56 protein-coding genes and 3 pseudogenes (1 of these 59 running past the window's edge) are annotated in these 57,671 nt (G+C 40.8%); 38 read left to right on the forward strand and 21 right to left on the reverse strand.

Features of this window, described 5'->3' with window-relative positions; all coding sequences use genetic code 11:
- The 6 genes and pseudogenes from F7734_RS60660 to F7734_RS11765 all read left to right on the forward strand — a co-directional run.
- The coding region (locus F7734_RS60660) for a hypothetical protein (RefSeq protein ID WP_166481859.1) at window positions 1–636 on the forward strand (636 nt) is incomplete at its 5' end.
- A gap of 21 nt (window positions 637–657) precedes the next feature.
- Window positions 658–1,806 carry a MoxR family ATPase gene (locus F7734_RS11745; RefSeq protein ID WP_155744825.1) on the forward strand — a complete coding sequence of 383 codons (1,149 nt, stop codon included), beginning with the start codon at window positions 658–660 and terminating at the stop codon, window positions 1,804–1,806.
- 87 nt (window positions 1,807–1,893) lie between these two features.
- Window positions 1,894–4,464 carry a formylglycine-generating enzyme family protein gene (locus tag F7734_RS63365; RefSeq protein WP_155744826.1) on the forward strand — a complete coding sequence of 857 codons (2,571 nt, stop codon included), beginning with the start codon at window positions 1,894–1,896 and terminating at the stop codon, window positions 4,462–4,464.
- A gap of 678 nt (window positions 4,465–5,142) precedes the next feature.
- On the forward strand, window positions 5,143–5,499 hold the full coding sequence (gene avd / locus F7734_RS11755) for a diversity-generating retroelement protein Avd (protein WP_155744827.1): 357 nt from the start codon (window positions 5,143–5,145) through the stop codon (window positions 5,497–5,499).
- Window positions 5,500–5,606: 107 nt separating this feature from the next.
- Window positions 5,607–6,665 (forward strand): RNA-directed DNA polymerase, encoded by a 1,059-nt coding sequence (locus F7734_RS11760; RefSeq protein WP_155744828.1) that lies wholly within the window; start codon window positions 5,607–5,609, stop codon window positions 6,663–6,665.
- An 18-nt stretch (window positions 6,666–6,683) separates the two neighbouring features.
- A pseudogene (locus F7734_RS11765) lies at window positions 6,684–6,929 on the forward strand (SUMF1/EgtB/PvdO family nonheme iron enzyme); the annotation flags it as partial.
- On the opposite strand, the gene F7734_RS11770 reads toward F7734_RS11765, so the two are convergent.
- From F7734_RS11770 to F7734_RS11780, 3 genes are all read right to left on the reverse strand, one after another.
- A protein-coding gene (locus tag F7734_RS11770; protein ID WP_155744830.1) for an IS1 family transposase occupies window positions 6,930–7,621 on the reverse strand; the annotation gives its coding sequence in 2 pieces (ribosomal slippage) (window positions 6,930–7,283 and window positions 7,286–7,621; 690 coding nt in all).
- A 235-nt stretch (window positions 7,622–7,856) separates the two neighbouring features.
- Complete coding sequence (locus tag F7734_RS11775) at window positions 7,857–8,147, reverse strand: hypothetical protein (RefSeq protein ID WP_155744831.1); 291 nt, start codon at window positions 8,145–8,147, stop codon at window positions 7,857–7,859.
- Window positions 8,148–8,444 (reverse strand): hypothetical protein, encoded by a 297-nt coding sequence (locus tag F7734_RS11780; RefSeq protein WP_155744832.1) that lies wholly within the window; start codon window positions 8,442–8,444, stop codon window positions 8,148–8,150.
- Between the two features lie 785 nt (window positions 8,445–9,229).
- Here F7734_RS11780 and F7734_RS11785 point away from each other — a divergent pair.
- The 3 genes from F7734_RS11785 (at window position 9,230) to F7734_RS66060 (ending at window position 13,395) form a co-directional block, all read left to right on the forward strand.
- The gene (locus F7734_RS11785) at window positions 9,230–9,823 is read left to right on the forward strand and encodes a reverse transcriptase N-terminal domain-containing protein (RefSeq protein ID WP_207714077.1); all 594 of its coding nucleotides are present in this window, start codon (window positions 9,230–9,232) and stop codon (window positions 9,821–9,823) included.
- A gap of 490 nt (window positions 9,824–10,313) precedes the next feature.
- A complete protein-coding gene (locus F7734_RS11790) occupies window positions 10,314–12,098 on the forward strand; it encodes a reverse transcriptase/maturase family protein (RefSeq protein WP_166481678.1) in 1,785 nt (594 codons plus the stop codon).
- Window positions 12,099–12,216: 118 nt separating this feature from the next.
- Window positions 12,217–13,395: a reverse transcriptase domain-containing protein gene (locus F7734_RS66060; RefSeq protein ID WP_166481865.1), complete on the forward strand. Its 1,179-nt coding sequence runs from the start codon at window positions 12,217–12,219 to the stop codon at window positions 13,393–13,395.
- A gap of 47 nt (window positions 13,396–13,442) precedes the next feature.
- Here F7734_RS66060 and F7734_RS11800 read toward each other — a convergent pair whose 3' ends face one another.
- Entirely contained in the window at window positions 13,443–13,649 is a 207-nt protein-coding gene (locus tag F7734_RS11800; protein WP_243146828.1) for a hypothetical protein, read from the reverse strand.
- 44 nt (window positions 13,650–13,693) lie between these two features.
- Between F7734_RS11800 and F7734_RS11805 the strand changes: the two genes are divergently transcribed.
- Genes F7734_RS11805 through F7734_RS11825 form a run of 5 tightly spaced genes read left to right on the forward strand, consistent with a single transcriptional unit; the run spans window position 13,694 to window position 20,235 of the window.
- The gene (locus tag F7734_RS11805; protein WP_155744834.1) at window positions 13,694–14,755 is read left to right on the forward strand and encodes a tyrosine-type recombinase/integrase; all 1,062 of its coding nucleotides are present in this window, start codon (window positions 13,694–13,696) and stop codon (window positions 14,753–14,755) included.
- Entirely contained in the window at window positions 14,752–17,028 is a 2,277-nt protein-coding gene (locus F7734_RS11810; protein WP_155744835.1) for a tyrosine-type recombinase/integrase, read from the forward strand. The genes F7734_RS11805 and F7734_RS11810 overlap by 4 nt, the downstream gene beginning before the upstream one ends.
- 19 nt (window positions 17,029–17,047) lie before the next feature.
- Window positions 17,048–18,247 (forward strand): DUF6262 family protein, encoded by a 1,200-nt coding sequence (locus tag F7734_RS11815; protein ID WP_207714078.1) that lies wholly within the window; start codon window positions 17,048–17,050, stop codon window positions 18,245–18,247.
- A 46-nt stretch (window positions 18,248–18,293) separates the two neighbouring features.
- A complete protein-coding gene (locus F7734_RS11820; protein WP_155744837.1) occupies window positions 18,294–19,601 on the forward strand; it encodes a tyrosine-type recombinase/integrase in 1,308 nt (435 codons plus the stop codon).
- Complete coding sequence (locus F7734_RS11825) at window positions 19,594–20,235, forward strand: DUF6262 family protein (protein ID WP_155743418.1); 642 nt, start codon at window positions 19,594–19,596, stop codon at window positions 20,233–20,235. The genes F7734_RS11820 and F7734_RS11825 overlap by 8 nt, the downstream gene beginning before the upstream one ends.
- A gap of 328 nt (window positions 20,236–20,563) precedes the next feature.
- Here the strand turns inward: F7734_RS11825 and F7734_RS11830 are convergent, their stop codons facing one another.
- Complete coding sequence (locus tag F7734_RS11830; protein WP_243146829.1) at window positions 20,564–21,643, reverse strand: RNA-guided endonuclease TnpB family protein; 1,080 nt, start codon at window positions 21,641–21,643, stop codon at window positions 20,564–20,566.
- A 142-nt stretch (window positions 21,644–21,785) separates the two neighbouring features.
- Here F7734_RS11830 and tnpA point away from each other — a divergent pair, with 142 nt between their 5' ends.
- Window positions 21,786–22,199: an IS200/IS605 family transposase gene (gene tnpA / locus F7734_RS11835; protein ID WP_155744838.1), complete on the forward strand. Its 414-nt coding sequence runs from the start codon at window positions 21,786–21,788 to the stop codon at window positions 22,197–22,199.
- A 103-nt stretch (window positions 22,200–22,302) separates the two neighbouring features.
- Window positions 22,303–22,488: a DUF1156 domain-containing protein gene (locus F7734_RS11840; RefSeq protein WP_155744839.1), complete on the forward strand. Its 186-nt coding sequence runs from the start codon at window positions 22,303–22,305 to the stop codon at window positions 22,486–22,488.
- Window positions 22,489–22,741: 253 nt separating this feature from the next.
- On the opposite strand, the gene F7734_RS11845 is transcribed toward F7734_RS11840, so the two are convergent.
- The 3 genes from F7734_RS11845 to F7734_RS11855 all read right to left on the reverse strand — a co-directional run bounded on the left by F7734_RS11845 (window position 22,742) and on the right by F7734_RS11855 (window position 26,652).
- Window positions 22,742–25,084 (reverse strand): WD40 repeat domain-containing protein, encoded by a 2,343-nt coding sequence (locus F7734_RS11845; RefSeq protein WP_155744908.1) that lies wholly within the window; start codon window positions 25,082–25,084, stop codon window positions 22,742–22,744.
- A 250-nt stretch (window positions 25,085–25,334) separates the two neighbouring features.
- A complete protein-coding gene (locus F7734_RS11850) occupies window positions 25,335–25,676 on the reverse strand; it encodes a hypothetical protein (protein ID WP_155744840.1) in 342 nt (113 codons plus the stop codon).
- Window positions 25,677–26,499: 823 nt separating this feature from the next.
- Window positions 26,500–26,652 carry a hypothetical protein gene (locus F7734_RS11855; protein ID WP_155744841.1) on the reverse strand — a complete coding sequence of 51 codons (153 nt, stop codon included), beginning with the start codon at window positions 26,650–26,652 and terminating at the stop codon, window positions 26,500–26,502.
- A gap of 151 nt (window positions 26,653–26,803) precedes the next feature.
- Here F7734_RS11855 and msrA point away from each other — a divergent pair, with 151 nt between their 5' ends.
- The 3 genes from msrA (at window position 26,804) to F7734_RS11870 (ending at window position 30,103) form a co-directional block, all read left to right on the forward strand.
- Window positions 26,804–27,265, forward strand: coding sequence for a peptide-methionine (S)-S-oxide reductase MsrA (msrA, locus tag F7734_RS11860; protein ID WP_155744842.1), 462 nt, complete (start codon window positions 26,804–26,806; stop codon window positions 27,263–27,265).
- A 546-nt stretch (window positions 27,266–27,811) separates the two neighbouring features.
- The gene (locus F7734_RS11865) at window positions 27,812–28,267 is read left to right on the forward strand and encodes a DMT family transporter (RefSeq protein WP_155744843.1); all 456 of its coding nucleotides are present in this window, start codon (window positions 27,812–27,814) and stop codon (window positions 28,265–28,267) included.
- 66 nt (window positions 28,268–28,333) lie between these two features.
- Window positions 28,334–30,103: a Rieske (2Fe-2S) protein gene (locus F7734_RS11870; RefSeq protein ID WP_243146830.1), complete on the forward strand. Its 1,770-nt coding sequence runs from the start codon at window positions 28,334–28,336 to the stop codon at window positions 30,101–30,103.
- Between the two features lie 141 nt (window positions 30,104–30,244).
- Here F7734_RS11870 and selD read toward each other — a convergent pair whose 3' ends face one another.
- Window positions 30,245–31,288, reverse strand: a complete 1,044-nt coding sequence (gene selD, locus F7734_RS11875) for a selenide, water dikinase SelD (RefSeq protein ID WP_155744844.1) — start codon at window positions 31,286–31,288, stop codon at window positions 30,245–30,247.
- Window positions 31,289–31,363: 75 nt separating this feature from the next.
- Here selD and F7734_RS11880 point away from each other — a divergent pair, with 75 nt between their 5' ends.
- Together F7734_RS11880 and F7734_RS11885 are read left to right on the forward strand one after the other, a co-directional pair.
- A complete protein-coding gene (locus tag F7734_RS11880; RefSeq protein WP_155744845.1) occupies window positions 31,364–31,579 on the forward strand; it encodes a hypothetical protein in 216 nt (71 codons plus the stop codon).
- A gap of 227 nt (window positions 31,580–31,806) precedes the next feature.
- On the forward strand, window positions 31,807–32,112 hold the full coding sequence (locus F7734_RS11885) for a hypothetical protein (RefSeq protein WP_155744846.1): 306 nt from the start codon (window positions 31,807–31,809) through the stop codon (window positions 32,110–32,112).
- 24 nt (window positions 32,113–32,136) lie between these two features.
- On the opposite strand, the gene F7734_RS11890 is transcribed toward F7734_RS11885, so the two are convergent.
- Window positions 32,137–32,367 (reverse strand): hypothetical protein, encoded by a 231-nt coding sequence (locus tag F7734_RS11890; protein ID WP_155744847.1) that lies wholly within the window; start codon window positions 32,365–32,367, stop codon window positions 32,137–32,139.
- 214 nt (window positions 32,368–32,581) lie between these two features.
- On the opposite strand from F7734_RS11890, the gene F7734_RS11895 reads away from it, so the two are divergent.
- Window positions 32,582–34,039 carry a PLP-dependent aminotransferase family protein gene (locus F7734_RS11895; protein ID WP_155744848.1) on the forward strand — a complete coding sequence of 486 codons (1,458 nt, stop codon included), beginning with the start codon at window positions 32,582–32,584 and terminating at the stop codon, window positions 34,037–34,039.
- A gap of 56 nt (window positions 34,040–34,095) precedes the next feature.
- Here F7734_RS11895 and F7734_RS11900 read toward each other — a convergent pair whose 3' ends face one another.
- Window positions 34,096–35,178: a hypothetical protein gene (locus F7734_RS11900; protein ID WP_155744849.1), complete on the reverse strand. Its 1,083-nt coding sequence runs from the start codon at window positions 35,176–35,178 to the stop codon at window positions 34,096–34,098.
- A 180-nt stretch (window positions 35,179–35,358) separates the two neighbouring features.
- Window positions 35,359–36,336, reverse strand: a complete 978-nt coding sequence (locus F7734_RS11905; RefSeq protein WP_243146831.1) for a Fic family protein — start codon at window positions 36,334–36,336, stop codon at window positions 35,359–35,361.
- Between the two features lie 624 nt (window positions 36,337–36,960).
- Between F7734_RS11905 and F7734_RS60665 the strand changes: the two genes are divergently transcribed.
- A complete protein-coding gene (locus F7734_RS60665; protein ID WP_166481860.1) occupies window positions 36,961–37,542 on the forward strand; it encodes an SH3 domain-containing protein in 582 nt (193 codons plus the stop codon).
- A 358-nt stretch (window positions 37,543–37,900) separates the two neighbouring features.
- On the opposite strand, the gene F7734_RS11915 is transcribed toward F7734_RS60665, so the two are convergent.
- Window positions 37,901–38,500 (reverse strand): DUF1802 family protein, encoded by a 600-nt coding sequence (locus F7734_RS11915; RefSeq protein ID WP_155744850.1) that lies wholly within the window; start codon window positions 38,498–38,500, stop codon window positions 37,901–37,903.
- A gap of 320 nt (window positions 38,501–38,820) precedes the next feature.
- Here F7734_RS11915 and F7734_RS11920 point away from each other — a divergent pair, with 320 nt between their 5' ends.
- From F7734_RS11920 to F7734_RS11930, 3 genes and pseudogenes are all read left to right on the forward strand, one after another.
- A complete protein-coding gene (locus tag F7734_RS11920; RefSeq protein ID WP_155744851.1) occupies window positions 38,821–39,435 on the forward strand; it encodes a hypothetical protein in 615 nt (204 codons plus the stop codon).
- 129 nt (window positions 39,436–39,564) lie between these two features.
- Window positions 39,565–40,113, forward strand: a complete 549-nt coding sequence (locus F7734_RS11925; protein WP_155744852.1) for a L,D-transpeptidase — start codon at window positions 39,565–39,567, stop codon at window positions 40,111–40,113.
- A gap of 12 nt (window positions 40,114–40,125) precedes the next feature.
- Window positions 40,126–40,278 (forward strand): annotated as a pseudogene (locus F7734_RS11930) (aldo/keto reductase); the annotation flags it as partial.
- A 399-nt stretch (window positions 40,279–40,677) separates the two neighbouring features.
- On the opposite strand, the gene F7734_RS11935 reads toward F7734_RS11930, so the two are convergent.
- Entirely contained in the window at window positions 40,678–41,616 is a 939-nt protein-coding gene (locus F7734_RS11935; RefSeq protein WP_155744853.1) for an alpha/beta fold hydrolase, read from the reverse strand.
- A gap of 445 nt (window positions 41,617–42,061) precedes the next feature.
- Complete coding sequence (locus tag F7734_RS11940) at window positions 42,062–42,532, reverse strand: GNAT family N-acetyltransferase (RefSeq protein ID WP_155744913.1); 471 nt, start codon at window positions 42,530–42,532, stop codon at window positions 42,062–42,064.
- A 59-nt stretch (window positions 42,533–42,591) separates the two neighbouring features.
- Here F7734_RS11940 and F7734_RS11945 point away from each other — a divergent pair, with 59 nt between their 5' ends.
- The 5 genes from F7734_RS11945 to F7734_RS11965 all read left to right on the forward strand — a co-directional run bounded on the left by F7734_RS11945 (window position 42,592) and on the right by F7734_RS11965 (window position 46,288).
- Window positions 42,592–43,128 carry a MarR family transcriptional regulator gene (locus F7734_RS11945; protein WP_243146832.1) on the forward strand — a complete coding sequence of 179 codons (537 nt, stop codon included), beginning with the start codon at window positions 42,592–42,594 and terminating at the stop codon, window positions 43,126–43,128.
- Between the two features lie 197 nt (window positions 43,129–43,325).
- The gene (locus F7734_RS11950; protein WP_155744854.1) at window positions 43,326–44,204 is read left to right on the forward strand and encodes a shikimate dehydrogenase; all 879 of its coding nucleotides are present in this window, start codon (window positions 43,326–43,328) and stop codon (window positions 44,202–44,204) included.
- A gap of 16 nt (window positions 44,205–44,220) precedes the next feature.
- A complete protein-coding gene (locus F7734_RS11955; protein WP_155744855.1) occupies window positions 44,221–44,583 on the forward strand; it encodes a DOPA 4,5-dioxygenase family protein in 363 nt (120 codons plus the stop codon).
- A 173-nt stretch (window positions 44,584–44,756) separates the two neighbouring features.
- The gene (locus F7734_RS11960; protein WP_155744856.1) at window positions 44,757–44,996 is read left to right on the forward strand and encodes a hypothetical protein; all 240 of its coding nucleotides are present in this window, start codon (window positions 44,757–44,759) and stop codon (window positions 44,994–44,996) included.
- A gap of 191 nt (window positions 44,997–45,187) precedes the next feature.
- Window positions 45,188–46,288, forward strand: a complete 1,101-nt coding sequence (locus tag F7734_RS11965) for a hypothetical protein (RefSeq protein ID WP_155744857.1) — start codon at window positions 45,188–45,190, stop codon at window positions 46,286–46,288.
- Between the two features lie 263 nt (window positions 46,289–46,551).
- On the opposite strand, the gene F7734_RS11970 is transcribed toward F7734_RS11965, so the two are convergent.
- Complete coding sequence (locus F7734_RS11970) at window positions 46,552–47,148, reverse strand: IS607 family transposase (RefSeq protein ID WP_155744858.1); 597 nt, start codon at window positions 47,146–47,148, stop codon at window positions 46,552–46,554.
- 174 nt (window positions 47,149–47,322) lie between these two features.
- Between F7734_RS11970 and F7734_RS11975 the strand changes: the two genes are divergently transcribed.
- Window positions 47,323–47,610, forward strand: a complete 288-nt coding sequence (locus F7734_RS11975) for a DUF3368 domain-containing protein (protein ID WP_243146833.1) — start codon at window positions 47,323–47,325, stop codon at window positions 47,608–47,610.
- A gap of 50 nt (window positions 47,611–47,660) precedes the next feature.
- Here the strand turns inward: F7734_RS11975 and F7734_RS11980 are convergent, their stop codons facing one another.
- From F7734_RS11980 to F7734_RS11995, 4 genes are all read right to left on the reverse strand, one after another.
- Window positions 47,661–49,736 (reverse strand): di-heme oxidoredictase family protein, encoded by a 2,076-nt coding sequence (locus F7734_RS11980; protein WP_207714079.1) that lies wholly within the window; start codon window positions 49,734–49,736, stop codon window positions 47,661–47,663.
- Window positions 49,737–49,813: 77 nt separating this feature from the next.
- Window positions 49,814–50,041, reverse strand: a complete 228-nt coding sequence (locus F7734_RS11985) for a hypothetical protein (protein ID WP_155744859.1) — start codon at window positions 50,039–50,041, stop codon at window positions 49,814–49,816.
- 92 nt (window positions 50,042–50,133) lie between these two features.
- Entirely contained in the window at window positions 50,134–50,646 is a 513-nt protein-coding gene (locus F7734_RS11990) for an orange carotenoid protein N-terminal domain-containing protein (protein ID WP_155744860.1), read from the reverse strand.
- A 559-nt stretch (window positions 50,647–51,205) separates the two neighbouring features.
- Entirely contained in the window at window positions 51,206–51,697 is a 492-nt protein-coding gene (locus F7734_RS11995) for an orange carotenoid protein N-terminal domain-containing protein (protein WP_155744861.1), read from the reverse strand.
- A 207-nt stretch (window positions 51,698–51,904) separates the two neighbouring features.
- On the opposite strand from F7734_RS11995, the gene F7734_RS12000 reads away from it, so the two are divergent.
- Window positions 51,905–52,180 (forward strand): SDR family oxidoreductase, encoded by a 276-nt coding sequence (locus tag F7734_RS12000; protein ID WP_279239697.1) that lies wholly within the window; start codon window positions 51,905–51,907, stop codon window positions 52,178–52,180.
- Window positions 52,181–52,593: 413 nt separating this feature from the next.
- Here the strand turns inward: F7734_RS12000 and F7734_RS12005 are convergent.
- A pseudogene (locus F7734_RS12005) lies at window positions 52,594–52,986 on the reverse strand (DUF6335 family protein); the annotation flags it as partial.
- A gap of 430 nt (window positions 52,987–53,416) precedes the next feature.
- Here F7734_RS12005 and F7734_RS12010 point away from each other — a divergent pair.
- From F7734_RS12010 to F7734_RS12030, 5 genes are all read left to right on the forward strand, one after another.
- Window positions 53,417–53,578: a hypothetical protein gene (locus tag F7734_RS12010; RefSeq protein ID WP_155744862.1), complete on the forward strand. Its 162-nt coding sequence runs from the start codon at window positions 53,417–53,419 to the stop codon at window positions 53,576–53,578.
- 396 nt (window positions 53,579–53,974) lie between these two features.
- Complete coding sequence (locus F7734_RS12015) at window positions 53,975–54,376, forward strand: DUF2267 domain-containing protein (RefSeq protein ID WP_155744863.1); 402 nt, start codon at window positions 53,975–53,977, stop codon at window positions 54,374–54,376.
- A gap of 110 nt (window positions 54,377–54,486) precedes the next feature.
- Entirely contained in the window at window positions 54,487–55,584 is a 1,098-nt protein-coding gene (locus tag F7734_RS12020; RefSeq protein ID WP_155744864.1) for a DJ-1/PfpI/YhbO family deglycase/protease, read from the forward strand.
- Between the two features lie 130 nt (window positions 55,585–55,714).
- Window positions 55,715–56,413 (forward strand): SRPBCC family protein, encoded by a 699-nt coding sequence (locus F7734_RS12025; RefSeq protein ID WP_155744865.1) that lies wholly within the window; start codon window positions 55,715–55,717, stop codon window positions 56,411–56,413.
- A 107-nt stretch (window positions 56,414–56,520) separates the two neighbouring features.
- A protein-coding gene (locus F7734_RS12030; RefSeq protein WP_155744866.1) for a zinc-dependent alcohol dehydrogenase crosses the window boundary here: on the forward strand, window positions 56,521–57,671 show its 5' portion. Its footprint extends 19 nt past the window's final position; only the first 1,151 of its 1,170 coding nucleotides appear in the window; its start codon is at window positions 56,521–56,523; its stop codon lies beyond the right edge, outside the window.

The following is a 57,671-nucleotide window of genomic DNA, read 5'->3' on the forward strand; positions in this document are numbered from 1 at the left end:
GAAAAATATTCTGCTGATGATTTTATTACAGAAATATACTTGCCCTATCAACATCTGTATGAGAATATAGATGATTGGAATATTACAGATGATATCAACGAGCCTGTTGCACTTTTACAAGATTTTAAGGTAATTTTACATTCAATTGATCGCATCACAGGACAAAATAATTACAAAAACTTAAGAGAAGGTTGGACAATGTTTAAGGATATTTTAGCTAGACAACCTATACAAGAGATTATTTATGAAAGTATTGAAACAGTACGTAAAAATAAAAATATTGATTGGAAGGACTTAACGAAAAAACTAAAAAAGAAGATAGGTATAAAATTTACTAAACCTATAGACAGCAACACGGAAAAAGAAAATTTTGTTCTAACAGTGCTAAGAGGAGGAATACCATTTGCTTTCTGGATAAAATGTCAACCTTCTCGCTCTCGAAAGTTAGAGCAAATTGATTGTTACTTAACATTAGCTCATTTAGAGAATAATCTACAAAGATTAGTTGAAGAAATTTGTCATCTTCGTAGAGAAGCTTATCGTGAAACAGGAAGAAGTAAGCCTTTAGGATGTTATTTAGGATTTTGGTGTGACGATCCTGAAAAAATCCAAAAACTTAAGCAACTCAAAATCTAAATAAATAAAATTTGAAAACCAATGGCAAGAGCTAAGCAAACTAAGGCAAATACGACGGAAGAATGGCGCTATTTTTATGGTGATGGGAACTCACATCCTGATGTAAGTATTGAAAAACTTCCCGCACCTCCACCTTGGCGCACATTTCGGAATCTTGAAATGGTGGATGAGGAAGAAATTGATGCACATTGGGAGACAATTCGAGCATTAGCTAACTCGCCGGAAAATGAACGAGGTAGAAAAAAAGGAGAAAATTTCCGTATTTATACAGCTACTAAAAAAGATGGGACAGAAGAACCAACTGAGGAATGGAAAGATGTTGTCAATGGGGTGAATGCAGCGTTATACTTACGCAGACCTCTGTTGGTGACTGGAAATCCAGGGACGGGAAAAACTTCTTTAGCTTATGCGATCGCTCACGAACTCAAACTAGGTCCTGTTCTCACTTGGTCAATTACAGCCCGGTCTACTTTACAAGATGGACTCTATCGTTATGATGCCATTGCACGACTACAGGATGCACAGCTAACGAAAGAACAAAACCAAGAAAAACAAGAAAAAAATATTGGTAATTATATTCAATTGGGTTCGGTAGGGACAGCTTTTTTACCTTCCCGCTTTCCCAGAGTTCTGTTAATAGACGAAATTGATAAAAGTGACATTAATTTGCCTAACGATCTCTTGCATCTTTTTGAAGAGGGAATGTTTGAAATTCCCGAACTCGTTCGTCAGGTTGAAGATTCAGATGAGAAAGAGAATTGCAGTATAGCTCATCCAGTCAAAGTTCGCACGCAAGACGCAGGGATAAAAGCTTCTATTTATGAAGGACGGGTACAGTGTTCCGCATTTCCGATTGTTATTATGACCAGTAATGGAGAACGGGAATTTCCTCCAGCATTTTTGCGGAGGTGTCTGCGGGTAAAAATGCCAGACCCTAATGAAGAAGCCCTCAAAACTATTGTGAAAGCTCACTTTGGCGAAGACAATTTTAAAAAAGCTTCATCCGAAATTGACAAACTTGTGAAAGAATTTCGTGACGGAGGCGATCGCGCTACGGATCAGTTATTGAATGCCATTTATTTACTGGCAAATCATGTCAGTCCTCAAGCTACAGATAGAGATGCCATAAAAGCATTATTATTGAAGAGTTTGTCAAATACAGATGAATGATTGGGACTGTTAGTTGTTAGTGGTTAGTTGTTAGTAGGATTGACTGCTGGAGAAACTGGGTCTGTGGATTTTTAAAGGGAAGATACCATGACAGATGAAGCCTCACCACAAATTGATAAACTTATAGCAGCCCTAGGCAAAAACCTTGATATCACCACCACAGAAGTTGCGGATATTCTTTGGCTGGCTTTGAAATACAAAGGCGATGGTGAAGAAGCTTCTGTTGTGGGCTCTGATTCAAAATCAAAAAACAGAGAAAAACCATCCACCCCTGCGGCTTCTCCCTCCCCAACCGCCTCTTCTTCTAAAACAGAACCCACAGCAGAAGTTTATGCTGAAACTAACCGCCAAACTAACCGCAAAGGTGACACCCTACCCATCAAAGTACCAGACGCATCATCGTTACCTCAATCTCTCAAACTTGCTAGGGCGTTACGCCCCCTAATGCAAAAGATTTCCTCTGGGACAAAGACAGTCATCGACGAACAAGCCACCGCCCATCGCACTGCGGAAAATCGCATTTGCATTCCCGTCCTCAAACCAGCCTTGGAACCTTGGTTTGATTTAGCCCTAGTGGTTGATGAAAGCAAGTCCATGATTTTCTGGAGAAAAACAGTTCAAGAGTTGCAAAAACTTTTGGAATACTGTGGGGCGTTTCGGGATGTGCGAACTTGGAGATTAGTCACAAATTCAAAAGGAAAGGTTGTTCTGCAACGGGGAATAGGTAAAAAAGTCAGCGATCGCCAACGGGGAATAGACAAACAAGTACCTCATCGCCGTTTTTACGATCCCCGCGAACTTATTGACCCCAGTGGTCAGCGTCTTATTTTAGTCGTTAGTGATTGTATCTCCCCAATCTGGCATGATGGAAAAGCCATATCAGTTCTCAAAACGTGGGTTAAGCAAAACCCTGTCGCCATTGTACAGATGTTACCAGAATGGTTGTGGTTGAGAACGGGGCTGAGTTTGGGAGCAATGGTACAACTAGGAAGTTCAACCCCAGGAGTCCCAAATCAAAACTTACTCATCAAAGAGATTTTACTCTGGGATGACATTAACTTTGCGACAGGAATCAAAGTTCCGGTGTTGACCTTAGAACCGGAAATGGCGGCGACTTGGAGTGAGATGGTAGCAGGAAAAAGTTACGCTAGAGCGACAGGATTTGTCTTTCCATCAGAGTTTCAGCCATTTGAAGATTTAGAAACAGAAACGGACGATAGTAATGAAGAACGAGTCCATAGCTTCCGTTTGACTGCTTCTCCAATGGCGCGGAAGTTAGCCAGTTTGCTGTCTGCTGCGCCCATCATTACCTTACCCATCGTCCGTGTAATTCGGGAAGCCATGCTTAAAGAATTGCAACAAGTCCATGTGGCGGAAGTTTTTCTTGGTGGAATTATAAAACCTTTGGGTGACATTACACCAGAAACAAATCCCGATGAGATACAGTTCGCTTTCATTCATAAGGAAACAAGCGACGATAAGGTAGGTGATAAGAGGACAATACGCGATATTTTCTTGGATGCAGCTCCCGAAACAGATTCTTTAGAGGTGCTGAATGCGATTTCTAAACATTTCGCCGATCGCTTGGGGAAAACTGTGAGAGAGTTTTACGCCCTGTTGAGAAAACCACAAGTCGCGGAAATAGATGGATTTAGTACAAAACCCTTCGCATTGGTTACAGCAAAGGTGTTACGACGCTTGGGAGGAGATTATGCTTCCTTTGCACAAGAGTTAGAGGAACAGTGGGAGCAAACTGATGAAGCAGAAATCAACGGTAAAAAGGTGCTCCTCAAACCTTTTACATTTGATGTGGCGACAGTTCAGGTAGATAAATCAAAAGGAAGTGAAACCCAAATTACCATCAATCGTACCTCCCATCAAGCAAAATTCTTCACAGAAGACCTTGGTAACGCCGTCACTCTAGAAATGGTCGCCATTCCTGGTGGGAAATTCCTCATGGGTTCACCGGAAAGCGAAGAGGAAAGTTATAGCGACGAACGACCCCAGCATGAGGTCACTGTTAAACCTTTTTTTATGGGTAAATACCCTGTCACTCAAGCCCAATGGCGTGCTGTGGCGAATCTTCCCCAAATCAACCGCGAACTCAACCCCGACCCATCAAGATTTAAAGGGGACGATCTACCAGTAGAATCTGTCTCTTGGGATGAAGCGGTAGAATTTTGTGTTAGACTATCAGATAAGACAGGAAAAAACTATCGACTTCCCAGCGAAGCAGAATGGGAGTATGCTTGCCGTGCTAGCACGACGACACCGTTCCACTTTGGCGAAACTATTACGACAGAGTTAGCGAACTATGACGGCAACTACACTTATGGTTCTGGATTGGAAGGGGAGTATCGCCAGAAAACAACGCCAGTGGGTAGGTTTGAAGTAGCTAACTTATTTGGCTTGTTTGATATGCACGGTAACGTCCGGGAGTGGTGTTATGACAATTGGAATGATACTTATGAAGCTACTCCTGTTGACGGCTCTGCTTGGATAAATACAAAGAATGATAATCAAAATAGGATGCTGCGTAGCGGTTCGTGGAACGGCAATCCGGGGCATTGCCGTTCGGCGTATCGTGACTACGGCGACCCAGGCGACGTGGACGACTGCATCGGTTGTCGAGTTTTAGTCTCCGGTGCGAGGACTTAATTATTCTTTACACTTTTCTCTATTGCGCTTTGCGCTTTTTTTTTGCTGCCTGCGGCAGCTCGATTTTTTTTAACATAGAGCACGACTAAATATATTATCTAAAAAGGGGCAAGATTTGTCAAGAGGTTACGAGCGGTAAGTTTACTCATATCCCCAACTTCTTGAAGGATACAGCTGTTTAATAGGGTATGACATCTCTCCTCAAAGGTAGCACTCAATTTGGAAAAAATATGCTTGCGCTTGGAAAGCGCCGCTTTACAACCGCTCGTCCGCAAGGGAAGGACTTAATTGAAGCTGCGTAGCGCCCTCTTGGTTTGTATAGCCCCAGAATTCAGACTACTCTTAATACTGCAAGGGCTGAGTGTGAAACCCAACAAATGCTTGTAAATGTTGGGTTTCGTTCCTCAACCCAACCTACGTAATTTCATTGTTTACCTGTCTGACAAGTATTGCGACTACTCTTCACAGGCTCTGCATCAAAGATTGAAAAATTTTTAAGAAAGTGGCATAATATTTATCTGTGGATGAGCGTCTTGCCCATCTCCAGTTATTTTCAATCTGTGTCAACTACTTAGAATAGAACTTCTCCACCTAACCCCTCGTTATCCATGACGAGGGGTTAGGTAGTAGACCGGGTCATAAGTTGGCACTTGTAACAAAAAAAAGATTTTCCCAAAAATGCAAAACTTGCCAATTATTCAAACAACCTACGATTTCATCAGATGGTATATACCCATCTTGGATAACTTACCCCGAAAACACAAATTTAGCATAGGCGATCGGATGATAAGTGGACTCTACGAGTTCCTAGAAGGTTTAATCGAGGCACGAAACCATCCAGAAAAATTAGCTAAATTGGAACTCTTGAACGTAAAATTAGATGTTCTTCGCCATCAGACACGGCTGCTATTCGATTTTAAACAATTTGATGAACGACGATATGAATACATTGGACAACGCATCAATGAGATTGGTAAGGAATTAGGTGGTTGGATTAGACAGCAACGACAAAAAGGGAATAATCAATACACCTAGAAACCCAGGTTGTTTAAGAAGCTGGGTTTCCAAACTCAGTCAGTCGGCGATCGCAACTCTTACCAATGACCAATGACAAATGACAAATGACCAATGACAAATGACCAATGAAAAGATACGGTAACCTTTATCCTCAAATCACAGATGTTGCTAACTTAATTGAAGCCATAAAAAAGGCACAACGAGGAAAGCGATTTCGAGATAATGTTTTGGATTTTAACTATAACCTGGAAGTAGAACTGACAAATATCAAAAGCCAATTAGAGTCAAAAACCTATAAACCAGGAAGTTACAAAACCTTTAAGATTTTTGAACCAAGACCGCGTTTGATTTCTGCCGCACCTTACCGAGACAGAGTTATACATCATGCTATTTGCAACATCATAACACCTATTTTTGAAAAAACGTTTATTGATGATTCCTATGCCAATCGTTGGGGATTTGGAACTCATCGTGCTTTGCGTCGCTTTACTACCTTTGCTCGTTCCAGTCGCTACATTTTGCAATGCGATATTAAAAAATATTTTCCCAGTATTGACCACGCTATTCTTAAAACACTCCTACATCGCAAAATCAAATGTCAAGACACTATTTGGTTAATAGAAACAATTATTGATAATAGCAACCCGCAAGAACCTGTAGTTGAACATTTTCCAGGAGATGATTTACTATCACCCTTACAGCGACGGCGAGGGCTACCTATTGGTAACCTTACCAGTCAATTGTTCGCTAATGTTTATCTTAATGGCTTCGACCACTTTGTTAAAGAAGAACTCAAATGTAAAAAATACCTCCGCTATGTAGATGATTTTGCATTATTCGCCGATGATAGAGAATTTTTGGCAGAAGCACAACAGGCGATGGCAGATTACTTAGCCAACCTCAGATTAAAACTCCATCCGGACAAAAGCCAACTCTTTAAAACTCAACACGGTGCAAATTTTCTAGGGTTTCGGATTTTACCAGATCGAATCCGCGTGAGAAACGAAAACCTGAGACGAGGAAGGCGGCGATTGAGACAGATGCAAAAAGACTACAGTCAAGGTAGAATAGCATTTAAAGACGTAACTCGCTCTGTAAAAAGTTGGATAGCCCACTTGAAGCACGGAGACACTTGGCAGTTGCGTCAAAAGATATTCACATCTCTTGTCTATACAAGAGGGTGAAGATGGGACAGACACTTCCGGATGCTGCGTGGCGGTTCGTGGAACAACAATCCGAGGAATTGCCGTTCGGCGTATCGTAACTACAACGACCCGGACAACGTGAACGACAACATCGGTTTTCGAGTTGTAGTCTCCGGTGCGAGCGCTCTTCAATTGTCAGAACCGATTGATGGGAATCGTCGGGCGTACACAGAAGAGTCCAGAGCTGTTCCAGTGGTGTTAGCAATAGCATCCAAAAATCGGCGTTGCATAAATGCGGGATGATTAGGTAAATACGGGTAATTCTCTATACTTTAAGTAATGAAGTAGTAATCTAATTGAGTGTTTAAGCATATCCACGGATTTTGAATAACATAGTGTTTTTCGCCGTAATCTTGCCAGATAATGACGTAGGCGAGTATTTTCGCCTTCAACCCTAGTCATATAGGTTTTACTAACAATATGGTCGCCTGGATCAATAAAACAAGGGTAAACTACCCAACCATCTGTTACGTAAAAATAACATTCCCAACAAGAAACAATGTTCCACAAAAATTTAAACGTTTCACTACTGCGATCGCCAAGAGTCCAAGCTAAAATTCCTGGGCGAAAATGATTTACCGCTGTCCATAACCAAACTTTGTTTTTTTTGACCCTACAAAGGTTTCTAGCTCATCTAATTCACCAACTTCTGGTATCTCTTGAAATTCCGGTGCGTCTGGAAGTTGCGAGCCAACTTGTTTAACCCAGTTAATTATGGTCGTATGATGAACCCCTTTGTCTCGCTCGATAGCTCGGAATCCCATGCCATTTACGTATAATCTTAAACATTCTTTTTTTACTTCATCTGAGTACCCTCTCGGCGGACTGTAAACATCTATAAATTGACGACCACAATTAGTACACTTGTGGTTTTGTTTACCTCTTCGCTTGCCGTTTTTCAGAATCTCCGTAGACTCGCAGTATGGACATTGCATAGTAGAACACCTCAAATCCTCCCTCTATTATGCAACGCCCAAAAATCAAACCGGGTCGGGTATCTTGGTAAGCTTCGCTGAACAGTTGCTCGATCCACTTTAAAGTATAGTTTTATCCGCGTTCATCTGCGGTTCCATAACTTTATGCCCAGTTAAAGTATGGAGGGCTTCACCTCTATCTAGATGCCAACGTATATCGTAGCGGCTGAAGCATTGCAGCGAAATGCACCTAAACCTAAGGATGAGGAGTAATTGCCAATATTGTTATCACTCCTTGACCTAAACCGTAGTACCAAAACACTCGAAATGCGGCTGATGTTTTATTTTCTACATATGCTTCAAATACTTCTTCACCATTAGGTCCAGTTAAACCATTAAATTTGTGAGTTTGCAAACCAGGATGACGAAGATTAGTTTCCATCAGCGCCAGGGTTTTTAATACTTTTCGATATTTTTTGGAGTCTGTTTGCTCCAAATTGGCTAAAGTATCCCTAGCTTCAGTTGAATATTGCAGCCTGAATTGCATTTAATCATCAATCTCCAAGTCTGCATACTGAGCAAAAGAACCCAAGTCATGAACTTCTCCAGAGGCTGCTTGTTGCAAACCCCGTTGTACCATAGCCATCGCTTCTGGATTTTGCCACAGCCATCGCTGATTTTCGGGAATACTTTCTAAATCTATGGGATCTAGCAAAATTTGCCCTGCATCATTGATTAGGACTCGATAGACTTTTCCTTTAGTAGCTTCTCCTATTACTAATTCTCCTACTTCATTCGATGAAACAGCATTTTTAATCACTTGAAAATTTTGACCAGTAATCATAGATAAAAATCTGGTATTTTTTCATATAATATTGTATCATAAATTTGTACTATGACAATCATAAACTATTTGTAGCAAAAAGAACGATTTGTTAAAGAAACAGGGTTTCTTAATGCATTGAATAAATAATCTAATACTATGAACCACCCCACCGCATGGCGGATGCTGTGATTCGTTGGTCGAAATGAGCAGAAATACTCAGGGATGACCGCCTGGTTCAAAAGAAGGGATAAATCCCAACCGAACCTTGACAACTGAGCAACCATAGAGGTGAAGATGAGTAACCTAGAAAGTCCAGTCCTCTCCCGCAAGTGCAGCGGTGACAGCATGCCCCCCACACTTGGGAATAGCAACCTCAAGTGACCACTGAAACGGGGTAACACGGCGGTAACTGGAAGCCTAATCCGGTAACCCGTCTAGCAAGAACCTATGGTTAAAGCTTGGCTTGAAGATGCGCCTGAACCATCGTGAATGCGAACCAGCCAAAAGGCTGAAAGGCTGGAGCCAAAAGGCAAAGGATAGGGAGTTAGCGGTTCATCCACCGACTAATAAGCACTTCCCATTAAACCCGGTGGACAGCATCAACCTAAAGGTTAGAAACAATGGTTGTTCGGAACGAAGTAACTCTCCATTATGCTCTCTGATGGTCGATACAGAGCAGGTAGCTAGCCGTAAGCGAATGGAAGAGTGGGATTGAGTTATAAGCGAATGCCCGGTTGTAATGACAGGGATATGCTGACGAACTCACGGTGATTTGGAATGTAGAGTTACAAGTAGCAATGGATATGTCTAATACACGGCACCAGGATAAGCCCTTGCCTAAACCAGAGCCGATGGTGGAATGGAAGAACACGAACTGGCGCAAGCTAGAACGGGTAGTATTTAAGTTGCAAAAGCGAATCTACAGAGCTTCTCAGCGTGGAGATGTTAAAGCAGTTCGCAAACTCCAAAAAACACTGATGCGGTCTTGGTCAGCCAAGATGCTAGCGGTACGCAGGGTAACTCAGGATAACCAGGGTAAAGCAACTGCCGGGGTAGATGGAGTTAAGAAATTAACTCCTCAACAACGGATAGAACTGATGTCCAAACTGAGATTAAACCGAAGGGCAAAACCAACTCGCCGGGTGTGGATTCCCAAGCCAGGTTCAGAAGAAAAACGCCCCTTAGGAATTCCCACAATGTATGACAGAGCAACCCAAGCTCTGGTAAAACTAGCCTTGGAGCCGCAATGGGAGGCAATATTTGAACCCAATTCTTACGGGTTCCGACCAGGACGCTCATGCCACGATGCGATTGGAGCAATATTCACGGTAATCGCACAAAAATCCAGATACGTGTTAGATGCCGACATTTCCAAGTGCGTGCGCCGCGACGATTAACGCGGTATTCCCAACCAAGTTGGGAGAGACTAAGAAGAATGTCTCTAAGTCAACCAACTTACCTGGAGTCGAAAGACAAAAGGGACAACAGCATGTTGGTAAAGCCGGAAATGGAGAGAAGGCGTTAAAACCATTGTTCGGCAAGACTTGTGTGACAAGGTGAAGATTAAACTATCTGAAGCCCAATTCTGACGGTATACTCGATTACCTATTCCTACAACGCCTAAAAGGAATAATCGTTTGTGTGTAGTTTTAAGCATTTGAACCACACAACTTCTTTAAACGAAGTCAGCCACCGATGAGATGGCTTAACGAATGAGTGGGACACCTAAATCACACTGATACGTACCGAGTTGATGAAGCGCGGGATGGTCTATGGGACGCGAGTCCTATGACTACAGAGTTCCCATAGTAGTCCGAGGGCGGGAAAGCCGTCCACATGGCAAAGGGGAACAGGTATTTCTTACATTGTTACCGAGAGGTACGCGAGATGCGAAACGCCGAAACGGTGTTAAATGTAATCCGAGACAGGGGGTACCGGGGTTTACCACTGGATGATGTCTACAGACAGTTGTTCAATCCCGACTTGTACCTTTTAGCGTATAGCCGCATTTATAAAAATGCTGGAGCAATGACGCCTGGGATAACTCAGGAAACTGCTGACGGAATGTCCATGAAAAAGATTGAAACTCTTATCGAAGAGATTCGATATGAACGCTTTCGATGGACACCAGTGAGGCGAATTAATATTCCCAAGAAAAATGGGAAAACTCGACCACTAGGTATTCCTACTTGGAAAGACAAATTGGTTCAAGAAGTAGTACGTTTAATATTAGAAGCGTATTATGAACCCCAATTTTCCGACAACAGTCATGGTTTCAGACCAAAACGCGGATGCCATACGGCGCTAACAGTAATAGACCGCACTTGGCAAGGAACCAAGTGGTTTATTGAAGGAGATATCAAAGGCTGTTTTGACAACATAGACCATAAAATCTTAATGTCAATTCTGTGCGAGAAAATCCAAGATAACCGCTTCCTGAGATTGATTGAAAACTTACTCAAGGCAGGTTATTGTGAGCAATGGAGATATCACTCCACCCTCAGCGGAACACCGCAAGGCGCGATAGTATCACCCATACTCGCCAATATCTATCTTGATAAATTCGATAAATTTATCGAACGGACACTTATCCCAGAGTATACAAGAGGTAAAGCAAGGGCAGAAAATCCGGAATACTCAAAACTCGTAAAACTTGCCTGGTATTACAGGAAGAAGGGACAAATTGAAAAAGCGCGTCAACTGGAAATTCAATACCAGCAAATGCCTTCCAAAGATGTTCGTGACCCTAAATACAGAAGGCTAAATTATGTGCGGTACGCTGATGATTTTCTACTTGGATTCATTGGTTCATTTCAAGAGGCAAAAGAAATCAAGGAAAAATTGAAGACATTTCTAGCGGAAAATCTTCAGCTAGAATTATCTAAAGAAAAGACCTTAATTACTCATGCTAGAAACGAAGCAGCGAACTTCTTAGGTTACGAAATTCTAGTTCAATATTCCGACACTAAGCATACCAATGGTAAGCGCTCAATTAATGGAATTACTGGACTAAGAATTCCCACAAGCTTTGTAGAAGAAAAATGTTCTCTCTATATGAGAAATGGGAAACCCATTCACCGCCCTGAATTAATAAATGATGATGATTTCACTATCATCAACATTTACCAATCAGAATATAGAGGGTACGTACAATTCTACAGCCTTGCTCAAAACATCGCGTGGCTCCAAAAACTCCAATGGGTTATGTGGAGTTCGTTGATGAAAACTCTTGCTTGTAAACACAAAACTAGCGTGGCTAAAATTTGCGCGAAGTATCACAAGACGGTAAAACTGCCACACGGTCTAAGAAAGTGTGTCGAAATCACCGTCCCAAGAGAAGGCAAGAAACCCTTAGTGGCTCGTTTCGGTGGTATACCACTAAAACGCAACCTAAAAACAATCATAGAAGACCTGCCACGAGCGCGAAAGCCCGCGTTCAGAAATGAACTGATTAAACGGCTTCAAGCTGATGAATGCGAGATTTGTGGGGCAAGAGGTGATATTGAAGTTCACCATATTCGCGCCCTCAAAGACCTCAAAACCAAAGGTAGAAAAGAAAAACCGCAATGGATGCAAATCATGTCCGCACGTAGGAGAAAAACTTTGATGGTCTGCCCTCAATGCCATGATGCTATACACGCAGGTAACCCCGCAGGTAAACAAGTCTCATGATAATGGAATACTGGAGAGCCGTGTACCTGGAAACTCGTAAGCACGGTTCGGCGGGGGCTAGTTGGAAAAGGAGCCAATAATTGGAAACCTCGCTAGCTAGCTACCCACTTTCGACCGCATCAATCATAAGGCATTGCTGGAAAAACTGAATACATTCCCCACCATCCGCCGACAAATTCGAGCATGGTTAAAAGCGGGAGTGATGGATAATGGAGCTTTCTCCGAAACATTTGAGGGTACTCCGCAGGGTGGGGTCATTTCTCCACTATTAGCTAACATTGCCCTCCACGGGATGGAAAACCGGATTAAACAGGTGTCCAAAACCGCGTTTCTTATTCGGTATGCCGACGACTTCGTCATTTTACACGATAGTCTAAACGTTGTCCAAAAATGCCAGCAAGTAATAACCAAATGGTTAAAAGGCATGGGGTTGGAATTAAAGTCAAGTAAGACCCGGTTAGCCCATACCCTCCACAAGTATGATTCACAACCACCAGGGTTTGATTTTCTAGGGTTCACGGTCAGACAATTCCCGGTTGGCAAATACCAATCCGGAAGATGCAATGGAACCATACTTGGCTTTAAAACCCTCATCAAACCAAGTAATAAAAAGCTGAAGTTACATGCTGAGTCACTTCGTAGTGTCATCAAAACCCATAAAGCTGCGCCTCAAGAGGCGTTAATCAGCAGATTGAACCCGATTATACGCGGTTGGGCAAACTACTACAGCACAGTGGTGAGTAAAGAAATCTTCTCAGGGATGGATGAACTCATCTATCAGCAACTAAGGGCTTGGTCAAAATTCCGTCATCCGAATAAAGACGGGCATTGGATATCCAGACGCTACTGGCTAATAGACCAGGGAGAAGGATGGGTCTTTGCCAGTAGGAAAAAGGATAGAAAGATACGCCTCAAAAAGCACTCGGAAACACCAATCGTTAGACACGTAAAAGTGCAAGGAGAACGTAGTCCTTATGACGGAGATTGGATATATTGGAGTACCAGAATGGGAATGCATCCAGAAGCAGCAACAAGAATGGCAACGCTCTTGAAAAAACAGAAAGGAATATGCGCCCACTGCGGATTGTACTTTAAAGATGGAGATTTACTAGAAATAGACCACAAAAAACCACGCTCAAAAGGCGGAAAAGACACAAAAGATAATTTTCAGTTACTCCACCGACACTGCCACGATACAAAAACAGCCAATGATGATAAAGCTGAGAGAGGTGTCTATGACAAAGACCAAATCATTGAGGAGCCGTGTGAGGTGAAAATCTCACGCACGGTTTTGTAGGCGAGGCAGAGGGGCGACTCTCTGACCTTAGCCAGCGGGTTTCTAGTTTACTGTCCCGGTTCAGTGAGACCTATAGTCGTGCAACAAGACAAGCCTGCTACCGTACCTTTACGTGATGGTAATTTTTTACCTATCCAAATGTTGATTTTCTTGAGAATTTGACACACCCGAAAAGTAATTTTTGAAGTGTCAATTTTTGCCTTTCTTAGGATATTACAAGCACCTTGAGCATCTAAGTTATAGAGAATAAGCATTTGTAAACAACAACAAAAACAAGGAGGCACATGGTGTTTACATCATGTACACTGTTCTCATGGTGGAAATTAAATGGGAACGATACCCGCTTGTGGCTGAATCTACACAAGCTCGACGTTGGTTACAGATTCAATTCGATTTGGGTTTAGCGCCTAACACTGTGGAAGCATATGGCAAAAGTTTAGAAGACTACATTCTATTTTGCACGATTTCAAGGCTAGTACCAGAAACGGCGAAGAAAGAACATATTGCTGCCTATGTGCGCTATTTAACTCTTCGTCCTAATCCGAGTGGAGTCAATGTGATTTCTCTAGATTCTGGAGTTGGTCTAGCGAATGCCACCATGCAATTACGAATTACAGCAGTGCGGCTGTTTTATGACCATTTAATTGAAGAAGGTATTCGTGAGGATAACCCAGTTGGCAGAGGTCGGTATACACCAGGAAAAGGTTTTGGAGGGCACCGCGTGCGCAGCTTAATTCCTAGATATAAAAAGCTGCCTTGGATTCCGACTAACGAACATTGGGTTGCAATTTTGGAGGCTACGGCTACTGAGTCACTCAGAAATAAAGTGATGTTAGCGATGTCATATGATGCAGCTCTCAGACGAGAAGAGTTATGTGCATTAACGACAAGTGACATAGATCCGGCTTTTAGGTTAATAACCATTAGGGCAGAAAATACGAAAAATCGACTTGAAAGAATCGTTCCTTACTCAGAAGCGACAGGAGTTTTATATAGCAATTACTTAAGATACCGTCGTCAGTTAAGTAGGGAACGAGGGGGATTATTTCTCTCAGAGTCAAGACGAAATAGAGGCAAACCTATCTCTATTTCCACTTGGTCAAAAGTAGTAGAGGGGATTGCGGACAGAGCAAAGATACAGCAATTTACTACACATACACCAAGGCATTTATGTTTAACAGATTTAGCTCGTGCTGGATGGGATTTACATGAAATAGCTAAGTTGGCAGGACACCGTAGTATGGAAACCACTCAAATTTATATCCATTTAAGTGGACGTGACTTAGCCCAGAGGTTTGAACAAAGCATGAACAGTATTCATGCTTGGCGGATTGCAATGATAACGGAAATACTGAAATGAAAGAACTAAAGACAACAAGTAATTTATCTCTACAAGATAAGAAATGGCAATTTCCTATAGACGTTAATAAATATAATCGCAACTTGAATATTACTCCTGATGAGAGAAAACTCATTCAAAATATTTTAAAAGTGAAAAGTAAACGTTGTTATAGAACATACAAAGTTTTAGAGAAATTACTTAATCCTATTTATGATGTTTTAGAGATGATTAAAACTCCCCAAAAATATACTTCTCTCCCGATTAAAGTGATTTTACTAGAAATGGATAAAAAGGAAACGTCATTTTGGGCATGGTCAGAACAAGAATGGAAAGATATTCTTGGTCAAGGTGTTGAAGATTTTAATAGAGTTTATAAAACAGGATGCAACTGTAGACGTGATTTAATCATCATTGCTTACTTACTATGTAATTGTAACATTCAAGCTTTCATGGATTATCGTAAAGCTTATCATTATAAATTCGCTCAAATCGTGTTTGGGAGTTCTTTAATAGATCAATATGTTGAACTAGTACATACAACATATGTTAACATTGGACATGGAGAGTTTAGGAAAAATAGCAGAATTTATAATTCTATAGGGGCGTTGATGTTAGCAAACAGAAGCCCCTATCTCGAAAATTTAACAACAGAGTGCTTAGAAGTATTAAGAGCCGAAAAAAACTTAGCAGAATATATTAAACGGGATTTAATAGTAATATCTCAAGCTCTAACAGTATTAGGGTTTATTGATAAACCTCTTAAACCAAATATACAAGAGGGAGAAAAATTCGGAAATCATAATGCTACTACTGATGTCGCCTCTGAGTGGGTACAATGGTGTCAACGTTGGAAAGACACTTCTACTTTAAATCCAAAAACTCGTCAACAGGCTTATTATTTGCTACTAAAAATTGGTCGCTGGCTTGCTCAAAAACATCCTCAAATAGTCAGTCCACAACAATGGACTCGTGACTTAGCGATTGGGTTTGTAGCAGCGGTAGATCGAATGAACGTAGGGGATTATATAGACAATACAAAACAATTTAAAGACAGGCTAGGAAAGCCTCTTACTCCTGCTGCCAAAGCTCATCTGCTTTCTACTGCAAGAAGATTCTTTAATGATTGTCAAGAATGGGCGTGGATATCAAGAAAATTTAATCCAGATAGAGCTTTAGCAACACCGCGTTCAGTTAGAGCTTTAATTGGTCCAAACCCAAGAGTAATCGCTGACGATATTTGGGCTAAATTATTATGGGCTGGTCTTAATCTTACTAAAGATGACCTTCCAACATCTATTTATATGGCAGACGGAGTAAATCGTACACACTGGTATCCATTAGAAATGGTTCAAGCCATAGTGATTATATGGCTATTTGCGGGCTTACGTTGCAATGAAATAACTCGTTTACGAGTAGGGTGTGTGCGTTGGCAGAAAAATGATGTAATTATTCCTAGTACAAATGAAGTAGTTTCTAAGGATGCTGTTTGTTACTTAGATATTCCAGTTAATAAAACTAATACTGCTTATACAAAACCTGTTGACCGGGTTATAGGAGAGGCTGTTGTTACGTGGGAAAAAGTTCGACCCATCCAACCTCCCACTATAGATTCCAAAGATGGTAGTATTGTTCATTATTTGTTTTTTTATAGAGGTAAAAAAATTGGAGAGACTTATATAAACAAGTCTATTATTCCAATGCTTTGTAGAAAAGCAGGTGTACCTGAAAAAGATGCAAGAGGTAATATTACAAGTCACAGAGCTAGGTCTACAATTGCATCTCAGCTAGCTAATGCTAAAGAGCCTATGACTTTGCTTGAACTAAAAGAATGGCTAGGACATAGGGATGTTAATTCAACAATCAACTACACTAAGGTTTCACCAACTAAATTAGCTAAATCATATCAAGATGCTGAATACTTCAAACGGAATATTCGTACTATTGAAGTTTTAATTGACCAAGATGCTGTTAAAAGTGGAGCAGCTGCCAATGGTGAACCTTGGATGTTTTATGATTTAGGGCATGGCTACTGCACATACGATTTCTTTGACTCTTGTCAACACCGCATGGCTTGCGCTAAATGTAATTTCTACGTTCCTAAAAATTCCAGTAAGGCACAAATTCTAGAATCTAAAACCAATCTTCAAAGAATGTTGCAAGAAATTCCCTTAACTGATGAAGAACGTGCTGCCGTTGAAGAAGGTATAGAAGCTATGTCTGTATTAAGTGCCAAATTAGCTGATGTACCAACGCCTGAAGGTAGAACACCGAGGGAACTAGGTAATGCATAACATAATTTACTTAAATACTATGTTAAAACGAAACACATCAGGATTACAGTCACACGCGAAACTCAAAAGAGATTCTGCTATGATACGTACAGAGCAGGCAATTCAAAAGCTACTTAAAGAAAAAAAGAGTATTAATTTTGGAAGCGTAGCACAAGAAGCTGGAGTATCGAGAACATGGCTATACAATCAAATAGAAATTCGAGATAAAATTGAGGAATTAAGAAATAAAGATTTAGTCAAAAAAAACCAGAATTCAAAAACCTCAAAGACATTAGAAACTCAAACAGTAACCAGTACCTCTAAAACCAGTGTAGTCAAGGAACTGGAACAAAGAATCAAAAAATTAGAAACGGAAAATTTGGTACTTAGACAACATTTAGAAGTTGTGTATGGAATGTCTTCTGAGGAGTTAGTCAGAACTGTGGAAGTGCTGCAAGTAGAAAATGGTGAACTCAAAAGACAAATTCAGGAATTTAGTAATATTAGTGATAACACTGCTGTATCAGACTTGATAAATCGCCAACTACATGAAAGAATTTATACTTTAGAGTCAGAAAAAGCAAAACTGTTCATAAATTATGAACAAGTAACTCAACAATTAGGTAAATTAAATACTGAATTGGGTAATCTGGATAACCTAAACTCAACCAATCAAAAACAAGCTGATGAAATTAAACAACTTCAAGCAGCATTGGAGTCTAGTCAGAGAGAATTACGAGAATATCAACAACGTTTTAGTACCACTCATCCTCAAGACAATTTAATTAAAGAGGATAAAATCATCTCAAACTCTAATAATGCTCTGAAAAAAGAATTTCAAGATAAATGTTCGGAATTGGGCATTAAACTCAATAAAAATCTCATTTATCTTATTAAGTCTAAAACTGATGAACAAGTCAATAATGCTTTATCAGTAGTTAAAGAGAGGTTAGATATAGGTAGTAAAAAAGTCCGTTCAAAAGCTGCTTTATTTAGAAGTGCTCTAGAAAATGATTGGTCACCTAACGAATCTGATGCAGAGCGAGAGGCTAATACGATTAAAAATACTTTTTCTGAATGGTATGAGTTGGCGCGAGATTATGGAATTGTTAAACAATTTAAAGAAGAAAACGGAATAATTATGGTAAAAGATAATACTGACCGATGGGTAAAGTATGAAGACTTTTCTGCAAAATGGACGTTAGAATATGTCCGTCGCCAGCAAAGACATAAAAAATGACCGCTAAATGTTTGTAGGTTGAATAAGATATGTTAAGCAGTCTGTCGTGTTCGTTGTTGTTATTTGTTGTTGTTGTAAAGAAAATGCAAAAAATCTCAAGCTTTATTGGGAATTTCTGCAAGACGAGGGGCTTGATTGGAAAACAATAAAATTAGACCAATTGGCAGAATTTATTCATTGGCTACGTAATCCTAACCCAGGAATTTATCCAATAACTCCGACTGAGGCAACTCGGACGAATCGAACTATTAATCAAATTCTTTCTACAATCAGTAGCTTTGACGAGTTTCATGCACGTCTAGGGAATTTTTCCGGAGTAGAATTAACAACTAATAAAGTGGCGTATCCATCTCAATACAAACCATTTTTGTATGGGATAGCTAATCAATCTCAAGTGAGAAAGCGATTACTGAAAGTTAAAGAGCCGAAGCGATTTCCCAAATGCTTAACTTCGATTCAAGTTCAACAATTAATAAAAGCTTGTAATACATTGAGAGATAAGTTTTTAATTTGCCTTCTTTATGAGACAGGACTACGAATAGGAGAAGCATTAGGATTACGCCATGAAGATATGCTAACTGAAGGTAGAAATGAAATTTTTGTGCGCTTTCGAGAGAATATAAATGGTGCAAGAGCAAAGTCAAGAGTTGAGCGTCTCCTAGCTGTGAATATTGATTTAATGCGGTTATATTCTAACTATTTAATAGACGAGTATCCAGTTGAAGCTGACTGTGATTATGTATTCGTCAATATTAAAAGTGGGCAAATTGGAGAACCAATGAAGGTATCGAGAGCAAAAGCTTTGTTCCAAGATTTATCTGATAAAACTGGGATTCATGTTTCTCCCCATTTGTTAAGGCATACGTTAGCTACAAGAATGGTGAATGAAGGAGTACCATTAACTGTTATTCAAAAATATTTAGGGCATAAATCCCCTGATATGACAATGACATACGCTCATATTCACGATCAAACTATGCGTGCTTGTATAGATAAATTTCATGGAAAAGTAGTCAATATTTCTGGAGAGACGGTAGTTGTTAATTCGTCACTGGATCATAACCAAGATTTACAGTGGATGAGACGTAATATTTTGGCTCAGGCATTACCAAATGGTTCATGCGCTCGACCGATGATTAAAGGTGCCTGTCCCCATGCCAACGCTTGCCTTACCTGTAATGATTTTCGTACCACAATTGAATTTCTTAGTCAACATAAAGAACAACATAAACATTGTACAGAGATGATTGATAAGGCTAAGTTAAATGGCTGGCAACGACAAGTAGAAATGAACGAGCAGATCCTACAAAGTTTAGAGAAAATTATTGATTCTCTGGAGAAATCAGATGAATAAAGGCGTACAAATATCCAATTTAAAAGCAGCTGCACAGAAGAAAAAAGAATCAGCTCTTTCAAAAACTGAATCAGCTATTAAACAAATAATAAAGCAAGGAAAGAAAATAAATATGTCTGTTGTTGCTGCATATGCCAATGTTAGTGTTAGCTATCTTTACAAGTATCCGGAGATTAAACAGAGAATTCAACAATTAAGAGACCAACAGGTTTTACCTGTTCGTTCAAAAAATTCCCAGGCAACCGAGGCTTCTAACCAAGTAATAATCACCCAACTTCGTTCAAGGATTAAACAGTTAGACGTAGAAGTAAAAGAGCTAAAATTAATTAATGAAACTCTTGCAGGTCAACTTCACGAGTTTATGGGTTATCAAGTACAAGTACAACATCTTCAATCACAAAATATCGAGTTACAGTCTAAGTTAGACTCAATTAAAAAGCAACAAACCGCAATACCAAGCCGAAAAAGAAGTAACTTATATCCTAAACAGAAACAGCCCGAAGTGAGTTTACACATTAAAACAGAACTAAGAGCATTGGGTATTAAACTTACTAGTACATTACGACGTACTATTAACAGTGTCACTGAAATAACGGTTTTAAATGCTATTGAAGCGTTAAAACAAGCACGCTAAGACAGAGAATATTCGTAGTCCTGGGGGCTGGCTTAAATGTGCGATAGAAGGAGGATGGGTTAAAAATAAAGCTCAAGTAAATAGAGATAATTTGTAATCTTTTTAGATTTTGTATAAGCTGGTATAAAATTTGTTGTTGAGAGGAAATTTATCGGAAATATTCCCAGAAGCTAAGAGAGTGATTCAGCTTTAATAATAAGTTATTAGTAAAAATCAGAAAAAAGATTTAATCGAAGCGTGCAACATCTCAGAGAGGTAATCAATACTCGATATAAATTCAAGCTATGTTGTAGATGTTGTGTAGTCTTTGAAATGTAAGCGTTTAATTTTATGTTATGGAGTCTCTACACAAGATAAAACCTTTATCCCGTATACGTTGTGGACGTTGTGGAGTATATAAGTTCTGATTATTGACACGTCCGTTATCTATTTCATTCTTAATTCCCTCATTCCAACCAAATACAATTTTACCTATTCCTGATTCTAAGCATTTATTGATGATTGTACGTGCAGATTTCTTGATAAAATCGCGAACTTGATTGTTTCTGGTTTGTGTTGCTCTGGCTAAACTTCCACTCCAAAAATTTACATCCTTACCCTTTTTTAGCTTAGATATAGTTTTATTATAAAATTGATTTATTGCCTTTAACGGTCGCCCATTTATGATAAATCCTTCTTCACCTGTGTTCGGAATACAGGTAACAAAGTTGTTTAATCCGATGTCGATTCCTAAAACACTTGACTTTTCTAATGTAGCAACAATTTCATTTTTCTTTCTGCATACCCAATGTAGATAAATCTTTCTATGCTTTGATGTAATCACTAGCTCAACAAGACGTTGGGGGTCAACATCATCAGGAACCCTAAACTTCAATCTTTCATTAACAGTGCTTCCCATGACATCTTCTTTGTGCTGCTTCTTGAACATAATGCCAGTAGAAACAGTAGCAAATATAATGCCATGTTCTTGTGATAAATTTACTGATTGACTGGGATATGTCACTTCAAACATACCACCTTTTTGACGATAACCAGGTAATTTAGGTTTTTTAGCTCCTTCAGAATAATGTTTATCTAAAAGCTGTTTGAATGATTTGAAATTCTCCGCCACTTTGTGAGCAACGGATTGTGCTGCTTGAGAATGCAACATTTTATAGTGGTAATTCTCCTTAAAGTCGGTTTGTAAATCTATAGTCAAAGACTGAAAATTTAGCGTATTGTATACAAAAAATCCTTGCCTCAAATTGAAAGTCAAAGTGTTGTATAAACTGTTTGCGTGTTCTAAGATGTCAGATATTACAGCATACCCAAGACTTGATAATTTAAGGTGCTGTATAACAGTTGAAACATATGTATTTTTGTTCTTTTCTTTATCTAGCTCTTTTTGTTCTTTACTCTTAAATCCCATGTCAAAGTCCTAATCAAATCATAAATCACTCGACAACGCTGTAATTTCAGTCTAGAAACACTCTCCGAATTTAATTTGCTTGACTCGATATATTTGACTACAATCAGTATAGCAGATTTTCCGGGCATGACAAGAAATCTTTATGACTAAACTGAGAAGCGGCTCACACGTTGTTTTTTCTATTCACTTGCATATAGTATTTGTGACTAAGTACAGGCGAAAGGTGTTTACACAACAAATGATTGATGATATGAAAGAAATATTTGAGCGTGTATTAGAGTCAAATAACTCTAAACTTGCAGATTGCAACGGGGAACCAGATCATGTACATTTACTAATTGACCTACATCCAGATAATAATATTTCTGATTTAGTAGCATCCCTAAAATCAGCAAGCAGTAGAATATTGAGAGAAAAATATAAATCTACAATTGATAAATATTATTGGGGTAAAGCTAAACTTTGGCACGACTCAAAATGTATTGTATCTTGTGGAGGTGCGCCACTCGAAACAGTAAAGCAGTATATTCAAAATCAATCAGGGGGGAGAGAGTAAAATAGTAGGGCATCGAACCCTACTATTTTACCGCTATCCATCCCCACCGCACTCAGGGATGGGGAATTCCGCGAATTAGTTAAAATATAAAATCTAAAGTAGAATGACAAACGACCGTCGCCTAATTGAAGACTTTATCCCTATTCGTGAAATTTCCCTTGAAGCAGCACGAGAAAAATCGATTAGAAAAGGACATATTTCCACACTCCATGGCGGCAAAAAAACAATAAAGATAATCAACGCATACGGCGTGGTGGTTCGTTGGACAGTCCAGAACTGTTCGGTGTGATGTTAGCAATAGCATCCAAAAATCAAACCGGGTCGGGTATTTTGGTAAGCGATCGCTGAACAGTTGCTCGATCCATTTTAAAGTATTGCGACAGGGCTAAGCTGGCATTACTTATCCTGCGTTACGTTTTTCTTGCTAGATGGTGAAATTTTTCGCTCGCGACTGCCTTGTGTAGCACTGAATACAGGAGGCGGAGCCTCTACTAAGGCATTCCCAGGCGGAGCCTGGGAACGAGAGGAGAAGTGAGTGCTGGTCACTGGTCACTGTTTTGCTGCCAAATTTTCAGTGTCTTATCGGAACTACCACTAGCAATAAATTGACCATTGGGGCTTATGGCAATGGAATTCACGACTGCTGAATGCCCGGAAAAAGTTTGTAGCAGTTCTCCTGTCTGCAAACACCACATCTTAATAGTTGTGTCTGCACTGGCGCTGAGGATACTTTGCCCATCTGGAGTCATGGCTACCGATTTTACTTCATCTGAATGCCCTGTTAAAGTATGGAGGACTTCTCCACTGTCTAGATGCCAAATTTTGACAGTTGTATCAGTACTACCACTGGCAAGAAGTAATCCATCTGAACTCATCGCTACCGAATTGACTGCGCCTGAATGTCCGCTAAAGGTATGTAATGGGTCTCCGGTACGTGGATTCCACAGTCTTATTTTGTGGTCGCTGCTACCGCTTGCTAAAGTTGTGCCATCAGAACTGATAACGGCATCATAAACTACAGATGAATGCCAAAGGGTACAAATGCGATCGCCTGTTTGCAAGTTCCAAATTTTAATTTTATTACTACCTGTAGCCAAAATTTGACCATCTGGACTAATAGCTATACAGTTAACTGGTTTTTGATGTCCCAGTAGCGTGTGTATTAGTTTACCTGTGGGAAGATACCAAACTTTAACGTTGCTTCTAGGGTGTTCGCAACTACCAACAGCCAAAAACTTTCCATCAGAGCTGACTGCAACAGATGAAACTTCTCCGATATTTCCTGTTAACGTGCGAATGACTTTGCCAGTTGAAAGATTCCATACCTTAATTGTTTTATCTGCGGAGCCACTGACTGCGGTCAACCCATCTGAACTAATGGCAACTGATGTAATTTTGTCAGAATGCCCTGTTAAAGTATAGCTGAGATTGTAAGCTGATTCCTGTTTTCGTTGTGCTTTGAGGTTCGCTATTGTATTCAAAAGCTCTTTAACATAAGTCATACTTTGATTGTCGCCAATCATAGCAAAACATTGCTTTAACTTTCCAAGATATTCTTCATCTTCTCCCCTCACGGCGGCTCGCATTTCTTCTAATGGATGTCTTCCTGGCTGATGGGTAACTTGACGCAATCTCAACCAAGTGTTTATGGAATAGTCAAGTTGTTGCTTTGCCCAAGTGCGATCGCTTAAATGAGATAAACTTTGAGCGAGTTGCAAAGCTAATTCAGGAATCCAGTAATTGCGCTCTATCTCTAATGCTTGGTAAAGTTGCTTGTAACCTGTTGCGATCGCTTGTAGTGTTGTCACATCCAGATTATCTTTTAGCAAACTGGGCAGCAATTTTGGTAATATAGGGGGAACATCGTGATAAATTAGGTGGTAAGAATCAGTCACCCAACTTGCTGCTAAAATGTGACAGGTGACTAAAACCTGGCAGAGCTTGTCAATATCTTGACGATTCACGTGATATTTCAAAGATAATTTACTCACGTCAATTCCCTTAGCTCTCCATCTTTCCTCCTTCTCCAAAATTTCTAAGTTAGCAGCATTGTCTTGACCGAGAGCGTGAATTTCCTCTAAATCTTCTCCCATCGCTATCAGTTCATCTCGGATGCTTCTCCACTCCAAAGCACGGTTTTTAGCTGATTGATAAACAATTTCTTTTAATGGTAGTTGAGCAATGGTTTTATAGTAATAGTTTTCTTGTCCAATTCCCCAGTAACCAATGCGGAAATTGAGGTAATCTCCACTAGCCTCAGACTCTAAAATCAAAATAGGCTCTGTTTTCAACATTCCATACAAAGCTTTGATACTAGATTCACTGTGAAAACGTTTGCTATCCCAGGCTCCTGCTAAAAACTCTGTTGGTCTCACGGGATCGTGAAGTGAGTAATGGCTGTTCAGAAAATCTCGCAATCCTTCAGCTAGTTTTAGCTCTATATTTGAAATATCTTCTTCACGGCGATCGTATTTATCAAACTTGATTTTAGGAGGAGCAAGGAAAATTTTGAGCGGAGTGCGTCCATTCTGAGAATGAGATTCTAAAATCTGTGAAGGTGATAAGCGCAAAGGCCAACTGTCAAAAATTTTATTCACTTCAGATAGCTTAAGTGCTGTTTCACGCTGATAAGTTGCTATCTGTAATTGTGCTTTATGATAATAAACTGCTAACTCCTGTTGTTGAATTTTTTCTTGCTCGGCTTCTCTCCCATAACTAATGCTTTGACTGGCGTTGCTGACAGTCTCAAGAACTTGCTTGATTTCTTCTGAAGGAAGAAATTTTGTTATAGAGGAACTAGCTTCACTTCTTTTTTCTATAAAATTTGCAATAACAGGCGCAAACTCTAGTACAAGTTGAATGAGTAACTTTAATCCGGGCTCCATAAACAGATGCCTGTGAGATAAATATTCTTGAATCGGGTCTAATATTAATTTCAATGATAGCTCTATTGTTTTCCGGATAATTTAGTTGTATATTTTCTTACTTTTGATCCACGGGGGCTACAGGAGCTTTTTCCGTACCTAGTTTTTCATACACAACTGCTATTGCCCATTCCGAACAAACCTTGAAAAATTAATACTTGCTTTAGATCGGCTCAATTTCTATTTCTTCACAACAGGGTCAAAGACTTATTTATTCAACCAATCTGTTGAAAATATTCTGGGCGCGATCGCGAACATTTTCAACACCCTTGGCTAACTGATAAAAGACTTCCCATTCATCAGCCGTCACTTTTATGTATAATTTATGACTCTGAATGGATGCTGTAAATTGTTGGCTATCCGAACGTGAAACTTTTAGGTAGTATCCAAGTGTTTCAGGAGAGCAAATTTTTACTTTCCAAGCAATATAGCTAAAGTCATACACAATGACTTCACCCAAATACTGCTTGATTTTGTGTCGGCTATTATTAAACAATTTCTCAACATCTTGACTAATTTCTCGACTCAGCTTACACGCATCTAGAATATTCATAATTTCCTCGTTGCAGTTTATTCAAAAACAAATATTTAGCTAGAGCATCGGTATAGTAGTCTCAAAAGGCGCGGTTTCTTGATAAAAACCCGCTGTTTGAAAAGTCTATACACGTCTAAAAAACTCTTCTTGGTAAAATAAATCGGCTATCCTTAATTTGGTAAAAAAAGTATTATTTATTACATATGCTTATGTGTTTATTCTTAAAACTGATTTTACAAGTGAGTTACAAGTGAGTTATTGGAATGATACTGAATCTGGCTTATAAACTCCTTTTTGATGGAACCGCAAAGACGCAAAGAGCACGAAGAGAAGAAAAAGAAGATAAAGGGGGTAGCTACTCCCTTGTTGCTATAAGATTATCGATCTACTTTTCCTCTTACTCCCTTGCTCTTTGCGACGCCCGGAGCTTCAACTCTGGGAACCAGAGCAACACACTGGCTCGTCTTTGTGGTTCATTTAAAGAGGTAATCTTCGGGCGGAAAGGAAGTAATCTGGATTTGGTATGATAACTTGCTGTACCCGATCGGCAAGCAACTCCTGCTAAGGATGAAAGTAAATAATTTATACACATATAAAATAGTCATAGGGCAGGTATAACCATTACTATATTTCTATTAAAAACTTTCATTGTTAACTAATCCCAGTATCTTATATATAAAATATGACACTTTATTTGAGTTAATGACAGAGTATAATTACAGAAAAGCTGTAAACTGGCGATCGGCTACCTACTACGGAAAAACTCGCTTGCACCGCTGGGTGTACTCAACTTAATCAGAACTTAGGCAATTTAATAAAGTTTTGCTTAAAATTATCAGGTCTATTGCCACTTAATAGCCTTGGGGTCACAATTTGGATCGCCAACATAACATTTGGTCTGTTTCTGAATTTGGCTGAATATTGCTGCCACAAGTACGAGAGTTACTAGCAATAGCAACACATTTTCAACAGGCTTCGTATTTCCTGCAGTCATAGCTTTTACGTTCTAGCAGTGAAGCGATAATAAACGAAGTTGAAGTTACGTTCTGTTATTTGGTGACTGTGGGAGCAAGTATCTATAGTGTTTAGGCATTAGTTAATAACTGTTAAAATATTTACAGAACTCAATACTAATTTGGAATGCAATGGATTTGGCAACGTTTGGTGCTGGCTGCTTTTGGGCTGCTGAAGCGGCATTTCGTAAAGTAAAGGGTGTGGTGTCAACCTCAGTGGGCTACATGGGAGGTCATTTTCCCAACCCTTCTTATCTGGATGTGTTATCAAGAATAACAGGTCATGCTGAGGTTGTACAGGTGGAGTATGACCCGCAACAGGTGAGTTACGACGAGCTGCTAGAGGTCTTTTGGAATATCCACGACCCGACAACGCTGAATCGTCAGGGACCAGATCGAGGCGAACAGTACAGATCTGTTATCTTTGTTCATAATGCTCAACAAGAAGAAACTGCAAGATTCTCAAAGGCAAAGCAACAGCAGTCCAGCAGATTTGATAAAGATATAGTGACAGAGATTGTTCCCGCTAGTGAATATTACTTAGCCACAGCAGAGCACCAGCAGTATTTTGAGAAAAAGGGACGCGCTGTTTGAAGGCTGAAAATTTCACTTACATAGCAAAACGCTAACAGCATTGTACATACTGCCGCAGCAAGCAACTCAATAAGTTGATAGTAAAACCTCAGAAAATCCTTATTTTTTTTTGTTACTTTTTAAAGTGTGATTTTCTTAAGATATCCCGCTTACAAGGCGGGCTTTTTTTTTGTATTCTTCGTATATTACACGATTTAGCCTGAATTCATTGTTTATTTTTACAAAGTTGGTTAGATCCTCGACTTCTTTAAGGATCTGGCTGGTAAATGGGGGGTGAGAAGTACTCTCTCGTTCCCAGGCTCTGTCTGGGAACGAGGTGGGGGTCAAGAGCTAACAGCGTCCTTTAAGAAGTTGGGGAGCTTGGTACCGCTCGATAAAAAATAAAGAAAACTCTTTACAAAGTCTCTCCGGTTGTTTAAACTGAATTTTATAAAGAAAAATCTTTAGAAAATAACGGCTCGTAGGCTAGTTCTGTTTCCTGGACTGTCTATTGGCAGTAGCGCATGAATTTTCTCACATACCTTATTGAAAGTGATACCCGGTGCTATGAATGAAAGAAGCCTTTTCCTGGTAGCAGCACTGAGCGGTGGCGCTGTGTTACCCGTTCAGGTTGCTCTTAACACTCTTCTGAGACGTTATGTTGGTGAGCCTATGCAAGTCACCTTTATTTCGTATCTTGCTGGCACTCTTGCATCGCTGGCGATTTGTTTCTTTGCTCGCTATCCAAGCCCCAGTTGGGCTTTACTCTCTCAAACCTCTTGGTGGATGTGGGTGGGGGGTTGCTTGGGAACTCTTTATGTCTGGTCAACTATTTTTGCTACACCTAAAATTGGCGCAGCGTTGACGTTATCGCTAACAATTGCCGGACAGATGATTGCAGCACTTTTTCTAGATCATTTTGGTGCTCTTGGGTTGACTAGATACGCAGCTAGCCCATTACGTATTGCAGGCATTATGTTTGTAATTATTGGGGTTTCTTTGGTTGCTGCTGCTAAAAAGTAGTACAATTTTGGATTTTAGATTTTAGATTTTGGATTGAGAAAGCTTAAGTATTGTTACCATAAAAGGATGATGACACAAACTTTTGACACCACAACAAGTAAAGAACGCTACGTTCGTGCTGCTTCTGTTGCAGATGTTCAAGCAGCAGGTAGTATGCTGGTTCATCTAGATAAGCACGCGATCGCACTTTTCTACTCAGACAACAAGATTTATGCCATCGATAATCGATGTCCCCATATGGGTTTTCCCCTCCATGGGAGTACTTGTAAAGATGGAATTGTGACTTGTCCTTGGCACTATGCTCGCTTTGATTTGGCTGGTGGTGGAACCTTTGATTCTTGGGCAGATGATGTCCGTGCCTTTCCTATAGAGATTCGGGATGGCGAAGTGTGGGTAAATCTAGCTCCCCAAGTCGATCGCGCAGTTCATCAACGCCAACGCCTGCTCCATGGATTGGAACAAGGTATTTCCCTTGTCATTGCCAAATCTGTCATAGCTTTGCTAGATATGGGAACAGATCCTACCGAACCATTCCGAGTTGGATTGGAATTTGGCACCCGTTATAATAAAGAAGGTTGGAGTACGGGTTTAACCATGCACACCTGCATGATGAATTTATTACCATACTTAAATGCAGAAGATCGACCTCTTGCTCTTTATCAAGGGCTTTCAGCAGTAGCCCGTGACAGTGGAAGTGCTCCACCTCACTTTGTGGTTCACCCATTACCCAATTCCAGTGTTGACTTGACTACCCTCAAAAGCTGGTTCCGCCAATTCATCGAACGGCGGGATAGTGAAGCGGCAGAACGGTGTCTCATATCTGCAATTCGTTTGGGTGCAGAGAAAAAGCAAATTGCAGATATGTTGTTTGCGGCGGCAACAGACCATCGTTACATTGATGTTGGTCACACGCTTGACTTTATCAACAAAGCATTAGAAGCACTAGATGCTGTTAATTGGCAACAAGCAGAGCAAGTTTTAGCGAGTTTAATTTCCGGCTTAGCAAATGCCTCTCGCATGGAAGAGTCAAATTCCTGGCGTTATCCAGTAGATTTGGTAGCTATTTTGGAATCTGCATTTGACGAGTTGCCTGCTGCTTTGAAGGAAGGACAACCCCGACAGGAAAATTGGTCAAATCAAGAACAGTTGATTCCTATTCTTTTGGGTGAAAATCCTCAAGCAATAGCCGATGCACTGTTAACAGCTTTGCGAGAAGGTTGCACTGAAGAGCAATTAGCAAGTGTTGTCAGTTATGCTGCAGCCCTGCGTGTTGCCCGCTTTAATACCAATAATGATTTTGGAGACTGGGACACAGCCCACCATCCCTTGACTTTCGCCAATGCCGTTCATCAAGGATTGCGGCGTGTAGCTTCATTGGAGTTACTTCGAGGCGTGTTTGATGCGGCAATGAGCGTATATCTCAACCGTTTTTTGAATGTTCCACCAGCTCGACTCCCAGAACCCAAGGACGAAGTAGAACATCCAGAAGAATTGCTCGAGCAACTACCGGAGTTTTTGGATCGGCAACAGCAAGTTAATGAAGTTGCAAGGTTAGTTGCTCATTACTTGTATAGTGGCGGCAAACCAGAACAGTTAATGGCAGTTCTTGGTAAATTAATGTTGCGAGAAAATCGAGATTTCCACGTGATTCAGGAAATAGAAGCAGCTTTCCGACAGTATTCTTTGTTGGGATCAACGGACGCGGGTATTCACGTACTGATAGCCGCAGCTAGGTATTTAGCAGCACACTCACCCACCATGCGATCGCAAGCTCAAACTTATCAAATAGCTTATCGGTTGCACAAGGGCGATCGTTTGTTTGAAGATAGGGAGTAGGGATTCCCACTCGTTCCCAGCCTCAGGCTGGGAATGCCTAGCTAGAGGCTCTGCCTCTTCCGAAAAAGATATAAGGGCGCAATGCCTTGCGCCCCTACCAAGACTTTTGGGTAGCCTGGGAACGAGTGGATGGGTTCCTGCTCAGGTGACTTCGATTCCTACTTCTCCTGCTGTACATTCACCAATGACCGAAGAAAAGCCAAATCCCTCCGCTAAGAGTTGTTCTAAAATAGCAGGAGCGCTTTCTGGTGCTACAGAAAGTAACAAACCGCCACTGGTTTGAGGATCTGCTAGCAGTAAAGTTTCCCATTCAGCTAAGGAGTTACTTAACCCTGCTTGCTTAATTTCAGACTGATAACTGTCCCAGTTGCGTTTTGCAGCGCCCGGAAAAATGCCTTGGGATGCTAATGCTTTAGCTTCTGATAAAATCGGAATCTGAGAAAATGAAATTTTAGCTCTAATTTCACTACCTCGGCAAATCTCTAGTAAATGACCAAGTAGTCCGAATCCCGTTACATCTGTCATGGCGTGAACATCAGGATGAGTTGCTAAAGTGGCTCCCACTTTATTTAACTGTGTCATTACCTTAAGAACTGATTCGTAAGCATCTGGTGTCAATTGACTTTTCTTTAGGGCTGTTGTCATGACTCCAATCCCCAAAGGCTTTGTCAAAATGAGCTTGTCTTTTGGTTTTGCAGTGGCGTTCCGTCGCACAGACATTGGATGCACTAATCCGGCGGCAACCAAGCCAAAAATGGGTTCCGGGGAATCAATAGAATGCCCGCCTGCAAGAGGAATCCCTGCTTCCTGACAAACTGCTGCCCCACCTAGCATGATGCCTCGAATTGCTTCCATCGGTAGGGTGTTGATTGGCATACCCAACACGGCTAAGGCTAAAATTGGCTTTCCACCCATGGCGTAGACATCAGACAAAGCGTTTGTCGCTGCAATTCGTCCAAAATCTACTGGTTCATCAACTATGGGCATGAAAAAATCTGTTGTCAGTACTAGGGCTTGGTTATCGTTTAGTTGATAAACTGCTGCATCATCACTCGTTTGAGTACCTACTAGCAGTTGCTCTAACCCTTGATTTAAGGGAACTTGGCGTAGGATTTCCTGCAATTGAGCAGGAGCAATCTTGCAGCCGCAGCCACCACCATGAGAGTACTGAGTGAGGCGAATCATAACTGAACATTTTATATTTTTTTAGATTGAACCACTTATTAATATAATGCTAGCTCAGCGTTATAAACCCGGTATTTGGGAGATACCAGGTTTATTTATCTCACGATGGCGTTAAGTGCGATCGCAGATTTTACCGCTCGCACTCACACTTCGCTCGAACTTAACCTAAATAAGTTACCATCAACACTTACAAGCCCAGTTAAAATAGCGCGATCGCCCGAATTCGTGATGATAAAATCAGCGTCACCACTATCCTGGAAGAGTTGGAATTGCACAGTGCCTGTAGCCTAAACTTCTAGGTCACACTTAGGTTGAGTTATGGCTCAATACCACCTTCCTCAGACTAAGCTGCCATATTCTCTCTAAATATATATAAAAATCCTTCTTAAGGAGGAGGACATTTTTGTAGTAAAGAGATATATTAAAGATGAGCTCTATTATTCCCCAATTTAAACCAAAATTTTGTATTTTGAAGAATCAAACAATCTGTAGGAAATTAAAGTTTAAGTTGATAAATTATGCAAGCTAATGGAGAAATATCTTTATCAATAGAGCGGTTCATTTCTAGGGAATATGTAATTTCAAAATTGCCAGAAAATGCCCATTTAATTTCGGCTGATTTAGTTCCCTTTCAAGTTGCAGTAGATAAAAATTTAATTTTTCATAGTGTCTCACCAAGGGAAATGATATGGTATGTCAAAGTTTTATATTATAAAAACTTTGGCATACAAAACAAGCTTCCCATCAATGTGGTGCAAACTCTCATCTATGATGCTGAAACAGGAGACTTAGTTTGTTGGCAAGGCACGTTTGAGAGATTGTAGTTTTTCACCTAGTATAAGAAGCAATCAACACCTGTAGTAACACTGCTCAATCCAGAGCCGCATTTCTTCTTCAGAACCAAAACAAGCCGAACGTCCTGTTATCGGGTCATAAGCATGCCAAGAAAAAACTTGTCCTTTCCGGTCTAACTCCTGCCATACTTGCAATTCAGAAGCTCGAACTAGGCACGTTACAAATTGTTGCCAAGTTTTTTCGATCGCTGGCAACATTTTTTTAGAAAAATTCATACTTTTCATATTTACATCCTGGGAGAAGTAAGAACCATTACTTATACTTTCTCCCAGGAATTTTTAATAGAGAAGGTACACTTTTAGCAATTTGTACTAGAACAGTTGTCAAGATATAGAACTGTTCTGGTAAAAATTGATGAAACTGTACTAGAACGAGAAAGAAAAAATCACTTATATTACAAGTACTGGTAATGTTGTAGTCTTTCAACAATGCACCATCATGAAGATTTGGTTAGAACGGGAATCAGCTAAACCCATTTACTTGCAAATACGCGATCGCATCAGTCGTCTGATCAAATCTGGTGTACTTCAACCAGGCGATCGTCTTCCTTCCATCCGCTCGCTAGCGGAAAGTTTGCAAGTCAATAAACTGACAATTATTGAGGCTTACAACGTTTTAGAGGCAGATGGGATAATTTCCGCCCGTCAGGGATCGGGATACTTTGTGAATAGTGTAAATCGTTCCTCTGCCAACTTAAAATCAACATTTGCGCCCGTACAAAACGTCATCATTCCAGAGCAAGGTAGAAGCAGTTTTTTTGATATGTATACGGCTACGGTAGAAGCACAGACGCAGCCGGGAATGGTTAATTTTGGTTGTGGTTTTCCTCATCCACCAAAAGATATTGATTTAATTGCAAGAAGAGCACTCAGACAAACTCCCGATGGCTTATTTAAATATGACTTGCCTCAAGGACAGCTTACTCTTCGCAGGCAAATTGCTCAGATGCTAATACAGCAAGGGATGGAGGTAACAGCAGAAAATTTAATCGTTACCAGTGGTTCCGAGCAAGGACTGTCATTGGCATTGCAGTATTATTTACAACCAGGAGATTGGGTAATTGTAGAAACGCCCACATATTTTGGTGCTCTTGCAAGTTTGGAAAACTTGGGAGCTAAAATCATCGGTATTCCCATGACTGCTCAAGGAATGAATTTAGATTTACTAGAGAAGTACCTCAAGAGCCATCGTCCAAAACTCATATACACAATTAGTGCCTTACACAATCCCACAGGAATTACAACAACACAAGCACACCGACAGGAATTGCTAGCATTAGCAGAGAAATATGAGTGTCCAATTTTAGAAGATAACGCATATGAAGGATTGACTTTTGAACCCGCTCCTGCGCCCATCAAAGCTTTTGACACGCAGGATTTAGTTATATACTTAGGGACATTTTCTAAAACTTTAATGCCCGGTTTAAGAGTCGGTTACATGGTTGTGACAGGCAAGCATTTTCATAACATTCTTGAACGAAAGTTACTTCACGATCTTCACACGTCCACTATTTCTCAAGCAATTGTGAGCGAATACTTGGCGTCAGGACATCTGCGCCGTCACCTCAATCGGCTGCGGACAGAAAACCTCCACACTCGCGATGCTATGCTAGCAGCACTAGAGCGTTACTTTCCCCAAGAAGCCAGGTGGACAGTGCCCAAAGGAGGATTATTTCTCTGGGTACAATTACCAGAACACACTCCCATTCAAACAATACGCATTGAAGCGTTATCTCAGAACGTCCTAGTTCCCTGTCATTCAGTATTTTTTCCAGATAGGAAAGGATATCCCGCTATGCGGTTAACATTCACTCCTTCACCAGAAGAAATTGAGCAAGGTGTCTCTGTTTTAGGTAAATTACTGAAGAAATACCTTTGTACAAAAATAGCCAGTTAATCTTTTGTATCTTGTTTGTAGTTGCGCTTCAGCGCATGCGTCGCAACTACAAACTATCAAAAACATCCAAGCAAACGATAACCATCATTTCGACCGAGCCTATCGAATTTTTGTAGCAAAGTATTATTTTGAGAAACAAATAGTGAATCTCCGTAATCCACTCTATCTCGATCTAGACCATAAAACCATTGAGTCGTTGAAAGAATATCCTCAAGATATATTAAGTCTGAGTAGCTATAACAACTTTCAGTCTTTACAAGCAAACTTTGCAATTTTTCTAAATCTGTGCCTTGAGGAACAAAAACCAATGTATCTGGTTCTCTAAAAGATAACAGACACATTGATTCAAAAGAATATTCATTCAGTGGCTGATAAATACCTAAAGGTTGGTTGCTATCAGCAGTCACTAGTTGCTGAATAAATTTATATTCCACTGGTTCTCGCTCTAACATTAAAAATGAATCATCATCAAATAAGTCAGTCACTAACCAAGGTGGAGTAATATCACAATCACATACATTCCAAAGACGACTTGCAGGTTCATGGTAACCACTAAGCAATATAGCTGTTGCCAATGAACTCATTTTACTAGTTACATCATAACTTTTAATAAAGAAATGAGTGGATGGTATTATGCCATATTTACTTTCAACGTTTCCTACATTCAACGTTACATCAAGAAAAAGATTGCGAAGATTTTGTTCTCTCGATATAAAGCCATAGCATAAAAATCTTTTTGGTCCAGCAAATGGAAAAATAGACCAGGAATAATTAGTTGAGAGAAAATTTAGGAATTCATCGATTTCGTCAAAAGAAGTTTTATACTTCGGACCACTATATGCAGGTATAGGGGCATTAAAGGATAAATCAAGCTTTTCTTGAATTACGCGATCGCCATGAATATACCAAGGCTGAGAGTAAAAATAGCCTTGATGAGATGGGATATGTTCGAGTGAAGTTAACTGACTTTTCCCTTGCTTATTGCAAATAAAAATATGAGAAGATGTTTTTTTGAGAAATTCATGGATTTTCTTAATTAGAAAAGGGCGATAATCAATAAATAGAGTAAGATAATACACGAGTTTTTTAGAGAAGTCTAAGAGGATATTTGAAAAGTTGTTAGCTGTGATTAAAATCACATTAATTACCCCCCTTAATCCCCCCGATGTATTGGGGGAAATAAGAGAAATCGAGTTCCCTCACGCCACGTGCTTCAAGTCGGGCATTGCCCGCCCAACGCAGTGGCTCCCCTTTATAAGGGCAGGGTTAGGGAGGGGTAAAAATATTTGATACATCAATCGTGACTTTTCAAACATCCTCTAATAATGTTCGCTTAAAAATGCTAACATCTCTTCGTAAAATGGAAGCCCTCTTCCCCTGCTCTCCCAAGCAGTCGATAAGACGTGCAGCATTTCAATCAACGATTGTTGAGCAGCATCCAGAAGCAACGTCAATAACGGGGAAAGGTTGTTTTGTTGCTGACCCTCCACAACCGCATCAATATACGCTTTACGCACCTGATTGGAAATGACCACGATTGGATAACCAGATCTGAGTAAGAGCAAATTCATTAATAATCTTCCCGTGCGTCCGTTCCCATCCCGAAACGGATGAATCGAAACAAATCGCAGATGAGCTTCAGCCGCAAACTCAATTGGGTGCTGAACCGCAGTTTCTGGCGAGTTCAACCAGGTAACAAACTCAGTCATGAAATCATTGAGTAAGTAGTGCGGTGGATAGACATATTCAGTGCCAGCCGCTCTAACATCAAGCTGACGGTAGCGCCCTACTTCTTCAGGAGAAATTGCCCGCAGAATTAAATTATGAATCTGTTTGATCTCCCATTCTCCAATAGGGGTTGAGTTTTGAGCAAGTTGTTCAATATAGTCGATCGCATCTTTATGCCCGATGACTTCTAAATGTTCCCGTAGCGTTTTCCCACCAATTGTAATTCCAGTTTCTAACACCAAAGCAGTTTCACTTTGCGTTAAAGTGTTGCCTTCAATGGCGTTTGAGTTATAAGTAAAGCGCACATCATAAAGTTTCTTAAGTTCTGCAACCACTGTTGTCGGGAGCGGACGAAAACTATCCAACCAAGCCTTGAGTTGATTTACCTGCTGAAATTTATCTGAAAGCGTCATATTTGCCAAAACTGACAAGCGGTTTTGAATTTCTTTTGCCATATCAACAAGGCGATGTTGAATCAGCATTTGAATAAAGGTATCGTAGCATTGAGCGGCAATTTCAGTTAATGAGGCAGAAGACGCGCTTGAGGATGGTACTTGATTGACAACCATAAAATATCACTTGTTTTACGTTAGGTCTTCAGAGTCCAAACTCGATCCGGTCATATCATCCACCTTGCTGTTTGGAGACAAACCCAATATCCATTGTAGAAACAACTTGCAAGTATAAGCCAGTCATATTATTAAGGATACGAAGTATCTAGCTTGAATTTACGAGCAGTCGCTCAACACTAGCTTTTTGTAACAAGATTGGGCTTTATGGTTGCGGAAATATAAACGGAACCAAGAACAGTATTTTCCCGTCTCAAAGGAGACAATCTTGATGATGCACTCACACTACGGCTATTGCCGAACGGTAACACGTAGCGCAGACGTGCTTGCTTGGAAAATTACCAAGTATCAGACGGGGCTACAAATGATTCCTTAACTGCTCTTTTGAACAAGCAGTTGAATCTGCTGAAAAGGTTGGGAAAATCGCTATTATCTACCAGAAGAAAAAAAGCAAGAAACTTTTCCGGAATATCACCGACTTACTTTGTATCCTCCATTAAGTAGTCGATAGTAGAAACCGAGATTAAAACAACAGGATAGTTGATGCAAATACAACTATTCAACCAAAACAAATCACTATTCTCATCACTATTCTCAATCTCACAATAAGGGAGACTAAATCTCATGGAAACTCGTAACCAAAATTCTAAATTTGGCATATCTTCTCTCAAAAAAAGTGCAGCAGTAGCTGGCGTATTGTTTGTAACAACATTAAGCTCGGCATTTGCAGCTGGTATGGCTCCGGCTCAAGCTGGTTATGATGATGGCTATTATGGTTATGATGAATATCCTAGCTATCAATATCAAGTTGCTAGTAGTCGTCGTGCTCCTGTTCGCACAGTCCGAGTGACTGCACCTACTGCAGTCATTATCCGTTCCGGTCCTGGTTTGGATTATGAAAGAATCGGCAGAATCCCTAACGGACATTATGTCAAAGTCAGCTATTCCTCTGGAAAGTGGGCAAAACTTGTTAGTGGTCCTGGTTGGATTCATTCTGATTACATTAGTGGTTCTACTGGCGGTCGTGTTTATACAGTACGAGTGAATGCTCCTGTTGGAGTTGTGATTCGTTCTGGTCCTGGTTCTGATTATGCAAGAATCGGTAGCATACGTCATGGACAGTATGTCAGAGTCAGCTATTCTTCTGGAGACTGGGTGAAGCTTGTCGGTCAACGCGGTTGGGTTCATGCTGACTACCTTGACTAAACCTATTTGAAGAGGATGTTTCATCTCTCGTTCCCAGGTAGAACCTGGGAATGCCTTACGGGAGGCGGAGCCTCCTGTACTCTACCTGCAAAGCAAGGCTCTGCTTCACCATAAGACATAGGCGTGGAAAAAATGTAAGGGCGCAATGCCTTGCGCCCCTACCAAAACTTTCGGGTAATGCGTAATTAATTTCTGGAGATGTCTATACAGGGAGGCGGAGCCTCGCAATCTGCATTCCCAGGTAGAACCTGGGAACGAGAAGAGAGAAGAACCTGGGAACGAGAAGAGAGAAGAACCTGGGAACGAGAAGAGAGAAGAAAAAATCATTTATGCGGGAGACCACAAGGTTAGAAACTGCCTAACTACTTTGTGAAGCATAAAACTTGTTACTGATAATATTCCTGATTTCCTCCACGATCGCGTTATACTTAGAGTTAGGTAAAACAGGTTCTGCTCCTTGTCGCGATATAACTTCCACTAAATCGATCCACGATTTACAACCCCCATATTCTTTGCGGTATGGAATCACCCGTTCTTGGGGTAGTTTGTAAGCCCTTAATAGGAGAACATACAAGGGCTGATGGTGTTTCCATTTGAGGCGATCGCTGATAAAAGACTCGCTCCAGATATGAAATGGTTCTAAAGCTTTTACAATTGACTCATTACTGACCTGAAAAATATCAGTAATTTCAGCCCAACTACCAATACGTACTGTTTCTGGATGCCAACCCGATGTAACAGGAGTAACCAAATTGGCATAGTCTGGTTTTAATAAGAAAGGTTGTTGATGCTCGTAAGTTGGGTAGAGTAAAATTTGATCGTAGGCTACTTGAAAACGCCCGCCTTGTTCGTGGATACCCCCTTTCCGTAGAAGCATAATTGTTTTACCGCTTTCCAAGGCATTGATAGCAATAGCCCATTCTTTAAGTGCATGAGAAGTGAGAGTTAAGTCCTGCATAAAGAATTACATTTAAAGCTGGATTTCATGTTTCTATCCAGCATACCCTTACAAAATAGCATCTGCAATTAGTTAGAAATATTATACCTAAATAAATAGAAAAGCTTTTCTTGAATCTCATATTGTAGTTAAACATTAGACCCTGCTTTAGATAGACGAGTCCGTTAAGTGACGGAGTTAACTTATAGAAGTAAATCTCAACATCTCATCCAACAACTTGGCACTGAAATGACTAAAAGCTTCAGTGTAAGGTATGGTAACAGTTCGAGATTCAGCACCTAATATTTGCTGAAAATTTTTATGTATGTAAGGAGACTCCAATGAACGGAAATAACGAGAAGAAATTATTCCAAGTCTTAACTAGTACTGTAGGCATTATTGGTGCTAGTGTGTTACTGAGTGTGCCAGCGTTTGCAATGCCTAATTCTAGCTCTCGTAACGTTAAAGTGAGTGAAGCTCCAGTAGATACCTTATACAGTCAAAGCCAAGTACCCGAACCTACGGGTGGTAATACAATGGAGCGTATAGGACGAGATGAAAATTTAAATAACAGAAATACTGTTAATCAGCGCTCTCAAAACGGTAGCAATACAGGTGGAACATCGGGAGATACCAATAACACCACAAACCAAAACCAAACCTATCCGGGCGGTAGCGATACCGGAACATCGGAGTATCGTAATAACAACCGTAACGAAAACCAAACCTATCCCGGCAGTAGCAATATTGATAGACAAGACTCTCAATACAATACTCCCTCTGGTACTCAGCAAAATCAATACAATACTCCCTCTGGTACCCAGCAAAATCAATACAATACTCCCTCTGGTACTCAGCAAAATCAATACAATACTCCCTCTGATACCCAGCAAAATCAATACAACAATTCCACCGACGGACAAAATACCAATAATGGTGTAAGAGCGCTTTGGTAATTTCTGGAGGTCTTGAATGACCTAATTGACCATAAGTGAGTGAGATTCCCGACTTCCTTTAAGAAGTCGGGAATCTTGTGAGTAATAAACGAGTTTTTTTTCATCCTTCTTACTTTTTTGTTTGCTCAGATGTTTAAGCAATTATTCAAGATATTTTTCTTACTTTGTGTATTGTGTGTGTATTCAAGTTCGCAAGCTGCACTAGCTGCTGAGGATGAGAGCCAAGATTCTTTACAAAACTCAGTCACCGAACCAATTGATACTAAAATCAATGATTTAATAACTCTGCCTCTTCACTTAAAAATAAATCTTCGCCAACGCCAAGTAACAGTTTATCAAGGAAAAAATTTGATTAAAAGTTACCCAGTTGCTGTAGGGCGGCGGGGTTGGGAAACTCCTGTTGGGAATTTCCGAGTTCGTGATATGTTGGTTAATCCAACTTGGATTCACCCTAAGACAGGTAAAGCTATACCAGGGGGAGATGCAAAAAATCCTCTCGGTAATTACTGGATTGGATTTTGGACAAATGGTAAAGACTGGGTTGGCTTTCACGGAACTCCAAATCCTGAGTCTGTAGGTACTGCTGCTTCACACGGTTGTATTCGGATGTACAACCAAGATATTGAGGAATTATTCAAGTTGGTCAATATTGGAACACCTGTGACTGTTGAACGGTAGGTTATGGTTTTTGCGATCGCAGGTGCAAGATACGCAGAGCAAGCCCAAGCCAACGCAAAAGCAGCATCGGTGAAACTTTCTCCACAAGAATTACAAGAAATAGATGCCATAGGACGTATTGTGACCGATCCTTTGGATAAAAATCCAATTATGTGGGACTGGTAATTTTGCGAAATTCAACAACTTGTAAACTTCACGTAACAAATGCTTGCGGAGGCAAAATAGGGTGATATCTTATAGATAAGACACCAAAAGGAAACATAAATGAAGCGGGCAATTGACAAGGTGTCTCCGGTCATAAGCCCAAGCAAATTATCAGCATGCTAATGATGCTAAGTGGCAACCGCCAAAACCAACAGGCAACGCCAAATCCCAAAGCGGAAAAACAAAGGAATGCTGAGTTTGCTGAATGTTCTGTCCACCCTTAGTTGTTAAATATCCAAAGAAAAACCGATTTGATTAGTTGCAAGTTTTAGAAACCTGGTCCCTCTGACCAGGTTTTCAAGTTTTTATGTAGGCAATAGGGACTGGGAATAGGGCGATTGGGGATCGGGACCCCAGTCCCTAGTCCCCAATACCCAATACCCAATCCCGCAACAAAGAATTGACTTGATTGGGAACTTCATCATGAGGACAATGACCGGCACTGAGAAAATGTTCTGTCAGTTCGGGATAATATTGTCGAAACTTTTTGGAACGTTCTCTTGCATTGACCCAAGGATCTGCTTCTCCCCACAGCATCAAGAGAGGACAAGTTAACTGTTTTAACAGCACATCAACTTTTTCTCCTTGAGGGGTACTGAATACAGATGAAAACACATCAAAAGCGCCTGTATCGCAAGCAGGAAGATAAATTTCTTCGACTAATTGGTCTGTAATTGCAGTTTGATCGAGGTAAACTTTCTCCAACGTCTGACGAATCACCCATTTTTGTTTGATGTACTGGAACAAAAGAAACTGAGCTAATGGTTGTTGAAAGAACCACTTAACAACGTCACCTAGCAGTTTTTGTAATTGTTCGTTTGCTTTAGGAGGTTCAATTTGAGTTTGCAGGGCTTCTGGTTCCGGTGAAGGTTGATTTTCACTAAATGGACCAGCACTATTGAGTAATACCAAACCTGCTGCAGCATCGGGACATTGGGCTGCTACACACAAACTTGCGTAACCACCAAGGGAATTTCCCACCAACACAGCTCTTTGACCAATAACTGCAGTAATAAAGTCATGGAGTTGGTCGCGCCACAAATTGCCACTATACTCCAGTTTAGGTTTAGCGGAACGTCCAAACCCTAAAAGGTCTATAGCAAAAACTTCAAAATCATCACACAGCCGTGTTATGTTTTTACGCCAATGGTCTGTAGACGCACCAAATCCGTGTACCAAGAGTATAGCAGGACGTTGGGGATGCTTTTCTCCTGCTTTTACGTAGTAAATGTTGTGTCCTCGCCATTGCCAAAATTGTCCGGGGATTGGAGTTGAAGAGGGGGCTGTTGTTACCTGCATGACTGTACGTTTGCTAATTTTTGAGGGATAAAATGAGATTATATCTGCACTAGTGGTCTACCACATTGAATTTGAGGATCTCCCACCTCGTCCACCTCGTTCCCAGGCTCTGCCTGGGAATGCCTTACGGGAGGCTCCGCCTCCTGTGCTCTAACAGCCCGCGAGGCAGAGCCTCGTAGTCTGCATTCCCAACCTCTGGCTGGGAACGAGTGTTGGGGAGTTGTCCACCTACCCATTAGAATTAATGTAGCGAACCACTAGTTAATTAGAAATTGAGAACAGGGGTATTCAGGAATGTTATCTTAGCATGATTTAAGACCTCTAGCAATCCCATACGATAGTTCTTGCTCTCATGCGTACATGATTTAGGAATGCCATTTCTCTGCGGAGCTTTTACTTTTGAAAATATCTAAAATCTATTTCTGGATTCATGGGTTACTGTAGTTCACTCCGCATTCAACACTTTACGAAACACAATCTTATCAGCGCCCGCCGTGTAGAAGTCCCGGATGCGAGCCTCCTCCTCGAAGCCGCACTTCGCGTAGAACGTCCTTGTGCGATCGAAGCTCGCTAACGTTTCCACCAGTAGCATTCGCCCACCGCGTGCCTTCAAAGTTTCTTCAACGTAGTGCATCAGTTTCCTACCACGTCCTTGTCCCTGGCGATCCGAGCGAATGGCGATCAATTGTAGGTTCCACGTCCCATCGGTCATCCGTTCAGGCTCACAGTAGGCGACCCCCACTGGTCCGTCTTCGTCATCGCTGTCAGTGATCCAGAAGGAATCGTTATCGCTGTTGCCACCGAGATAGTCAGCCAGCATTTTGCGGAGATCCTCAAGTTCGTTCAGTTCGAAACCGATTGTGTTGGCTACAGCAATCAGTGCCGGAGCATCTTCGGGTTTTGTAGGTCGGATCATTAACAACTTCAATATATGCTTCTCGCATATAATAACTACCAGATTTGCTTGATGTCAATATGCATGATGCATATAATTTAGATATGGAACACACTAACCTTGCGAATGTAGTGGGAGCTTTAGCCCTTGCCTTGACAGATTTGGTGGCTCAGTCGGTGGAGCGAACAATCGATGATGCAGGACCAGCTGCCGAGGCTGTGTGCTTGGTAAGACATGTACCAGGGATACCCATTGAACAATTGCGTCGAGCCCTTGGAATGTCGCATCCAGGTGCCGTGAGGCTTGTAGAGCGACTCGAGAAACTTGGATTAATTCTCCGCGAACGCAGCTCTGTCGATCGCCGCGCTGTGGAGCTGAAATTGACTCAAGAAGGGGAAGCTCTGGTAAGCAAGATGCATCAAGCGCGGCTCAATGCACTTGAGGAAGCCATCGCTTCCCTATCCTCAAAAGATCGCCTGCATTTATGCCGCATCAGTAACCAAATCTTGTTTTCCCTGACAAAAACAAAGGACAGCGCCTTAGCTATCTGCCGTTTATGTGACGAAACTAACTGTCTGAATTGTCCAGTGGCTAAACGTTACAGTGAATTGACTTAACGGACTTCAATCTCAACCAAAGCTACTCAACACGAGTCACTCTATACTGCCATCTCTATTGTTTCCCCAGGAATGATAATATTTGGGTAGATATCATCAGTATTACTTCTTCATTTTAGTACTGTAGGGGTGCAACGCCTTGCGCCCCTACTAACCACCAACCACTAACAACTAACCATCAACCACCAACCAACCCAATGATTACAGGCAAAACCAAGCTACTTGGAATAATTGGGCATCCTGTAGAGCATTCACTGTCCCCGGTGATGCAAAATGCAGCGATTGCCGAGATGGAATTAGATTATGTTTACATCCCCTTTTCGGTAGAACCGCAAAATTTAAAAGTAGCTCTTCAAGGCTTTGCTTCCATTGGAATTGTTGGCTTTAACGCGACTATTCCACATAAAGAGGCTATACTACCTCTGCTATCAGAAATTTCACCCATTGCTGAAGCAGTGGGAGCAGTTAACACTGTAACTCGTAAAGATAACAAATGGATCGGAACCAATACTGATGTAGAAGGGTTTCTTGCTCCTTTAGAAACAACGTATAACCGAGATTGGCGTCAGACAGTAGCTGTTGTTTTAGGCAATGGTGGTGCGGCAAGGGCAGTGGTAGCAGGTTGTGCTAAATTGGGTTGTGCTGAAATTTATGTGGTTGGTCGCAATACTCAGAAGTTAGAGGAATTCTGTGAAAGTTGGAGCAATTCTCCCATTGCGGTGAATTTACAGGTCAGTGAATGGCGTTCCTTATCCAAGCTTCTTCCACAAGCCAACTTACTGGTGAATACAACTCCTATCGGAATGTATCCTAAGGTTGAAGAATCACCACTTGATACAGAGGAAATAGCGCAACTACCAGAGAATGCGATCGCATACGATTTAATATACAAACCCAAACCAACCAAATTTCTGCAACAAGCGCAACAAGCAGGTATAACAGCCATTGACGGATTGGAGATGTTAGTTCAACAAGGTGCGGCTGCATTAAAATTCTGGTTACAGCGTGAATCTGTTCCTGTAGATGTGATGCGCCAATCTTTATTTCAACAACTTGGATTTAAGGATTCAAAATAAACTTGAGAATAATGTCATGACAGAAGATTCTATCAAAATCATTGGTTTTCATGCTCATGTTTACTTCGATACTACCAGTTATGAAGCAGCTGCACGAGTACGTGAAGGACTGGATGCTCGATTTGATGTGCGACTTGGGCGTTGGCATGAGAATCCTATCGGTCCCCATCCAAAAGGAATGTACCAAGTTGCGTTTGCACCAGAGCAATTTGCCAAAGTCGTACCTTGGTTAATGCTTAACCGCGAAGGATTGGATATTCTCGTTCATCCTGAGACAGGTGATGATGTGAAAGACCATACAGAGCATGCTTTATGGTTGGGAGAAAAATTAGAGCTCAACATCGAATTTCTGCGAGCAATATCCGCTCGAACAGCATAATGCCAATTAAAAACGTATATTGTACATTTGTACTATAAAGTCGAAGAACTAACCCACCTACAAAGGTGGGATTTTTCTTCGATGGAATAAACAGGGGTAACCCGCACCTGTACCGATCTACAGTCAACACAGGTGTGGAATTGTGCATCGCGTATAGGAGGTACAAATAAAATATGACTGCACTTCAGACAAAACCTCGATACCGACGAGGGCAATTAGTAGAGGTATCGCGAGAGGATGTCATCTATCACGGGGTAGTTATTAAGGTGTGCGAAATTAATCGCTGTTGGGATAGATGGGTATATGTCGGACACTGCGTGTACTACCCCAAAAATCTGCGTCATTACCAAAATAATGCGAACCGTCACAAATGGACATTGTTTGAGGAGGAACTCGGCGAATATAACCAGTAATCACTTTCAATCTTTACAGTTTCTTTATGAAGATAGGGAATTAATTTACACAAAAGTTAAAGACATCAAACGTATACTGAAACATGAGATAGCTTGTCCGAGGAAGATTACAAAAGATTCGGGGGTGCATTATCAGAAATTTAAATGAAAAGATTAATACTTTTATACTGAAAAAAATGATCTAGAGCATTATGTTAATAGGCTCCCAAACTGCTACTACTCCGGCTGTTGAATGTTTGATTAAGCTTTGGGCAGAACGTTACACGCTCGACTTATCGAGTTTATTTCGCGAGCAAGGCCCCTCGGTCTACAATTCCCTCATAGAAGCTTCTTCACTTGAAGGTAGAGCTTCAACAGTGTCCAAGTTACGCGAGGCGATGGTTGATGCCAAATGTCAATTTGCTGGCATACAAGCTAAAGAATTATACGAATATATTCCCAATGTTGTGAATTTAAGTGAGGCAAGGAGACTAACACAATTTGCTGTTCAAGTGTACATTGAGCTTCTAAAGCTTTATCAACAAGCATCCTCTGGTACCGAACTTCTAGAAGAAAAGCTGCGAATTCTGGCAAGTATGACTTCCATAAACCATTCTTCGCTATCAGTATGGGGTATTCCAGACATTGAAGATTTAGCCAAAGCTTTGGAAGGCCTGTTGTTAGAGTGCCAGGAGCAATACAAAGCCTCACAGGATTGGTGTACTCTTGGTTTTCTGACCACACAATTCAACTTTAGCAATCAGTTACTTCTCAAAAAGCTTGCACCAGTAGAAAGAGTTTTGATTTATCCTTACTTCAAGTTTGTTGAAGAACAGGTTGCCATACCTTGGCAGCGAGTTTGCGTAGCTGCAGCAAGGCATGAATTAGACTCTCTAGCTTTGACTCTTGTCCGGGAAATGATACCAGCTGCTTCCGACATCGCAAAAACTGTTTACCGTCAATTGACCAAATTCTTTTCAGACTATCGCGGTCGTCGAGGTGGATTTGACCATCCTGGTGTAGAGCACTCTTGCTTGCGCGACTTGCAGATGTTTCAAGCATATCTATGGCTTTGTGTTTTGGAGAGGAGCTTTGCACCCGTAGAAAAAGAATTGGTAACTGTGTGTGTCATGGTTATGGTACGAGTAGGAGTGCCGTGGGAAATAACGGCACAATGGAATAAACTTTTGATGGATGAAATCAGTCGCCGTGTTAAACCGGAACAACACTCTTTTCTACTACCTTATACCCAGGGAATGCAACAGACATTTTATGACCAGCGCAACCGCTTTACAGTGACCAGTGACCAGTAACCAGTGACCAGCGATCGAATAGCCCCAGGTTACAGGTAGGCAGATTATTTTTTGGAAATGTCTTTTGAAGTATTTTTTGGTGAAACTCTTGAAGTTAAAATATTGAATTTTGTTCTAGCAACATGACAAGTATTATCAACTATTTTAGATTTCAACCAGTATGCACATTTTTGGTTTGACCTAGTTTCGATTCTCTTCCCTTTCTGCTTCTTTAATGCCGTAACGAAAGCTCGACCTCCAAAGCTCTTTGGTCCAATATATTGTTATTTGTCTGGTTTGTCAATGTCGGTTTGATAATCCTGTTCTATTTTTTTTTCATAGCGTCGCAGAAAATATAATTTGCTGCTAAAACAATGCATTATGGACATGAAGTCTTGCATCAATTCATCGTGAGGACTTAGCTTTGAATTATTGAGTACTACAATTTCACAATCGTGAAGATTACACAGCCATTCAAAAAAATCAAAACCAAATCTAACCAATCTATCGGGATAGGCTACAACGATTAAGGAGATCTGCTTTAATAAAACTCGTTCTATTAAGCCTAAAAATTTTGGGCGCTGAAAATTCAATCCAGAGCCTATTTCACTGATACACTCATTGCCAGGGTATTTTTCTTGGAGATACAATAATTGTGCTTGTAAATCATCTTTTTGACTTTGGGTAGAAACTCGTGCATACAATACGGTTTTTTTAATTCCCGGTAACTGAAGATGTTTTTCAATTGAATTTGCGTTATATCTTCGATGATTGCTACCAGGCATTCTCATGCACTCTATTATCCCTTTGTCAGCTAAACGACTAAGGGTTTTAGAGTGGATATTATATCTTTCACTAGCTTCTTTAGGTGATAGGTACATATTAGACTCAATAGTTAATTTATCCCAGAATAGTCTAATATATCCAAAAAATCAATTATCAGATGTTACGTCATAATCCCTAAACTTGTCGCTGATGAACTAAATGCTCCTGAGTCACCGCCTGTTGTCCGCAATTGGATTGCTAAACCTCCCAATTGGCTACAAATTCAGACTTTGGAAACACGTAAAATATTAGGATTGGAAAAACTTGTCCCTGGTGAGCGAGAAGCAATTTTATTAGCAGAGCAAATCAAAGCTGAGTTAGTCATTTTAGATGACAAAGCAGCAAGACGTATAGCTATGGAAAGAGGTTTAAAAATTATTGGACTGTTGGGTATTGTGAAGGATGCTGCTAGTTCTGGGCTACTAGATTTAACAACTACTTTTGAAAGACTACAAGAAGCTGGCTTTTGGGTTGCACCAAATCTGCTTGAACAATTACTGAAGAAGGATAAAACTTAGAAGGTTGGTTATGCTTTATATCTTCTTCAGCAATATCTACTTTTAATTATTTAATTTTTTTGTATTGGCACCACTTGGGGGGCGTCGTCCAGTGACAGAAGAAACTCTATAAGATCGGTTTGACCTTGAGTAGAAAAACCAGCTTGTTTGTCTACCCAGTAGTTGTGACCGCTACCATCTGCATTGGACTCTTGCAAGTCGGAATTGGCACGGTTGGCTAAAACTGTTTGCCTGCGTAAGTTTCGATCTATCAGTACTCGCAAACTTGCTCTCGGTTCTGGTAGTATGTTACTTAATAATGTCCCCGGTATACCTAACTGGTCTGGGTTGACAATGTCGTAACCATTTTCATCTACCTTGAGCGCTTCTGGTCCTGCAGCAACACCGCCATCGTGTAAATAAGGTGCGGTAACGTTTAACCCAATTAAGCTGGGAACTTTGTAACCGCCAGAATTACCGATCGCAAAGGCAAGTTTGAAGTCTTCCTCTGAGGTAATATCTGTAGGAACGTTCAGTACAGGTGGATTTTCTGGGAGGGGAACCTGCACATTACTGGGATAGGTTTGCGGGGCTGTAAAATTGCGAGCCACAGGTGCTTGCGCCATTGCCCGTGAAGGCTGTGATTTAATTTCTTGCTCTGCAATGACGTGATTGTTTGTAAAATACCGTCCACTGTGGCATTCAACGCATCCAGCCCGCGTAAAAATAGCTGCCCCATGCTGTACAGCTGCGACATCTCTCGTTTCTACAGGAGGTGGTGCTAGGGTATTTTGATAGGCTGACATTCCATTAAGTTGTGCTGCTACCGGAAATCCAGGTGAATTTGCCATCAATCCATCAAGAATGAAAGGCGATCCCTTTGGGTAACCGGGCATTTTAATCACCTCATTAATATTAGGTGTACCGGGAGTGGGGTCATTTTTCTGGAAAAATTCTGATGGTTTAGCGCCTTGTGGCAACTTAAAAATTGGATTGGCAGCATTTTGCAGAATCACACCCAAGAAAGTGTCTTTATCAATGCCCAGAAGTTGCTGACTGGCATCAGCAATTGATGTCTGATCTGAGTTTGTTCCATGAACGTTACTGTTGAGTGTTGTCAGTCCGTGGAACCAACCAATGGCAGCATTACCACTCCAGCCGTAGGGATATGCACCGAACGTATAAGAAGGTGGATTTTGGGATGGATTGTTGTGATTATCGGGAGTTGAGTCAAAGTTTCCTGGAGTCCAAGTCAGTAATTGGTTATCGACTGCTTCCTCTAAAGCTTTAGCATCTGGTAAACGCCCTTCTTTATTGTCAGATTTAATGTAAGTATGTTCACCACGAGGAATCATCAAAGGATTCACACCTGTTTGCCGAAACCATGATGCTGAGTTACTCGCTAAAGCCAGCATTAAACCTGTATCCAGATCGTTATTGGGTGCGCCTTCAAGAATACGTCCAGTTTTTCGATCTACAGTGGCATGACATGCCGCACAAGTGATACCAACTCGAATTTTACCCTTGTTAATATGGGTAATCATTCCTAGCGGGACGAGCGAGTTAGCAGGTACGTCAAGCCCGGTATTCAGAATATCACCCTTTTTGAAGTTTCGCTCGCCTACTTTCATATCTCTATCCATGGTTACCTGAAGATTCGTTGTAGGCTGACCTTTAAGAGATAATATGGCTTTTGTCAAATTGACGAGATTTAATGGACCATTTAAAATACCAGTGACATCGGTAAAGAAAATTTCGTTTCCAAAAGTTTCTCTATAAAAAGCTTTTCGTCCAAGAGCGATTAAATCTTCTGTAATCGCAACAGCGCCATTATCTGTAGAAAGTTGCTGTTTCCCTTCTTCTGTTTTTAGTAAACTTTCGGCTTCAGCTTTACTAACAACTTTGCCTAACACATCATAAGAACCTATTTCCTGTGCTGTAGCTTGGGTTAGAGGTGTGTATGTATTGTTGAGGCTGGGTGTTCCCGGAAATGCAAGGTCAATTTGGTATGCGAAGAACCCAATAAAAAGAACGAGAGCTAATAATATAACGATTCCACGCAACCTCAGAAAAAGTGGAATTTCTTTAGATTGTCGTGCAGCTGGTTGACTGACTTGGGGCTCGGTAGTTTCTGGAGGTGATAACATAAGACCTGATATAGTTTTTCCAATTATTTGCTACAACAACAAAGGCGATTCGTGCTATTCGATAGGAGCGGAATTTCTTAAAAAGAGCGACCGCAAATAGAATCTACATAGGCTGCTGGCTGGTTTCTATTTTGTTCTCGACAAAGTAAAAACTGTGCTAGACGCTGTTGATAGTAATATTGATGGGCAATCCAACCAAGAGGCGCACCTGCGATCGCTCCAATGAGCAAACCAGTTATTAGACTATAAACAAGATGTCTTCTTTTAATGGTATTACTTCCAGTCGCAGTATTTTGTGTTACCATAAAACCTCCTTATACTTTGCACTGTTAACGACTGTTATAGAATAAGCAATGCCCACCCTATAACAGTCGTTAACAGTACAAAATTGCAGTCATTACACAACCAGTTTGAGGAAAGAAACTAGTTCATCTGTGTTGAAAGACTGAAGTGTAGTCAATACTTCTGTGGCATCTTGAGTCAGTTGAGTGCCATTAGGAATACCAACAAAACCACTTCCCAGTTTTCCTGCTAGCAAATACCAGAAAGCAATCTTACCTTCAGCGCCTAATGAATCATAGGCATGAGCGGGAATTTTTGTGTCATTGCCAGTTACAAGTTCAGCCAATGCTTTGCTAGGGTGGGGATCGAGTACGCTAGCATCCTTATCATTTCTTTCTGGAGATAAGAACTCGCGCAAAGCTGATAGCTGATTTTCTAGTGACAGTTGCTGAATTCGTGATATTAAGCTATTAGCATCTTGTGTTGGTAATGCATTTGCTGCATCAGCAGGAATTGAATCAGCAATTTGTTTGTAAAAAGACGCTAACACCGCTAGTTGATCGTCAATAATCAAACTTTTGAATGCAGATGCAGCTTCTTGTACTGGTCTGACGTTTGTAGATGTCATGTAAATCTCCTAATTAGTATGGAAATGGGATCTGGGGCATGGGAATTGGAAATTAATTTTTTGCTAGGTAGGGAAGACAGCCCACCATTCAAGGATGTGCGGTATACACCTACCTACCTGGTGATATTTTGGCGAAAAGGGAGTAGTCCCTATTCCCAAATTCCTATTCTCTCAGTTGTAAGAAACTCGGTTTTTAAATAGGTGTTAAGATGCAATTCTGAAAAGATTTCGCTTCCACAAAAAGTAATTCCAGGAATACTGTGTCAAATTTACTACAGTTTTGACTTTTCTTTGCCTTTACTCCTTTAAGGTTAAAGATTCAAGTTCTTACGAAATCACTGTTAAAAGATAGAAATGATATAGAAAAATAAAAATTTGATACCTACCTAAAGAGAGATGAAAACAAGCTAGCAAAATTAAAAAAATATTAAGACTATAAGTCAAAGGCGTGACGGCTATAAGTGGGTGCAACTACTTAAGTGATTTTCAACAGAGAAAAGCACAGAATAGAAATTTAACTTTCTACTCCGTGCTTCTATCTTTTTTGTTCAGCTAGATACTAAACTTCAGCACCTGCTTTTGGTTCAGCCCCCATTGGAGAGACGTAATCGCGGAAAATATTCATTTGCTGCTCAAATTCAACTTGCTTAATTTTATTGAGCAATTCTTGAGATTGGGAAGAAAGCTTGTAATCAGAAGGCATGGGGACAATAATTGCGTTCTCCATCCCTTGAGCTAAGCGATACCAAAATAGTAATTTTGTAGTATCGCTCATGGAACCATACATACGGCTGTATTGATTATCTGCGTTATTAATCAAATCGCGCTGAAACTGTAGTTGTTCGTCGTGAGGTAGCGCTTTAATTTGATTGAATAACCCTTCAGCAACACTATCAGAAACTGTACTTGCTCCTGGAGCGGCTGGAGTTATAGACTTGCCCATTTCTTTATAAACAAACCAGAACAAAGCCAATTGTTCATCTACAGGTAAATTTTGAAAAGCTTGAACGTGTTCGCGAACATTAGGATCGTTAGTTTGAGTAAATGTCATAATCCACTCCGATTGCAAAAAAAACTTTCACGCTTCACGCTATCAAAGTTGAAATTGGTGTTTAACCCCACTGAAGACAGATGTATGTAAATCAAAGAGAAGAACAATTGGTGGTTAGTGGTTGGTGGTTAGTGGTTAGTGGTTAGTAGTTAGTAGAACCACTAACCATTAACCACTAACCACTAACCACTAAAGGAAGATGGACCAATGAATGCGAAAATGGAAAAAAATCTGATTGATGCCACACCACTAGCAAGACGAGGTACACCAGAAGAAATAGCTAACGTTTATGCCTTTATCGCTTCTGATGAAGCTAGTTATGTCACGGGTGCATTATGGTTGGCTGATGGAGGAGTCACTACTGCAAAGGGATCTGCTGGTTCAGACACTCCATTCTGGATGCGGTTTGCACCTAAAGGTGAATTGCGCCTCGACCACTCCAAAGAAGGATTAGAGAACAAGCAAACACAAACCCTCATTTAAAATACTTCACTACGGCAGAGGGCAGAAAGCATCTTCACAAATGAATTCAGGGAATTTACAGCCGTTTCCACTTAATTAGACCATACTCTTAATCCTTTTGCGCCTTTGCGCCTTTGCGTGAGACAAAAAGATATGGTTCATTTACCTGAAAATAACTGTAATAAAATTGTCAAGCATTTATTTGTCTTTGGACGCTTCTACCCTCTACCTTCTGCCAGACTGTTTAAGTTGCGGTCATGTTGTTGATAAGTTATAAATAAGTACTCCGAGCCAGTACAGGTAGTTCACACTTCATTGTTAAGAGTTGGTATTTCCTGATGGAAAGTTGCAGGATCGGAAAGGGAACGCGAACTTTGTAAATCGTCATCTCGGAGACTATCCGGTGTTCTCATCTCTCCTTCTTCCCCTTCTACTCCCCTTTGTTGATAATCTTCTGAAGACATGGGATCTAACTCCCAACGATTGTCATCGCGCCGATCAAAAATATCCACTGCTCGGAGATCAGCTCTATCATCCATTTCCATGCCAACAGCAGCGCCAAGGTCATCTACAATATCTTGGTCGGGAGTAGGAACTGTACCGCCAACAGCCTCATCCCCTACTGTTGCTTCCAAATCCCAGCGAGCATCTATATCTCCCCCTGTGATCTCTGGACTGGCTTCTACGTTACCTATATCGTCATACTCGTTGTTGCGATCGCCTAGATTATACCCTGGCATATCTTTGACACCAGTTCCGTAGGATTCAGTGATGACTTGTGGCAAATCATCTGTATCAAAGTTCTGATTTGAATTTTCTTCTACCATAACTCTCCTATTTTTTGGTGCATTTTCACGATAACGCGTTCTCTATCCAGGATTGTCAGCCTAAAGATTTACTACGTCCGAGGTAATAAAAAGTTAAAAATATCTTTCTTTAGTATGAGGCAAATATAATAGGATACACCTAATTTTTTATATATGATATGGTCACTTCAAAAAAGTTATGGGTAAAAAGTTGGAACTCAAGAAATTCTTTCAGTAGATTCCAGATTTTAACCCATAGCTTATTCCTTTATGGAAATTCTATAGGAATCCTATTTGAGATCCAAAGAAGGGAGACAAGGGAGACAAGGAAGAGGTGTTTGTAAATCATTTAGGACTGCTATAAATCATTCATAAAGAGAACAGGGGAAGGGGAAGAGTACAGTCGAGTACAATACTGCAAGGGTTGAGAAGGTTAGGTGAAACCCAACAAATGCCTATAAATGTTGGGTTTCGTTCCTCAAACGCCAGTAAAGGTGCGGAGGGAAACCCTCCTATGGCGCATTCGCGCCACGCACACGGTTCAGGGCTGGCTCCCCAACCTACGTATTTTCGTATTTTTAGCCAAAACCCAGGTAGTATTGCAGTCGGGTGAACATTGTCCACTAAAGTATCCTTTGCATCAAGTTCAGTTCATTCAAATAGTACTCTTTGGGGGGCTTTGAAGAATCTCAGCAGTATTGAGAGAAAATGAAAATAATAAATGTATCACTTTAGAGATAAAAGGCATATATCCCAAAAGAACGAAGAAAAACCAGAAATGTCAGCGTAATAATAAAGGTAATGAATTCATGGTCGAGTGATAAGGGAGTTAGGATTTATGACTTGGGGTATGCTTACATAACTCATCCCCAACTCATGATTCCTAACTGTTTTCTAAAATTACTCCCATAGCCGCTAAATTTTATAAAGATAAAAATAAGTTGCGTTTTATAAAATTACAGTCTGCTTAAATCGGTGATTGCAGTCAGTTCAGTATTGGAGGTCAAAAATGAAATATGGTGAATTTATCAAACACGTTCAAAGCGTAGCCCAATTAGAATCCCGTGAAGATGCAGAACGTGCAACCCGTGCGACACTAGAAACTATCAAAGAGCGCATAGTTGGAGACGAGGCAAAAGATTTAGCATCTCAGTTACCGAAGGAACTAGGGGAGTACTTGCACGGGCGTGAAGGTGAAAACGGTCAAGCATTCTCAATGCAGGAGTTTATTTCTAGAGTGAGTCAGAAAGAAGGAGTCGAGCCAGTTGCTGCAGCAACACACACTCGTGCTGTATTCACTGTGCTGCGAAACGCTGTCACCCCTGGTGAGTTTGAGGATTTTCAGGCTAATTTCTCAAACGACTATGCAGAGTTGTTTCCCTCCTCACCAATTAGTATGGCTAATGGCTAATGGCTAATGGCTAATGGCTAATGGCTAATGGCGGATAGAAGAGTAGAAAACTGACAATTAGCAATTAGCAATTAGCAATTAGCTCTTTTATAAATTTACAAGGAAATACCATGGCACAATATAACAATCATTCTGGAAAAAAAAGAGTCGCTATCCTGATTGAGAACTATGTAGAGGATTCAGAGTTCCAAGTTCCATACAACGCTCTGAAACAAGCAGGAATGGAGGTTGTTGTCCTTGGTGCTCGGATGAATGAAAGCTACAAAGGCAAACAAGGCAAACTTTCCAAACAGCCTGATGGTACCACAGCAGAAGCGATCGCATCCGAATTTGATGCTGTAGTAATCCCTGGAGGTATGGCTCCTGATAAAATGCGTCGCAACCCCAACACTGTTAGGTTTGTGCAAGAAGCTATGCAGCAAGGAAAGATTGTAGCTGCTGTTTGTCACGGTCCACAACTGTTGATTGAAGGGGATTTGCTTCGAGGTAAGCGAGTGACAGGCTTCTTGGCGATTAGCAAAGACATGATTAATGCGGGTGCTAATTATATAGATGAGCCTTTAGTCGTTGATAGCAATTTAATTACATCACGCCAACCAGGAGACTTAGCCATTTTTACCACAGCTGTTTTGAGCCGCTTGGGATACGGTGGTAAAGATGCAGCATTGCCAAGTGAGACAGACACAGCAGCGGAATGGTGGAAACTTGCTGATGCTTGGGGCGGTTCTACCAAAGGTGATATTGTCAAAGCGTTGAATACAGCGCTTGCGGGTGAGCGTTATTCTTTAGAAGCGTTAGAAAATTATATCCAGAAAGAATCAGATGCACAAGTGAAGTCAGTCTTTCAAGAACTGGTAGGCAGCAAACAACGTAATATCAGCATCTTGGAAGCACGTCTGGATCGATTAGGTGAAAAGCCTTCCTTGGCAGCAAACATCGCTAACCAATATGCGAAAGTGAAAACAGCCCTTACAGGAAGCGATGATATATACCAATTGCGTAGCGCTTTAGGTGATGTGCAAACTGGTATAGGTGATATTGGAGCTTTAATGGCAGCAACAACCGATCCAGTTTCAACTGCCATTTTTACACAAATCCACAACGACCTACGGACATACGAGCAACGGCTAGTAGACTTGTATCGCGCGCGGATGGGTGCAGGAGTTAAGCCAGCGAAGCCGACTACAGGAGCTGCTGTGTCGATGTAGATTTTTGTGGAACGAACCATAGGCGCAAAGATAGCGTAAAGAGTTCAGGAGGGGAGCTTTGCGCCTGGATGGTTCGTTTGTACAGACGCGTCAAAACACGTCTATACAATTTGTAAAGGAGAATCATAAAATGGCATCTATATCAGAAAATAAGCAAAATCAAAGTAAAACAGAAGCCAGTGAAACCGAACGTTGGGCTTCATTGCTTGGCGGTAGTGCAATGGTATTAATGGGTTTAAGCCAACGTTCCTTAAGAGGGGTACTTATGGCTGTAGCGGGTGGTGGTCTGATCTATCAGGGTGCAACAAAACAAAGTACGCTTCAGCAAGCACAACAAGCAATAGGCATGACTCAACAAGCGATTAAAGTTGAAAAAACCGTGACTATTGATAAGCAAGCAGATGAACTTTATCGTTTCTGGCACGACTTTGAAAATCTCCCCAGATTCATGAAGCATCTCAAATCCGTAAAGGTGTACGATGCAAAACGTTCTCATTGGATAGCCACTGCACCTTTAGGTGGAAGCGTGGAATGGGATGCAGAAATTCTAGAAGACCGGGAAAATGCATTTATTTCTTGGGCTTCAGTAGAAGGAGCAGATATTGATAACTCTGGTTTTGTTCGCTTTAAATCAGCACCCGGTAACCGTGGGACTGAGGTCAAGGTAGTCATTGAATATTTTCCACCGGGCGGGGCGCTGACAGCAACTTTCGCTAAACTCTTTGGTGAAGAACCAGAACAGCAAATTGGTGACGATCTGCGCCGTTTCAAAATGTTGATGGAAGCAGGCGAAATTGCTACCACAGAGGGACAACCTAGAGGAAAATGAAGAAATTATGAATGATAAATTATGAATTATGAAAATAAAAAATAATTCATAATTTATCATTCATAATTTACAATTTCCCCATTCATAATTCATAATTCATAATTCATATGAAAGCAGTCTGTTGGTACGGTGCTAATGATGTACGGGTAGAGAATGTACCAGATCCAACAATTCTTAACCCCCGTGATGCAATTCTCAAAATCACATCAGCAACTATATGTGGTTCCGATCTACATATATATGACGGCTATATCCCAACGATGAAAGCAGGTGACATTATTGGTCACGAGTTTATGGGAGAAGTTGTTGATGTTGGTCGTGAAGTTAAGAAGTTAAAAAAGGGCGATCGCGTTGTAGTATCTTCAATCATCGGATGCGGTCAATGCCACTACTGTCAACAACAGAAGTGGTCGCTGTGCGATAATTCCAACCCCAACGGTTGGATAAATGACAAGTTATTTGGTTTTGGTACAGCAGGAATTTTTGGCTATTCTCATGCTTTCGGTGGTTATGCAGGAGCTTTCGCCGAATACATACGAGTACCGTTTGCTGACTACGGTGCTGTACAAGTTCCAGAAGGTATTCCTGATGAAAAAATACTGCCTATTTCCGATGCTTTCCCCACTGGTTACATGGGAGCAGAAATGTGCAATATTTCTCCTGGAGACACCGTAGCTGTTTGGGGTGCAGGTCCCGTAGGTCTGTTCGCCATGAAAAGCGCCTATATGCTGGGTGCAGAAAGAGTGATTGCCATTGACCGAGTCCCCGAACGGCTCCATATGGCTCAAGAATTCGCTAATGCGGAAACTATTAACTATGAAGAAATTAGTGCAGGCGATGCTCTTAAAGAAATGACAGGCGGACGTGGTGCTGATGCTTGTATCGATGCTGTTGGGCTTGAAGCACACGGTATGGGTTTAGAAGGATTTTACGATGAAGCCAAGCAAGCAGTGAGATTAGAAACAGATCGTCCCCACGTGCTGCGCGAGATGATTTTGGCTTGTCGAAAAGGCGGAATATTGTCAATTATGGGTGTTTATGCGGGATTTGTAGACAAAATACCTATGGGTGCAGCTATGAACAAAGCCCTGACATGGAAAATGGGGCAAATGTTCGGTCAAAAATATATGCCCATGTTGGTGGATCGGGTTCTTAATAACGAAGTCGATCCATCCCGTGTTTTCACCCATCGCTTACCCCTAGAGGAAGCAAAGCAGGGCTTTGAACTGTTTAAACATAAGAAAGATAACTGTGTCAA

The organism is Scytonema sp. UIC 10036, from assembly GCF_009725235.1.

Coding starts and splice junctions, on each gene's coding strand:
- F7734_RS11745 (WP_155744825.1), top strand. CDS start 658: ATGGCAAGAGCTAAGCAAACTAAGGCAAATACGACGGAAGAATGGCGC.
- F7734_RS63365 (WP_155744826.1), top strand. CDS start 1,894: ATGACAGATGAAGCCTCACCACAAATTGATAAACTTATAGCAGCCCTA.
- avd (WP_155744827.1), top strand. CDS start 5,143: ATGCAAAACTTGCCAATTATTCAAACAACCTACGATTTCATCAGATGG.
- F7734_RS11760 (WP_155744828.1), top strand. CDS start 5,607: ATGAAAAGATACGGTAACCTTTATCCTCAAATCACAGATGTTGCTAAC.
- F7734_RS11775 (WP_155744831.1), bottom strand. CDS start 8,147: ATGCAATTCAGGCTGCAATATTCAACTGAAGCTAGGGATACTTTAGCC.
- F7734_RS11780 (WP_155744832.1), bottom strand. CDS start 8,444: ATGATTACTGGTCAAAATTTTCAAGTGATTAAAAATGCTGTTTCATCG.
- F7734_RS11785 (WP_207714077.1), top strand. CDS start 9,230: ATGTCTAATACACGGCACCAGGATAAGCCCTTGCCTAAACCAGAGCCG.
- F7734_RS11790 (WP_166481678.1), top strand. CDS start 10,314: ATGCGAAACGCCGAAACGGTGTTAAATGTAATCCGAGACAGGGGGTAC.
- F7734_RS11800 (WP_243146828.1), bottom strand. CDS start 13,649: ATGCTTATTCTCTATAACTTAGATGCTCAAGGTGCTTGTAATATCCTA.
- F7734_RS11805 (WP_155744834.1), top strand. CDS start 13,694: ATGTACACTGTTCTCATGGTGGAAATTAAATGGGAACGATACCCGCTT.
- F7734_RS11810 (WP_155744835.1), top strand. CDS start 14,752: ATGAAAGAACTAAAGACAACAAGTAATTTATCTCTACAAGATAAGAAA.
- F7734_RS11815 (WP_207714078.1), top strand. CDS start 17,048: ATGTTAAAACGAAACACATCAGGATTACAGTCACACGCGAAACTCAAA.
- F7734_RS11825 (WP_155743418.1), top strand. CDS start 19,594: ATGAATAAAGGCGTACAAATATCCAATTTAAAAGCAGCTGCACAGAAG.
- F7734_RS11830 (WP_243146829.1), bottom strand. CDS start 21,643: ATGGGATTTAAGAGTAAAGAACAAAAAGAGCTAGATAAAGAAAAGAAC.
- tnpA (WP_155744838.1), top strand. CDS start 21,786: ATGACTAAACTGAGAAGCGGCTCACACGTTGTTTTTTCTATTCACTTG.
- F7734_RS11840 (WP_155744839.1), top strand. CDS start 22,303: ATGACAAACGACCGTCGCCTAATTGAAGACTTTATCCCTATTCGTGAA.
- F7734_RS11845 (WP_155744908.1), bottom strand. CDS start 25,084: ATGGAGCCCGGATTAAAGTTACTCATTCAACTTGTACTAGAGTTTGCG.
- F7734_RS11850 (WP_155744840.1), bottom strand. CDS start 25,676: ATGAATATTCTAGATGCGTGTAAGCTGAGTCGAGAAATTAGTCAAGAT.
- F7734_RS11855 (WP_155744841.1), bottom strand. CDS start 26,652: ATGACTGCAGGAAATACGAAGCCTGTTGAAAATGTGTTGCTATTGCTA.
- msrA (WP_155744842.1), top strand. CDS start 26,804: ATGGATTTGGCAACGTTTGGTGCTGGCTGCTTTTGGGCTGCTGAAGCG.
- F7734_RS11865 (WP_155744843.1), top strand. CDS start 27,812: ATGAATGAAAGAAGCCTTTTCCTGGTAGCAGCACTGAGCGGTGGCGCT.
- F7734_RS11870 (WP_243146830.1), top strand. CDS start 28,334: ATGATGACACAAACTTTTGACACCACAACAAGTAAAGAACGCTACGTT.
- selD (WP_155744844.1), bottom strand. CDS start 31,288: ATGATTCGCCTCACTCAGTACTCTCATGGTGGTGGCTGCGGCTGCAAG.
- F7734_RS11885 (WP_155744846.1), top strand. CDS start 31,807: ATGCAAGCTAATGGAGAAATATCTTTATCAATAGAGCGGTTCATTTCT.
- F7734_RS11890 (WP_155744847.1), bottom strand. CDS start 32,367: ATGAAAAGTATGAATTTTTCTAAAAAAATGTTGCCAGCGATCGAAAAA.
- F7734_RS11895 (WP_155744848.1), top strand. CDS start 32,582: ATGAAGATTTGGTTAGAACGGGAATCAGCTAAACCCATTTACTTGCAA.
- F7734_RS11905 (WP_243146831.1), bottom strand. CDS start 36,336: ATGGTTGTCAATCAAGTACCATCCTCAAGCGCGTCTTCTGCCTCATTA.
- F7734_RS60665 (WP_166481860.1), top strand. CDS start 36,961: ATGGAAACTCGTAACCAAAATTCTAAATTTGGCATATCTTCTCTCAAA.
- F7734_RS11915 (WP_155744850.1), bottom strand. CDS start 38,500: ATGCAGGACTTAACTCTCACTTCTCATGCACTTAAAGAATGGGCTATT.
- F7734_RS11920 (WP_155744851.1), top strand. CDS start 38,821: ATGAACGGAAATAACGAGAAGAAATTATTCCAAGTCTTAACTAGTACT.
- F7734_RS11925 (WP_155744852.1), top strand. CDS start 39,565: ATGTTTAAGCAATTATTCAAGATATTTTTCTTACTTTGTGTATTGTGT.
- F7734_RS11935 (WP_155744853.1), bottom strand. CDS start 41,616: ATGCAGGTAACAACAGCCCCCTCTTCAACTCCAATCCCCGGACAATTT.
- F7734_RS11940 (WP_155744913.1), bottom strand. CDS start 42,532: ATGATCCGACCTACAAAACCCGAAGATGCTCCGGCACTGATTGCTGTA.
- F7734_RS11945 (WP_243146832.1), top strand. CDS start 42,592: ATGCATGATGCATATAATTTAGATATGGAACACACTAACCTTGCGAAT.
- F7734_RS11950 (WP_155744854.1), top strand. CDS start 43,326: ATGATTACAGGCAAAACCAAGCTACTTGGAATAATTGGGCATCCTGTA.
- F7734_RS11955 (WP_155744855.1), top strand. CDS start 44,221: ATGACAGAAGATTCTATCAAAATCATTGGTTTTCATGCTCATGTTTAC.
- F7734_RS11960 (WP_155744856.1), top strand. CDS start 44,757: ATGACTGCACTTCAGACAAAACCTCGATACCGACGAGGGCAATTAGTA.
- F7734_RS11965 (WP_155744857.1), top strand. CDS start 45,188: ATGTTAATAGGCTCCCAAACTGCTACTACTCCGGCTGTTGAATGTTTG.
- F7734_RS11970 (WP_155744858.1), bottom strand. CDS start 47,148: ATGTACCTATCACCTAAAGAAGCTAGTGAAAGATATAATATCCACTCT.
- F7734_RS11980 (WP_207714079.1), bottom strand. CDS start 49,736: ATGTTATCACCTCCAGAAACTACCGAGCCCCAAGTCAGTCAACCAGCT.
- F7734_RS11985 (WP_155744859.1), bottom strand. CDS start 50,041: ATGGTAACACAAAATACTGCGACTGGAAGTAATACCATTAAAAGAAGA.
- F7734_RS11990 (WP_155744860.1), bottom strand. CDS start 50,646: ATGACATCTACAAACGTCAGACCAGTACAAGAAGCTGCATCTGCATTC.
- F7734_RS11995 (WP_155744861.1), bottom strand. CDS start 51,697: ATGACATTTACTCAAACTAACGATCCTAATGTTCGCGAACACGTTCAA.
- F7734_RS12000 (WP_279239697.1), top strand. CDS start 51,905: ATGAATGCGAAAATGGAAAAAAATCTGATTGATGCCACACCACTAGCA.
- F7734_RS12010 (WP_155744862.1), top strand. CDS start 53,417: ATGCCTATAAATGTTGGGTTTCGTTCCTCAAACGCCAGTAAAGGTGCG.
- F7734_RS12015 (WP_155744863.1), top strand. CDS start 53,975: ATGAAATATGGTGAATTTATCAAACACGTTCAAAGCGTAGCCCAATTA.
- F7734_RS12020 (WP_155744864.1), top strand. CDS start 54,487: ATGGCACAATATAACAATCATTCTGGAAAAAAAAGAGTCGCTATCCTG.
- F7734_RS12025 (WP_155744865.1), top strand. CDS start 55,715: ATGGCATCTATATCAGAAAATAAGCAAAATCAAAGTAAAACAGAAGCC.